The organism is Pseudonocardia sp. GCM10023141 (assembly GCF_042653605.1).
Genome location: NZ_JBHSIR010000069.1, coordinates 1 through 53,981, shown reverse-complemented (window position 1 = coordinate 53,981; position 53,981 = coordinate 1). Strand labels below are relative to the sequence as shown.

Sequence of the window (53,981 nt, the reverse complement as noted above, 5' to 3'; positions counted from 1 at the left end):
GATGCCGTGGGCGGTGGTGAGCAGGGTGAGCGCGGCCGTGACCTCGGCGGTCGAGATGCCGCGACGAGCGCCGATCCCCACCACCATTCCGCCCCTGTGCACGGGCGGGACGCTACGCCGGGTTGCAGGAAAGCCACTTTCCCGCAACGTCATGGCGGGAAAGTGGCTTTCCTGCCATCGCCGCGCGAGGGTGGCGGGCCAGCGGGGACCTCTCGGTGACCGCACCCATCGGCCCCGCGCCGGCCCCGGCGCAGGAAGGTGGCCTTGCCGCAAGAATCTTGCGGCAAGGTGGCCTTCCTGCAACCCGAGAGCGTGGCGCGCCGGGTGAGTGACCACCGCCCACAGGTTCCGGTTGGATCATGAGCCGATGAGCACTCGACCACCGGCGCTGTGATCCGCGCGAGCCGCACCACAGCGACGTCGCGAGGATCGGCACACTGGGTCATGTGCAGACCATCGGCCTCATCGGCGGCATGAGCTGGGAGTCCAGCGCCGAGTACTACCGGCTCGCCAACGAGGCGGTGGCGCGCGAGCTCGGCGGCCTGCACTCGGCGCGGCTGCTCATGACGTCGGTGGACTTCGCCGACATCGAGGAGCTGCAGCGCGACGGCGACTGGGACCGGACCGGCGTCCTGCTCGCCGCCGAGGCGCGCTCGCTGCAGGACGGCGGCGCCGACATGGTGTTGCTGTGCACCAACACCATGCACATCGTGGCGGACGCGGTCGCGGCCGCCGTCGACATCCCGCTGCTGCACATCATCGACGTCACCGCGGCCGCGGTGCTCGCCGCCGGTCACCGGCGCGTGGGGCTGCTGGCCACCGGTTTCACCATGGAGATGCCGTTCTACCGCGACCGGATGGCGGCGCACGGCATCGATGTCGTCGTGCCCGACACCGACGACCGGGCCCTCGTCCACCGCGTCATCTACGACGAGCTGTGCCGCGGCATCGTGCTGGACTCGTCGCGCGCCGCCTACCGCGACGTGATCGGCAGGTTGGTGGCGGCCGGGGTCGAGGGCGTGGTGCTGGGCTGCACCGAGATCGAGCTGCTGATCACGCAGGCCGACAGCGCCGTGCCGGTGTTCCCGACCACCCGGCTGCACGTCGAGGCCGCCGTGGCGCGGGCGCTCGGCTGACAGCGAGCGGGCCCACTCAGCCCACCAGCGCGGAGACCTCCGTGATCACCGACGACCACAGCTCACGGGGCAGGTGGTGGCCCATCCCGGAGTAGGTCCGCAGCCTGGCCCCGGGCACCGCAGCGGCGGTGGCCCGCCCGGCCGCCACCGGGATCAGCGGGTCGGCGGCGCCGTGCACCACCAGCGTCGGCGCCCGTACCCCGCCGAGCGCCGCCACCCGGCTCGGTGACGCACCGACCGCGGCCAGCTGGCGGCGGGTGCCGGTGGCGTCCTGGGCACGCGCGAACGCGCGCCGGGCGTAGGCGCGCAGCCAGTCGTCGTCCTGCGGGTAGCCCGGCGAGCCGATCACGTGCATGGTGCGGACGATCCGCTCGGCAGCCTCGTCGGCCGTGCGGGCCGGGCGGGCGGCCAGCGCGAGCGCCGCCCGGACCGTCGGGCGCCCGATCCGCGGCGACGGTGTGGACATCACCGACGTCAGCGACCGCACCCGACGCGGGTGCTCGATCGCGACCGCCTGCGCGATCATCCCGCCCAGCGACGCGCCGAACACGTGTGCCGACCCCCAGCCCAGCGCGTCCATCACGGCGACCGCATCGCCCGCCATGTCGGAGATCCGGTAGGACGCCACGAGCTGCGGCGCGGCGAGCAGGGCGGGCAGCGGCGGCGCACCGCGACGGGTCAGGTGCGTGGACGCGCCTGCGTCGCGATTGTCGAACCGGGCCGGGCTGAACCCGGCGCGCACGAACGCATCCAGGAACTCGTCGCGCCAGTAGTACATCTGCATGCCGAGGCCCATGATCATCAGCAGCGGCTCGCCGTCGGACGGGCCGTACCGTTCGTAGGCCAGCGTGATGTCGCCGTTGCGGGCCGTCGCGGTGGTGGGTTCGGTCATGCCGCGGCGCGTCCCTCGTCGACGGCCTCGTCCAGCGCATCGGTGGACGTGGCGAGCGCCGTCTCCAGCACCCGCGAGCGCCGGCGCGGGTTCATCAGGTTGCCGCCCATCGCGTAGAGGTCGGCCGGACCCGGCGTCAGCACCGTGACCTGCGTGCCCGTGGCCCGCACGGCCCTGACCTCGGCGTCGAGCCACCGGGTGAGCAGCAGCCGCACCCCGCGCTCGACGCCCGAGATCGGATCGCGCGGATGGTCGTAGGCGTGGCTGGCCAGCGGCGCGAGCACGTACACCTCGTCGAACTGCGGTGCGCCGGGCCGCGCCAGCAGCCCCAGCGACGTGCTGGACGCGATGCCGCCGTCGATGTAGCGCCGCCCGCCGATGACCTGCGGGGTGAACCAGCCCGGGATCGAGCAGGACGCGAGCACCGCCTCCCCCACCGAGGACGGCGGGCCACCCGTGCGGCCGAAGACCGTGCGCTTGCCGGAGTCGTAGTCGACGGCCACCACCCACAGCGGTGAGCCGGGCACCCAGCCGTCCGGGGTGACGCCCAACCGTTCCTGCAGGGCGGCGACCATGCGGATCAGGGAGCTCATCCGGCCGCGCCCGGCGGGCAGCAGCCCGGACGCCGCGACCATCGGGTTGATCGTGCCCGGGTGCACGACGGCGTTGGCCACCAGCCGCGGCGAGCCGATCCACGGCAGCGGGAGCGGCGGCAGGCCGTCGCCGGACTCGCGCTCGATCGTGCGCATGTCGGGCAGGTCCCTGCCGTCGAACTCCGGCGCGATCTCGGCCGGTGGCACGCCCCGCTGGTGGGCGAGCAGCTCGTCGACGGTCATGCCGCAGCGCAGCGCGGCGCCGAACACGCTGCCCGCACTGGTGCCGATCACGAGGTCTAGATCACCCAGCGGCCGCGCCAGCCGCGTCTCCAGTGCCGACAGCGCGCCTGCCATCCAGGCGCCGCCGAGGATGCCCCCGGCGCCGAGTACCAGCCCCACGCGCTTCATGTCGTCTCCCTCGACGTCGTCTGGACCAGCTCCGCGAGTGACTCCCCGATCGAGGCCGCGAGCAGGTCCACGTCATCCATCGCATCGCGGTCGGCGTTGAGCCCGTAGAAGACACCGCCGTTGTACGACGTGATCCCGATCGACACGGCCTGGCCCTTCGCGAGCGGCACCACCGGGAACATGTCGATCATCCGCGCACCCATCGCGAACAGCGGGAACTGCGGGCCCGGCACGTTGGTGACGATCACGTTGAACACGCGCGCCGACAGCGAGCTCGACAGCCGCGCGCCGAGGCTGTGCAGCGTCGGTGGGGTGAGGCCGACCAGGTCCATCAGTGCGCTCGCGCCGATCGCCTGGCCGCTCTGCTTGTGCACAGCCATCGCCGCGGTGATCGACTTCAGCCGTGTGACGGCGTCGGGCTCCCCCACCGGGAGGTCGACGAAGTAGGCCGATACCCGGTTGCCGAGCTCGCCGTCGCTGCCGGGCGCCCGGACGCTCACCGGCACCATCGCCCGCACGGTGCTCGCGGCGAGCACCGGCTCGCCCCGGTCCGACAGCCAGCGCCGCAGACCGCCCGCGACCACCGCGAGCACCACGTCGTTGACCGTGCCGCCGTGCTCCTTGCGGATGGTCTTGTAGTCGTCGAGGTCGCCCGCCGACGTGCCGAAGCGGCGGTGCTGCCCGATCGCGGCGTTGAGCGGGTGGACCGGGGCCGATCGGGACGCGACGCGGGCAGCCGACAGCATCGCGCCGCCGGTCTGCACCGCGGTGCGCAGGTCGGTGACGGTGGTGCGGACGGTGTCGAGCACCGATCGGGGGCGGCGCAGCTGTTCAGCGACGGCAGTGCCCAGCAGCTCCAGCGGCGACGGCTCGGGCGCCGGGGCCCAGGTGTCGGGCGGTGAGCTGCGCGGCTCCGGGGTGACGTCGAGCAGCACGGCGCCGATGTCGATCGAGCTCAGGCCGTCGACCATGGCATGGTGGGTCTTCGTGACGATCGCGACCCTGCCGTCGGCGAGGCCCTCCACCAGGTAGATCTCCCACAGCGGCCGGGAGCGGTCGAGCTGGCGGCTCTGCAGCCTGCCCACCAGCTCGCGCAGCTGCTCGGGGCCGCCCGGGGCGGGCAGCGCCGAGCGCCGCACGTGGTAGGCGAGGTCGAAGTCCGGGTCGTCGACCCAGACCGGCAGGCCCATGCGGGCCGGCACCTCGCGGACCTTCTGCCGGTAGCGGGGCACCGCGGCGAGCCGCTCCCCGATCAGCGTGACGAAGCCGTCGGCGTCGAAGCCCTGCTCGGGAGGGTCGAACGTCATGACGCCGCCCACGTGCATGGCCGTGGTCAGCTCCTCCATGAAGAGGAACGACGAGTCGAGCGGCGACAGCCGGTCAGGCATGGGCAACCTCCGCGTCGAGTAATACCTACTCGACGGTAGCTCAGCTCGGCGGCGCGTGGGGGGATCGGGCCACGAAACGGGCGATGGCCTGCGGATCCGCTGCCGGATGGGTGTGCAGGAACGACGCGTGGACTCCGCCCGCCACGAAACCCTCCGGTTCCCCACCCCGCCAGGCCCAGGCCGCTGAGCTGCCGGAACGCGGGGTGACGGCGCAGCGGTGGAACTCGTGGCCCGACACCCGGGAGCCCGCAGGGAACAGCGCTGAGTCCGTGAGCGCGACGGCGTCGCGGTAGCCGAGCGTGAGCCGCCCGGTCATGGCCGCGCTCGCGGGCAGCACCCCGCACATCGGCGCGCCGTCGAGCTGTTCGCACAGGTAGAGCAGGCCACCGCACTCGGCGTGCACCGGCGCCCCGGACGCCCCCAGCACGCGGACGGCCGCCCGCAGCGGCGCGTTGGCCCCGAGCGCGCCCACGTGTTCCTCGGGGAACCCGCCGGGCAGCACCAGCGCAGCCGTCCCTTCGGGGAGGCGCTCCTCGAGCAGCGGATCGACGGTGACCACCTCGGCACCGGCCGCGGCCAGCACCTCGGCGTGCTCGGCGTAGCCGAACGTGAACGCCGGCCCGCCGAACATCGCGACCACCGGCCGTCCGGGCACCGGCTCGACGTCCGGCGTCCAGGCCGGACCGGCCGGGAGCGGCTCGGCCAGCGCCACCACCGCGTCGAGGTCGACGTGGGCGGTGACGAGCTCGGCCATGGCGTCGACCGCGGCGACCGCCGCCGCCCCGTGCTCGGCGGCGGTGATGAGCCCGAGATGGCGCGACGGCACGGCCAGCGCGTCGCGGCGCGGGAGCGCGCCGAGCACGTCGAGCCCGACCTCGGCGGCGGCCGCACGCAGCACCGACTCGTGCCGCTCGCTGCCGACCTTGTTGAGCACGACGCCTGCGATGCGCACCGTCGGGTCGAACGAACGGAACCCGTGCAGCAGCGCGGCCAGGCTGCGCGACTGCCCGCGACAGTCCACCACCAGCACGACCGGTGCGCCCAGCAGCGTCGCGACCTGCGCGGTCGAGCCGTAGCCGTCGGCGACCCTGCCGTCGAACAGGCCCATGACGCCCTCGACGACGGCCACCTCGGCGCCGGCGGCGCCGTGGCGGGCCAGCGGCGCGATGCGGTCGGCGCCCACCATGACGGGGTCGAGGTTACGGCCGGGCCGACCGGCCGCGAGGGTGTGGTAGCCGGGGTCGACGTAGTCGGGGCCGACCTTGAACGGCGCCACCGCGGTGCCCCGGCGGCGCAGCGCGGCCATCAGGCCGGTGGCGACGGTGGTCTTGCCGCTGCCCGACGCCGGAGCGGCGACGACCAGCGCCCGGGCCGGCTTCAGTGGTCCGCCACGTTCAGTGGCCCAGCACCGGGTGCGGGACGTACGGCTTCTCCAGCGCGGCGATCTCGTCGTCGGTGAGCACGACGTCGACGGCGGCCACGGCGTCCTCGATGTGACCGGGCTTCGTGGCACCGACGACCGGGGCGGTGATCACGTCCTTGTCGAGCATCCACGCCAGCGCCACCTGTGCGGGCGGCAGGCCGCGGGACTCGGCCACGTCACGCACGGCGTCGACGACGGCGAAGTCGGCCGCCGCCGATTCGGGGGTGGCGTACATGCGGTCGGCGATGCCGTCGCTGTTGGCGCGCGTGGTGACCTTGGCGTCGCGGGTGCGGTTGCCGGCCAGCACGCCGCGCGCGAGCGGGCTGTAGGGGATGACGCCGATGCCCTGGTCGGCGCAGAGCGCGTGCATCTCGCGCTCCTCCTCGCGGTAGATCAGGTTGTAGTGGTCCTGCATCGCGACGAACCGCGTCCAGCCGCCCAGGTCGGCGCTGTGCTGGGCCTTCGCGAACTGCCATGCGTACATGCTCGACGCGCCGATGTAGCGGGCCTTGCCGGCGCGCACGACGTCGTGCAGCGCCTCCATCGTCTCCTCGATCGGCGTCTCGGGATCCCAGCGGTGGATCTGGTAGAGGTCCACGTGGTCGGTGCCCAGCCGCGCGAGCGACTTGTCGATGCTCGCCATGATGTGCTTGCGCGAGAGCCCGCGGTCGTTGGGCCCGTCGCCCATGGGCATGAAGACCTTGGTGGCCAGCACGTAGTCGTCGCGGTCGGTGAAGAGCTCGCGCAGCAGCGTGCCGGTGACCTCCTCGCTGGCGCCGAGTGAGTACATGTCGGCGGTGTCGAAGAAGGTGATGCCGGCGTCGACGGCGGCGCGCACCAGCGGCCGGGAGGCGTCGAGGTCGAGCACCCACTCCCGCCACAGCGGCGTGCCGTAGCTCATCATGCCCAGGCAGATCCGCGAGACCTGCAACCCGGTTGCACCCAGCCGCGTGTACTCCACGCCAGCGACCCTACTGACCCACCAGGCCCGCGACCACGCCCCTAACCCCGTCGAGAACGACGTTGCCATGATCGACAGGCCCTTTTGATCATGACAACGTCGTTCTCGACGGTTGCGGGAGGGCGGTGGCGGTGCCGGTTACCTGGATCTGGTCGGAGTCCGCCGTGATGTCGACGAGCAGGCGGCTGGGCCGGCCCATGTCGACACCCTGCAGGATCGTGACGGTCGCGGGCAGCTCCACCAGCCCCAGCGCCCGCAGGTAGCCGCCGAAGGCCGCCGCCGCCGCACCCGTCGCCGGGTCCTCCACCACGCCACCGGGCGGGAACGGGTCGCGGGCGTGGAACGTGGTGGAGCTCTCCGCCCAGACCAGGTGCACGGTGACCCAGTTCCGCTCGGCCATCAGCGCCGCGAGCGCCGGGTAGTCGTAGTCGAGCGCGGCCAGCAGCGCCCGCTCGCGCACGGCGAGCACGAGGTGGTCGTTGCCCGCGAACGCGACGTGGGCGGGGTAGCGCGGGTCGAGATCGGCCGCCTCCCAGCGCAGCGCGGCCAGTGCGGCGTCGAGCTCGGCCGGGTCCGCGGCACGGGTGCGGGTGGGCGGGCTGGTCAGCGTGGCCGTCACGCCGTCGGGTCCGGCGGCGGTCTCCACGACGACGGGGCCGGCGAGCGTGTCGAACCGGCGGCGGCCGGCCCCGTCACGCTCCGCGAGTGCCACGGCCGTCGCGATCGTGGCGTGCCCGCAGAACGCCACCTCGGCCTGCGGGCTGAAGTACCGCACGCGGTAGCCCTCACCCGTCACCTCGACGAAGGCGGTCTCGGAGTAGCCGATCTCGGCCGCGACGGCGAGCCGCTCCGCATCGTCGAGTCCGGCTGCGTCGAGGACGACACCGGCGGGGTTGCCGCCCGCACCCTTGTCGGTGAACGCTGCGTAGCGGAGCACGGACGTGGCGGTTTCGGTCATGAGCCCATGGTTGCGCCGCCACCCCATCATGTCCAACGATGGATCCCGATACCATCCATCGCAAATCGGAATGGGCCGCCATGGACTCCGAACTGCTCCGCACGTTCACCGCGGTCGTCGGCAGCCGCAGCTTCACCGCGGCCGCCCGCGAGCTGGGCTACGTCCAGTCGACGGTGACGGGCCACGTCCACACGCTCGAACGGCAGCTGGGCGCCCGGCTGCTCGACCGGCTGCCCGCGGGCGCCGTCCCCACCGAGGCCGGCCTGCGCCTGCTGCCCTACGCCGAGCAGCTGCTCGACCTGCAGGCGCGCATGCTCGCCGACGTCCCGGCCGGGCCCGGACCCGTCGCCGGACCGGTGCGCCTGCTGGCGCCGGAGTCGCTGTGCGCCTACCGCCTCGCCGCGTTCGTCGCGGGCCTGCGCGCCGAGCTGCCCGAGGTGCGGCTGTCGCTGGGGCCCGGCGGCACCGCCGCCGCGCTCGACGCCGTGCGGCGCGGCTCCGTCGACATCGCGCTCGTACTGGAGCCCGCGCTCACCGCCGCCGACGTGGTGCTCGAGCCGATCGGGGCCGAGGAGCTGCTCCTGCTCGCAGCGCCGACCCTGCTGCCCGCCCGGGAGCTCGCCTGGGCCGACCTGGCCGGGCACGACACGCTGCTGCTAGAGGACGGCTGCAGCTACAGCGACGACGTGGCCAGGCAGCTGCTGGCGGCGGGTCAGCCCGCGGCCCGCCGCACCCGGTTCGGCAGCATCGAGACCGTCAAGCACTGCGTGGCGGCCGGGCTGGGCTGGACGGTGCTACCCGCCGTCACCGTCGGGGCCGAGGTGCGGGCGGGCGCGCTGGAAGTGGTGCCCGGGCCGGCGCTGACCCCCTGCGGCGTCCTGCTCGCCACCCATCCCGGACGGTTGCGCGGTCCCGCGACGGAGCTCGTGCTGGACCGGCTGCACAACCTGTGGTGACGCCGTGGCTGCCGCAGATCACCACTCGATGCCGCGCTGACCCTTCTGCCCGGCGTCCATCGGGTGCTTGATCTTCGTCGTCTGCATCACGAGATCGGCGGCCTCGATCAGCTCCGGTGCGGCGTCGCGCCCGGTGATGATCACGTGCTGGCGCCCTTCGCGGGCCGCGAGCACCTCGACCACCTCGTGGACGTCCACCCAGCCCCACTTCATCGGGTAGGTGAACTCGTCGAGCACGTAGACGTCGTGGGTCTGCGCCTCGATCCGGCGGCGGATCTCCGCCCAGCCCTCGGCGGCGGCCGCGGCGTGGTCCTCGTCGGAACCGGCCTTGCGGCTCCAGGACCAGCCCTCCCCCATCTTGTGCCACTCGACGGGGCCGCCCTCACCGGTGTCGGCGTGCACCTGCCCGAGCGCGCGGAACGCCGTCTCCTCGCCGACCTTCCAGCGCGCCGACTTCACGAACTGGAACACCCCGATCGACCAGCCCTGGCTCCAGCCGCGCAGGGCGAGCCCGAACGCGGCCGTCGACTTGCCCTTCATCTCGCCGGTGTGCACGACGAGCAGCGGGCGGTTGCGGCGCTGGCGGGTGGTGAGCCCGTCGTCCGGAACGCTGGTGACCTGACCCTGCGGCATGGTTGTTCTCCTCGCCCCCGGTTGCAGGAAAGCCACTTTCCCGCAACGTCATGGCAGGAAAGTGGCTTTCCTGCAATCCCGAACTACGCCGCGCGCACCGCGTGCACCACCCCGGCGATGTGGTCGGCCGACAGCTCCCCGACCCCCACCAGCATCCCGCCCGCCGCGATAGCGACCTGCCCGGCCAGCCCCAGCCGCACCGGCCCGCGTTCGCAGTCGACCACCACCGTGGCCACCCCGTCGGCGGCCAGCAGCTCGGCCGCGCGGCATGCGTCGCGCACCGGGTCATTGCCCGGGCGCGCGGCCACCGTGGCCCGCCCGTCGGTGAGCAGCACCAGCAGCGCGCGCCGGCGCGGGTCGCGCAGCCGTTCGACGGCCAGCACCCTGCGCGCCCGCAGCAGCCCGTCGGCGAGCGGGGTGCGACCGCCGGTGCGCAGCCCGGTCAGCCGCGCCTGTGCCGCCGGCACGCTGGAGGTCGGCGGCAGCAGCAGCTCCGCCCCGGCCGCCCGGAACGAGACGAGCCCGACCTTGTCGCGCCGCTCGTAGGCGTCGCGCAGCAACGACAGCACCGCGCCGGTCACGGCCGCCATCCGCGACCGCGCCGCCATCGACCCCGACGCGTCGACGGCGAAGAGCACGAGGTTGCCCTCGCGGCCCTCGCGCACCGCGGCGCGCAGGTCGTCGTGGCGCAGCAGCAGGCGGCCGTCACGGCCCCGGGCGAGCTGGTGCGGGGCGGCCGCAACGATCGAGGCCGGCAGGTGCACGTCCGACGCGCGGCGGGGGGCGGCGTCCGACGCCCGCACCACCCGCCCGGTGTCGGTGCGCGCCCGCGACCGCTTGCCCGGCGCACCTTCGCCCAGCCCCGGTACCTGCAGCAGTCGAGCCTTGAACGGCGTACCGGGCGGCGGCGCGGTCTGCGACGGGCCGTCGCCGGACGGGCGGGGTCGACCCGCGCTGTCCTGGGGACCCGCATCGGGCGGCGGCGCCCCGCCGCCATCCCCGTCGCCCCCGCCATCGGGCGGCTCCGGCGGGTCCTCGGGGTCGGCTGCGTCGCGCAGCGCGTCATCGAGTGCCTGGTCGTCCACGCCCGGCTCGTCGAACGGGTCACGGCGACGGCGGTGCGGCAACGCGAGCCGCGCGGCCACCCGCACGTCCTCCTCGGCAACGGCGTCGGCGCCACGCCACGCGGCATGCGCGACGGCGGCACGCGCGATCACGAGGTCGGCGCGCATCCCGTCGACGTCGAACGCGGCGCACACCGAGGCGATCCGCCGCAGCTCGGCGTCGGGCAGCACCACCGCGGCGACACGCGCCTGGGCGGCGACGATCCGCTCGGCGGTGTCGGCGTCGGCGGCGTGCCACTTCGCCGCGAACCCGGCCGGGTCGGCCTCGAACGCCAGCCGGCGCCGCACCACCTCGACCCGGGTGTCGACGTCGCGCGCGGCCCGCACCTCGACGGCGAGCCCGAAGCGGTCGAGCAGCTGCGGGCGCAGCTCGCCCTCCTCCGGGTTCATCGTGCCGACCAGCAGGAACCGCGCGGCGTGCGAGACCGACACGCCGTCGCGCTCGACGTGGGCGCGGCCCATGGCGGCGGCGTCGAGCAGCAGGTCGACGAGGTGGTCGTGCAGCAGGTTGACCTCGTCGACGTAGAGCACGCCGCGGTGCGCGTCGGCGAGCAGCCCGGGCTGGTAGGCCCGCACGCCCTCGGACAGGGCACGCTCCAGGTCCAGCGAGCCGACGAGCCGGTCCTCGGTGGCACCGACGGGCAGCTCGACGAGCCGCGCCGGGCGGGTCTCGCGCGCCGCCCCGCCGTGCGGGCCGTCCGGGCAGTCGGGGTCGGGCTCGCCGGGATCGCAGCCGAAGCGACAGCCGGGCACCACCGCCAGCGCGGGCAGCAACGCTGCGAGCGCGCGCACGGCCGTCGACTTGGCGGTGCCCTTCTCCCCGCGCACCAGCACGCCGCCGACGCCCGGGTGCACGGCGTTGAGCAGCAGGGCGAGCCGCAGGTCGTCGTGGCCGACGACGGCGGAGAAGGGGAAACCGGGAGTGCTCATCGGGGCGAGCCTGCCAGACCGGAGGTCACGATCGGGAGATCCGCGGCCGCACCGTGATTGATGACATGTTCAAGTGAGGTGGTGTCGAGGTGCTGTTCGACGAGGTCACCGAGCAGGTCGAGCTGCGCGGTCCGTTCCGCGGCGAACGACGTGTCCGGTGCGGCGACGAAGCCCGTTCGCCCGGCCTGCTGCGCGACACGGGCCAGCAGCTCCCGGCGGAACGCGTCGTTCTCGAGCAGGCCGTGCCAGTGCGTCCCCACGACGGCCCCGGCGACGGAGCCCTCGGACCCGATCAGGCCGGGGTCGCCGCTGCGCGTGACGCGGCCGTGGTGGATCTCGTAGCCGCTCACGGCGTGGCCCCAGGCGACGCCGTTCGGGTTGCCGAGGTGCTTCTCGGCGTCGAACTCGACCTCGAGATCCAGCAGGCCCAGCCCGTCGGCGCTGCCGCCCTCCACACCGTGCGGGTCGGCGATCCGGCACCCCAGCATCTGGTAGCCGCCGCAGATGCCGAGCACGGGCCTGCCTGCCTTCGCGTGCTCGACGACTGCGGCCGCTAGCCCGGTGCGGCGCAGCCACGCCAGGTCGTCGACCGTCGACTTGGACCCCGGCAGCACCACCAGGTCCACGTCGTGCAGCCGCGACGGCTCGGTCGCGTAGCGGACGGCGACCCCGGGTTCGCAGGCCAGCGCCTCGGCGTCGGTGGCGTTGGAGATCCGCGGCAGCCGGATCACGGCCACGCGCAGCCACTGCGAGCCCTGCGGCGGGGCGGGGCGCCCGAGCACGCCGTCGGCGACGGCTCCGAGCGAGTCCTCGGCGTCGAGCCACAGCCCGTCGGCCCACGGCACGACCCCGAACGTCGGACGGCCGGTGAGGGCGCGGAGCTGGTCGAGCCCCGGCGCGAGCAGACCGGGATCGCCCCGGAACTTGTTGATCACGAATCCGGCGATGCGGGCCTGGTCGGCCGCGTCGAGCACCGCGACGGTGCCGAACAGGTGGGCCAGCACGCCACCCCGGTCGATGTCGCCGACCACGATCACCGGCAGGTCGGCGGCCTGCGCCAGCCCCATGTTCGCGATGTCGGAGCGGCGCAGGTTGATCTCCGCTGGCGAGCCGGCGCCCTCGCAGACCACGACGTCGTAGCGCTTGCGCAGGTCGGCGAGCGTGTCGCTGACGACGTCGAGCAGTGCGGACTTGCGCTCGTAGTAGGAGCGCGCGCTCACCGTGCCGTCGACGCGGCCGAGCACCACCACCTGCGAGCTGCGGTCGCTGCCCGGTTTGAGCAGCACCGGGTTGAACGCGACGCTGGGTGCGAGCCCGCACGCGTGCGCCTGCATCGCCTGCGCCCGCCCGATCTCGCCGCCGTCGGCCGTCACGACCGAGTTGTTGGACATGTTCTGCGCCTTGAACGGCGCCACCGACACCCCCCGGCGGGCGAGCCACCGGCAGAGCCCCGCCACCAGCGCGCTCTTCCCGGCGTCGGACGTCGTACCCGCCACCAGCAGCGCGCCCCGCAGCTCACCCACGCGCGCCACCGTACGTCGAGAACGACGTTGCCATGATCAGAAGGGCCTGTTGATCACGACAACGTCGTTCTCGACGGTCAGGCGGGGGCGCAGATGCCCGCCGGGGCACCGCCGGTCGCGATGTTGGCCGTCCAGGTGTTGGCCGTGCCTGCCGTCGCGGTGCCGGCACTGAGGTCCTTGCAGTCCAGCACCCCGCTGAGCCCGACGAGGCTGTGGCTGACCAGCACGCCGTTGTTGTCGGCGTCGAGCAGGATCCCGACCGCGGTGCTGGCGCTCACCGTGTTGTCGGTGACGGTGCCCGAGACCTGGCCGGTGAGCCGGATGCCGTTCTGCCGGGCGGTGACGGTGTTGCCGGAGACGACGAAACCGGTGTTGCCGGGGCCGAACTCGTTGCTGATGCGGATCCCGGCCGACGCGCCGCCCTCGATCGTGTTCATCGTGGCCTCGGCCCCGATCGTGTTCCCCGCGAGGAAGATCGCGTTGCCCACGACCGGAGGTGAAGCGCCGGGCGGGCCGCGCCGCACGGTGTTGCGGTTGATCGTCGGCGCGTCGGCGTTCATGACCACCGCGAACGTCGAGTCGTCGATGCTGGAGTTGAGGTCGATGCGCAGCTTCGACGAGGGTCGGGCGGGATCACCCGCCGTGTTCACCGCGGCCGAGGTGTGGCCGCGGAAACTGTTCTCGATGATCAGCAGGTCGTTGCCGGGGCCGCAGCACACGAGCACGCCGGCGCCCCCGGCACCGCCAGTGCGGTTGTTCGCGACGAACCGGTTGTGGCTGATGCGGCTCGGGACGGCGCCGTCGGAGCTCAGCGCCACCCCGTTGGAGGTGTCGGTGATGATGTTGTCGGCGATCGTGAAGCCACTTCCACCGCCGGAGGCGTCGACGCCGGCCGCGGCGACCGCGTCGGTGCCCGCATCCCGGATCGTGAAGCCGTCCACCGTGACACCCGAGACCCCAGCGGCGATCCGCACACCAGGCCCGCCACCAGCGTCGATGACGGATTCGGCGGCGGCGGCCGTGCGACCGGCACGCGCGTCGCGGCCCGCCATGGCCCCCCTCAGCGTGATCGGCCGCGTCACCTCGACGGTGCCGGGGTAGGTCCCGGCGCAGACGTTGATCGTCGCGCCCGACGGTGCGGCGGCGACGGCGGCGATCACCGTCGGGTAGGCGGGAGCCGGGCAGCCAGGGCCGGGCGCACCGGCGACGATGGGTGCGGGAGCGGCCGTCGCCGCGGCTGCCGGAAGTGCTCCGGCGGCGCCGAGTGCCAGTACCGCGCAGGTCACGAGCGCGCCGCGGCGCAGGAACGCCCGTCGCGATCCGGAGCCGGAGGCTCCCGACATCCCCTCACCTCCGGGATCCGCTGCACCCGCCCCGCGATCATGACGACTCACCGTCGCGCAGCAGCGACCCGCTGTGAGGGAATGCCACCGGGACGGGTGACACCCGGTTGCGGACGCCCACCTGCGCCGCTACTGGACGGATGCGCCTACCGTGGGTGCGTGCGGTTCCTGTTGCGCCCGGGCTGGCTGGTGTTCGTCGCCGTTGTCGTGGCGTTCGCGATCGCCTGCTACACGCTGCTCGCGCCGTGGCAGTTCGGCCGCGAGGCCGAGCGCGACGCCCAGCAGCACGCCATCGACGTCTCCTACGCCACAGCGCCGGTTCCGCTGGCCACCCTCTCCCCCGCCGGCAGCGGCGTGACGCCCGGGATCGAGTGGCGCCAGGTCACCGTCACGGGCACCTACCTCCCCGACGCCGAGGCGCTGGTGCGGCTGCGGGTGATCGACGGCAAGCCCGCGTTCGAGGCGCTCACGCCCTTCCGCACCGACGACGGGCGGCTGATCACCGTCGACCGCGGCTACGTCACCGCTCCCAGCGGCACCGTCATCCCGCCGTTCGCCGCCGCACCCACCGGGCCGGTCACGCTCACCGCGCGCCTGCGCGTCGACGAGCTCGACGCCGACAACCGTCCGGTGTTCACCGCCGACGGCCACCGGCAGCTCTACTCCGCCGACTCCCGCACGCTCGCCGCGTCCGCCCGGCTGGCGCTGGAGCCCGGTTACCTGCAGCTGGCGGCCGACCAGCCCGGCGTGCTCGGGCCGCTGGCCGTCACGCCCGCGACGGGGGCCGGTGCGGCGCCGTTCACCAACTTCTCCTACGCGCTGCAGTGGCTCACGTTCGGCGCCATCGCGCTGTTCGCCATGGCCTACTTCGTGCGGCTGGAGCTGCTGCAGCGCCGCGGCCGGGCCACCACCCGCTCCGACGTGCGCCGCGCGCTGGCAGGCGACGACGACGAGCCGGCGCCTGCACCCGGCCCCGCCACGCCCGCGGGCGAGACTCCCCTGTCGGACCGCTACGGCCGGTAGGCCGATGTCGGGTCGTTCTGGCTGACGGGCGAGCGCTCGGGGCGTTGTGGGTGTGGGCCGGGCGGTGGGATGGGCTGCCTCATGGAACCTTGTGGCTCGGCAGCCAGGCGGTCTACCGCCACAGGGAACCATGTGGCTACCCAGCCGGCTGCAAGGACAAGGACCAGCTGCAACCCGCCACAATCGCGAGGAACCGGCGGCTCTGCCGCACGGCACGCCACCCAGTACCCGGCGAGCGCCCGGTGAATACCCGCCGATTCAGTCGTCGTGCCACGTGGGCAAGACCAGCGTGGTGTTCATGCGGCGCAGCTCGTCGCGATGCAGTGCGCTGAGCGTGCCGAGTATCCGGTTGCCCTCCCCGGTGAGCACGACCCGCACCACCCGGGCGTCCTCGGCGTGCGCGGCGCGCTCCACCAGTCCCTGGCGCTGCGCGCGGGTGACGAGCTCGACCACGCTGTGGTGGCGCAGCTGCAGCCGCTCGGCCAGCTCGCCGACCGTGGCCCACTCGCGCTCGGGGAAGCCCTTGAGTGCCAGCAGCAGCTGGTAGTGCTGCGGGGTGAGGCCGTGCTCGCGGACGGTCTCCTCGCTGAAGCGCAGGTAGCGCCGGATCCCGAACCGGAACCGGGCGAGCGCCTCGAAATCCTGCTTGGTGAGCGGCTCCGGCCCCGCGTCACCCTGGTGTACCGCCACCCGTCCATGACACCACGGCTGCGACGGCCGCGGGGCCTGGCACTCCATTAATATCGTGTTACGATACAAATATGCTGAACGACGACGAGCGAGAGGCACTGCGCCGTGTCGAACACGACGTGATCGCCGACGACCCCGCATTCGCCCGTTCCTTCGAGGCTCGCCTCGCCCGGCTGGCCCGGGTACATCGCCGACGAGGGCTCAGCGTCGCGATCGCGGTCTCGGTGGCATTCGTACTCGGCACGCTGGCGCTGGTCTCCGGATCGGCGACGGGCGCGCTCGCCATCATGGTCATCACCGCGTTGATCTGGTTCGCCTGGCACCACACCGGTGCCGGGACGTCCTGAGCGGCCACCGTGCCGCCGCCCGATCCGCGGGCCGTCGTCGTCGGCGTCGACGGGTCCGGCTCCGCTGACGACGCTGTCTGCTGGGCCGCCGCCGAGGCCGCTGCCCGTCGGTGCCCGCTGCACCTCGTGCACGCGCAGCGACCGCCGCTGCTCATCGATCCCTACGGTGTCGCCCTGCCGGTCGACGGCGTGCTGGGACACCGGACGGCGGCCGCGGCCGCGCTGCGAGACGCCCGGTCGCTGGCGCGTGACGTCGCGTCGGAGATCACGGTGTCGACCCGGCTGAGCTCGGGACCGCCCACCCGTGCACTGCTGCAGGCCACGCAGCACGCCCAACTTCTCGTGATCGGCGGCTTCGCCCGGTCGAGCCTGTACGACCGACTGGCGAGGTCGGTGTCGAGCCGCACGGTCACGCAGGCCCGGTGCCCGGTCGCGGTCATTCGTCGAGACACCCGGCGGCCCGGACGCGGCGGGGGCCCGCGGGTGGTCGTCGGCGTCGGCCGTGGCGCGTCCGGAGCGCGGACGATCGAGTTCGCGTTCCGCGCGGCCCGCCAGCGCGGGGTGCCGCTCGTGGCCGTCCACGCGTGGACCCCCGATCTCCCGGCGGATCTCGAGGCCGTGTCCGGATCCGCGGCCGCCGCGGCCGACGAGGGGCGGGCCGCCCTCGAGCAGGCGCTCGCGAGCTGGCAGGCCCGGTTCGGCGACGTCGCCGTCAGCCTCGCGCTCCGGCACGCCGATCCGGCACACGCGGTGATCGGGGAGTCGGCCGGCGCCGCACTGCTCGTCGTCGGAGCCCGCGAACGGCGGGGCCTGCGCCGGACGCTGCTCGGGTCCGTCAGCCGCACGGTCCTGCAGCAGGCCGGTTGCCCGGTGGTGATCGTGCAGAACGGCCACGGGACGGCGCCGGGCCCCACCCCGGCCGCGCGGCACGGCGCCGGGCCGTGATGGGCTTCTGACGTGCACACCGACCCCGCGTGGATCGTTCAGGCCGCCGCCCCGTTCGTGTGGTGGGGCGCGGTGCTCGCGATCTCCTTCCTCGAGGCCCCGCTGAAGTTCCGGGCGCCCGGCATCACCCGCGAGCTGGGTCTGGGCATCGGCAGGCTCGTGTTCCGCGCCCTCAACATCGCCGAGGTCGTGCTCGCCGCGGCGCTCACCGTCGCCGTGCTCGCCGGCCCCCCGGGCACCCCGACGCTCGCCACCACCACGCTGCTCGCGCTCTGGGTGCTGCTGGTCGTCCAGCTGGCCATCCTCCGCCCGCGGCTCACGCGGCGCACGCGGGCCCTGCTGGCGGGCGCGGTATCGCCACCGTCTCGACTGCACCTGGCCTACATCGCGCTGGAGGGCGTCAAGGCCGTGCTGCTGCCCGTGCTCGGGATCGCGCTGCTGGCTCGCGGGTGATCAGGTGCGGCGCACCCGGTCCAGCGCGCGCTCTGCCTCGGCGACGAGCACGCCCACCAGCTCCGCCGCCGGTTCCGTGCCGGTGATCAGGTCGATGGCCTCGCTCGCCCACACCGGCAGCACGTCGAGGTCCCCGCGCGCGACGCCGTCCCGGAACGCCCGCCGCGCGTCGGCGTCGCGCTCGAGCTCGTCCTCCCGCCCGTCCCAGCGCTCCCAGAACGCGTTGCGCAACGTCCGCGCCGGGTAGCGCGCCGGCCAGCCGGCGTCGGCGGCCACGTCCAGGACACGGCTGCGCCCGGTGTCGCCGCCGCGGCCGTCGATGATCGCCTTGAGCGCCTCGGGCGGGGAGAGTGCCTCGGGCGTCACCTGGAACCGCGTGCCGACCAGCGCCCCCGCGGCACCCAGCGCGAGCGCGGCGGCCAGGCCCCGGCCGTCGGCGATGCCGCCGGCCGCGAGCACGGGCGTCGCACCGGCGATGTCGACGACGGCGGGGACGAACGGCAGCGTGGCCCGTGCGCTCCCCGGCCCACCCGTGTGACCGCCGGCCTCGCTCCCCTGCGCGATCACGACGTCGGCTCCGGCATCGAGTGCCTGCTTGGCCCCGTCGAGGTCGGCGACCTGCACGATCAGCGTGACGTCCGCGGCCCGGACCCGCGAGGCGAACGGCGTCGGGTCACCGAAGGACAGCACCAGCGCGGCCGGGCGCCGCTCCAGCACCCACGCGACCGTCGCCTCGTCGACGGCCCAGGTGAGCAGCCCGACGCCCCACGGCAGCGCCGTGCGCTCGGTGACCAGCGCGCACTCGCGCTCCAGCACCTCGCGCCGGCCGCGACCGCCGCCGATCAGGCCCAGCCCGCCACCGTTGGAGACCGCGGCCGTCAGCGCCCCGCCTGCGCAGTCGCCCATGGGCGCCAGCGCAACCGGGTGCCGGACCGCCATCAGCTCGGTGAAGCTCGTCGTCAGTGCCATGGCGCCATCCTCGCCGTCGGGCCGGGTCACCGGAATAGGCCCTCGAGCGATTTAGTTGAATGCTCAGCAAGTTGGGCCGTACCGGAGGAGATGCAACGCCATGCAGTTCGGGATCTTCACCGTCGGGGACGTCGCCACCGACCCGACCACCGGCCGCACGCCGTCCGAGCACGAGCGGATCGCGGCCATGGTGACGCTCGCAACCCGCGCGGAGGAGGTGGGCCTGGACGTCTTCGCGATGGGAGAGCACCACAACCCGCCGTTCATCCCGTCCTCGCCGACGACGATCCTCGGCTACATCGCGGCACGCACCACGAAGCTGCTCCTGTCGACCTCCACCACGTTGATCACCACCAACGACCCCGTCAAGATCGCCGAGGACTACGCGACCCTGCAGCACCTCTCCGACGGCCGCGTGGACCTGATGATGGGCCGCGGCAACACCGGCCCCGTCTACCCGTGGTTCGGCAAGGACATCCGCGACGGCATCGAGCTCGCTGTCGAGAACTACGCGCTGCTGCACCGGCTCTGGCGCGAGGACGTGGTCGACTGGCAGGGCGAGCACCGCACGCCGCTGCAGGGCTTCACCGCGACGCCGCGCCCGCTCGACGGCGTGCCGCCGTTCGTCTGGCACGGCTCGATCCGCAGCCCCGAGATCGCCGAGCAGGCGGCGTACTACGGCGACGGCTTCTTCGCCAACAACATCTTCTGGCCCGCGTCGCACACGGCGAAGCTGATCGGGCTCTACCGCAGGCGGTTCGAGCACTACGGGCACGGCAGTGCCGATCAGGCGATCGTCGGGCTCGGCGGCCAGGTGTTCATGCGCCGCAACTCCCAGGACGCGATCCGGGAGTTCCGGCCGCACTTCGCGGCGTCGCCGATCTACGGCGGCGGCCCGTCGCTGGAGGAGACGATGCGCGAGACCCCGCTCGTGGTCGGCAGCCCGCAGCAGGTGATCGACCGGACGCTGCAGTTCCGCGAGGACTTCGGCGACTACCAGCGCCAGCTGATCAACGTCGACGGCCTCGGCCTGCCACTGGACGTCGCGCTCGAGCAGCTCGACATGCTCGGCTCCGAGGTGATCCCGGTGCTGCGCAAGGAGTTCGACGCGCTGCGTCCCGCGCACGTCCCCGAGGCACCGACGCACGCGTCGCTGGTGGCGGCGGCCACCGTGGGGGCGGGGCGATGACCACGCGGCACCTCGTGGTCATCTCGGCGGGCCTGCGGCAGCCGTCGTCCACGAGGCTGCTCGCCGACCGGCTCGCGGCGGCGACGCAGGACTCGCTGCCCGGGCTCGACGTCCGGCACGTGGAGCTGCGCGAGATCGGCCACGACCTGGTCAACGCGATGGTCACCGGCTTCCCTGCGGCGGGGCTGCGCGAGGTGACCGACGCCGTGGCGGCAGCCGATGGCCTCGTCGCCGTGACGCCGACGCTCAACGGCTCCTACAGCGGGCTGTTCAAGTCGTTCTTCGACGTGCTCGACGAGGGCACGCTGGCCGGCGTCCCGGTGCTCATCGGGGCGACCGGCGGAACGGCCCGGCATTCGCTCGTCCTGGAGCACGCGCTGCGCCCGCTGTTCACCTACCTGCGCGGGGTCGTCGTCTCGACCTCGGTGTACGCCGCCACCGAGGACTGGGGCACCGAGAGTGGGCTGCCCGCCCGGATCGAGCGTGCCGCCGGAGAGCTCGCGGCGCAGCTGCGGCTGCGCGAACCCCGGGTCGTCGTGGACGCGCTCGACGACGTCACACCGTTCGCGCAGCTGCTCGCCCCCTGACCCGACCGCCTCACGCCCGCTCCACATGTTCGCTTATGCTCCGTTTACTTAGGTAAGCCTACAAAAGGAGCGGGCATGGCGCGATCGGCGATCAGGGCACTGGCGGTGGGCGCAGCCCTGCTGGGACTCGCGGCGTGCGGGACGCCGGCGAACACCCCGGCCCCGGCGGCGGCCGGGGCGTTCCCGATCATGTTGGCCGATGCCATGGGCCAGGTGACCATCCCGAAGCCGCCGGTGCGGATCGCCGCGCTCGACGCCAGCTACGTCGACGCCGCGATCGCGCTCGAGGCGCAGGTCGTGGCCTACACCGACTACCGCGGCATCACCGGCAAGCTGCCGAGCTACCTGGGAGCCGACGCCGAGACCTACGGCCGGGACGCGCAGTCCGTCGGCGACATCACCAGTCCCAGCCTGGAGAAGATCGCGGCGCTGCACCCGGATCTGATCGTCTCGGCGAAGGTGCGCCACGAGCAGGCGTACCCGCAGCTCAAGGGCATCGCGCCCACGGTGTTCAGCGCCACCACCGGGCCCACGTGGAAGGACAACATCCGGCTCCTCGGCACGGCACTGGGCCGCCCCGCGCTCGCCGATCAGAAGATCAGGGCCTACGAGGAGCGCGCCCGGCGCGTCGGTGACGCCGTGCGCGCCAAGCTGGGCCACAACCCGGTCATCTCGGTCGTCCGGTTCACCGACGAGGCCACCGTGCGGCTCTACTCGGCCACGTCGTTCTCCGGCAGCGTGATCAGCGACGCCGGTTTCGCGATCAACCCCACCGCCCGTGCCGTGGAGCCCGGCAAGATCAGCGCCAACCTCAGCCCGGAGCGGATCACCGATCTCGACGCCGAGTACCTCTTCGTCGCCACCTGGGGCGACGAGAAGGGCGCCTCAAAGGCTCAGCAGTCCACGTTCGAGACCAACCCGCTGTGGAGCAGGCTCACCGGGAAGATCCAGAACGTGGACGACCTCACCTGGATGACCGCGGTCGGGCTGCAGGGCGCGGGCGTGATCCTCGACGACATCGCGACGACGTTCGGCGTGGCCGCCACCTGAACCCCGCCACCTGAACCCCGTCACCCGGAGCCGACGGGCCGCCCCATCCGCTCGTCCCAGTCGGCACGCTCGCTCTCCGCCATCGCGTAGCCGCGGAACAGCGCGCGCATGGCGTCCGCCAGCGCCGCACGGTCGGACGGGCCGCGCTGCCACGCCAGCCGGTTGAGCGCGAACCCGTCGGCGAGCGCCACGAACGCCCGCGCACCCTCGTCGGCGCGCGGCGACCCGGCCGCCAGCAGCGCCGCGCGGGCGACCTCCTCGAACGCGGTGACCGCACCGCGCACTGCCGCGTGCAGGTCCGGCCGCCGGGACGCGTCGAGGTAGGCCTCGAACTGCGCCGCGTTCTCGACGTCGGACAGCGCGAGCAGGACGTCGACGAGCCGTTCGAGCGCGTCGGCGCGGCTGGGCTGCTCGTCCGCGATCTCGGCCACGACCTCGCCGAGCCGCTCCACGGAGCGCGCGACGACGCCGCTCAGCGCCTCGGTGACCATTTCGTCGAGCGAGGCGAAGAAGTAGCTCGTGGTGGACAGGGGCACGCCGGCGCGCTGCGCGATCGCGCGGTGCGTGGCGCCGCCGACGCCGTTCTCGGCAACGATCTCGACGGTGGCACGCAGCAGCGCCTCGCGCCGGGCGAGCCCGCTGGCGCGATGCGTGGCTGGTCGGATGGCCATGGCGGCAGCGTACCCGCAACTCTGGACATATGTCCGAACTTCTGCTTGAGTCTGGACGGATGTCCGATGTCGGACCAGTCGAAGGTCGAGATGCCGATGAGCCCCCGCACGGCCGCCCTGCTGCAACGCGCCGCCACCGCCGTGTTCCGGCTCGCCGGAGCCCTGCCCGAGTCGGTGCCGCTGCTGCGGTCGCGCGCACAGGTCGATCTCGAGTCGCAGGTCTTCGGCGGAGCCCCGATCCCGATGGGGTCGGTCGAGGACATCACCGTCGCGGGCACGATCCCGGCCCGGCGCTACCGCCCGCGGGGCGTCGCCCGGCCGTCGGCGCTGCTCGTCTACTTCCACGGCGGCGGGTTCGTGGTCGGCAGCCCGGACAGCTGCGACAGCGTGTTCCGGTTCCTCGCCGAGCACGCCGAGGTCGCCGTGCTGTCGGTCGACTACCGGCTCGCCCCCGAGCACCCGTTCCCGGCGGCCGTGGACGACGCCGTCGCCGCCTTCCGGTGGGCCGTCGCGAACGCCACGGCACTCGGCGTCGACCCGTACCGGATCGCGGTCTCCGGTGACAGCGCGGGCGGCAACCTCGCGGCCGTGGTCGCCCAGGTCACCGCTGCGGGACCCGCGCCCGCCTTCCAGCTGCTGTTCTTCCCCTGCACCGACATGGCGACGAAGAGCCGCTCGTTCGCGCTGTTCCCCGAGGGCTTCTTCCGCACCGAGGCCCAGATCGACTGGTACTACGGCCACTACCTGCCCGACGCCGCCACCGCGAAGGACCCGCGGGCCTCCCCGCTGCTGGCCGAGCACGTCGGCGGGCTGGCACTCTCGTTCGCGGGTGCGCCCCGATGACCGCCCGCCACGACGTGGTCGCGGCCTGCCACCGGCTGGCGGCCGCGGGCCTGCTGATCGGCACCGCCGGCAACGTCAGCGTGCGCACGGGCGACGAGGTCGCGATCACCGCGACGGGGGTCGTGCTCGGCGCGGCCACCCCCGCCGACGTCACGATCGTCGCTCTCGACGGCACCATCGTCGACGGCACGCTGGCACCGACCTCCGAGCTGGAGCTGCACCTGGGCGTCTACCGCGAGCTGGGCGCCGGTGCGGTCGTACACACCCACGCGCCGGTGTCCACGGCGATGTCCTGCGTGCTCGACGAGCTGCCGGTGATCCACTACCAGATGCTGCTGCTCGGCGGCGCCGTTCGCGTCGCCCCGTTCCACGCCTTCGGCACCCCCGAGCTCGCCGCCGCGGTGCTCGATGCACTGGACGGCAAGCTCGCCGCACTGATGGCCAACCACGGTTCCGTCACCCACGCCGCGACGCTCGACGGTGCCGTCGAGAACGCGCTGCTGCTCGAGTGGGCCTGCGCCGTCTACCGCGACGCGGCCGTGGTGGGCACCCCGCGCACGCTCGACGAGAGCCAGCAGCTCGCCGTCGTCGAGGCCGCACTCTCCCGCGGTTACGGCCGCACCCACACCCTCGACGAGGAGAAGAAGCCATGAACATCATCGCGCTGGGCGCCCACATGGTCGACGTGCTCGTGCGTCCCGTCGACGCCATCCCCGAGGGCCAGAACACGGCGCTGGTCGAGGACATCCGGATGACGGCGGCCGGCACCGCGGCAGGCACCGCGCTCACGCTGGCCAAGCTGGGCGCCACCGTCCGCACCACCGGCGCGATCGGTGACGACCCGACCGGCGACCTGCTGTTGTCACTGCTGCAGCGCGCCGGTGTCGGCACCGAGCTGATCGTGCGCAAGGCGGGCGTCGCGACGTCGGCCACGGTGCTGCCGATCCGGCCCAACGGCGAGCGTCCGACCCTGCACCTGCTCGGCGCGAACCTCGCCTACGAGCTCGCCGACGTGCCGTGGGACGCGCTCGCCGGGGCCGACCACGTGCACGTCGGCGGGCCGGAGCTGCTCGGCCCCGACAAGGCCGCCGCGATACTGAAGCACGCGAAGGAGCACGGCGCCACCACGTCGGTCGACCTGATCGCGCCCGGATCCATGGGCCACATCGACGCCATCCGCGCGACGCTGCCGTTCATCGACTACCTGCTGCCCAACGACGACCAGGTGCTCGGCTTCACCGCCACCCAGGACCTCGAGGCGGGTGCCAAGGTCCTGCTCGAGGCAGGCGTCGGCATGGTCGCTGCCACCTGCGGCGCCGACGGAGCCGTGCTGATCGGCGCGGACGCGACGCTGCGGGTGCCGGCCTTCGCGATCGACGTCGTCGACACCACCGGTTGCGGCGACGCGTTCTCCGCCGGTTTCGTCGTGGGCATCGCGCTGGGCCGCAGCGCGCGCGACGCTGCCGTGCTCGGTTCCGCCGCTGCCGCGCTGGTGGCGCAGGGCCTCGGCAGCGACGCGGGCGACTTCGACCTCGCTGCCGCCGACGCGTTCGCCGCGGCCACGCCGACCCGATGACCGCACGCACGGACGTGGTCGTCGTCGGTGCCGGTCTGGCCGGGCTGACGGCGGCGCGGGCGCTCGTCGCGGCCGGGCGCAGCGTCGCGGTGCTGGAGGCCCGCGAGCGGGTCGGCGGTCGTACGCTCAACCACGACCTCGGTGACGGTCAGGTGGTGGAGGCGGGCGGGCAGTTCGCCGGGCCGACGCAGAACCACATCCTCGGGCTGGCCGAGCAGCTCGGCGTCAAGACCTACCCCGCCTACGCCGACGGTGACACCGGCTACGTCCACAAGGGGCGCACCAAGCGGTTCCGCGGCGACATCCCGCCCGACCCGCTGGCCCTGCCCGACATGGCGCTGGCGATGCTGCGGATCAACCAGCTCGCGCGCAGGGTCCCGGTCGACGCGCCCTGGACGGCGCCACGCGCCCGCGAGTGGGACAGCGTCACGTTCGAGTCCTGGCTGCGCGGGATCACCGTCGGCACCGGCGCGCTCGACCTCGTCAACACGTTCCTCGGGTCCGCGTTCGGCGGCACCGCGGCCGAGGCGTCGCTGCTGTTCGCGCTCGGCTACATCGCCGGGTTCGGCGACGAGGACCACCCGGGCACGATCGAGCGCGGCATCGCGGGCGCGGGCGGCGCGCAGGAGCTGCGGTTCGACGGCGGCTCGCAGCTGATCTCCACCCGCATGGCCGACGAGCTCGACGGGCGCGTGGTCCTCGGGGCACCGGTCCGGTCGATCACGCAGGAGGGCGACGCCGTCGACGTCGTCTCCGACGCCGGCACGTGGTCCGCGCGGCGGGTGATCGTCGCGATCCCGCCGCCGCTCGCGGCGCGGATCAGCTGGCGCCCGCTGCTGCCCGCCCAGCAGGACGCGCTGTTCCAGAGGCTGCCGTTCGGCGGGCTGATGAAGTGCGAAGCGATCTACGACGAGCCGTTCTGGCGGGCCGGTGGCCTGTCGGGCCAGGGCGTGTTCCGCGACGGGGCCGTGCTCTCGTCGATGTTCGACAACACGCCGCCCGGCGGGCGTCCGGGGGTGCTGATGGGCTTCCTCGGTGGGCGGCAGTGGCGGGCCTGGGCCGCGCGGCCCGCGCACGAGCGGCGGGGTGCGGTGCTGCGCGAGTTCGCGAAGGTCGTCGGGCGCGACGCCCTGCGTCCCGTGACGTACTTCGAGCAGGACTGGACCGCGGAGGAGTGGACGCGCGGCGGGCCGACGTCCGTCGCGGCGCCGGGCGTGCTCAGCGAGCTCGGCCCGTGGCGCGACCGGCCCTTCGGCCGGGTGCACTGGGCGGGCGCCGAGCACGCGCCGTACTGGAACGGGTACATGGACGGGGCCGTGCGCTCCGGGACGCAGGCGACGCGCGCCGTGCTGGAGGACAGCTGATGGCAGGCGTGACCGAGGTCAGCGAGACCGCGGTGCTGGCGGTGCCCGTCGAGCGGGTGTGGGAGGTCATCTCGGCCACCCACCGCTACGGCGAATGGGTGGTGGGCGTGCTCGAGGTGACCGACCACCACGAGACGGCGCAGATCGGCCGGACCTATGCCGAGCGCAACGTCACGGTCGGGCCGCTGCGCACCCGCTCGGTGTGGACGGTGGCGGAGATCGAGCCGATGCGCCGCCGCGTCGACACCGGCACGGGTTTCGACCCGATGCACGACATGACCAACACCTTCACGTTCCTCGAGTGCACCCTCGCCGACGGCAGCAGGGGCACGGTGATGACGTACGCCGTGCGCTACCGGCCCGGACTGGGGCCGGTTGGTGGGTTGATCGACCGGCTGCAGCGGGGCGGGCTGCGGCGCAACTTCCAGGCCTCCATGCGGCGGCTGGAGGACCTGATCGTGTCGGAGGGGTAGGCGTCTGCTGCGGCTGCGGCTGCGGCTGCGGCAGCGGCAGCGGCTGCGGCTGCGGCAGCGGCTGCGGCTGCGGCAGCGGCTGCGGCTGCGGCTGCGGCTGCGGCAGGCCCTCGCATTGCAGGAAAGCCACTTTCCTGCAACGAGGTTGCGGGAAAGTGGCTTTCCTGCAAGGACTGGTCCGGTGCGCACGCCCGATGTCGCCGGCAGCGCAACGATCGCATCGACTGCGACCTGGCCAACGAGCACATGCCTGCGGGCGAGGCCAACATCTCCTACGCCGCGCACCCGCCGCACCGCGGGAACGGCTACGTCACCCGGGCCGCACGGTTGGACCTGGAGTTCCTGCGCGACCACACCGGCGCCCGCCATGCCCACCTCATCGTGGACGAGCAGAACGTGGCGTCACGGCAGGTCGTGGCGGCACTCGGCGCGGTGCCGGCGCTGCGGTGGCACGCTCCCGGCGGCGCCACGATGATCCGGCACGTGTTGGCGGTGTGAGCGCAGACCTCTCCACCCGCCCGTGGCCGAGCGCGCACTGGCTCATGATCCAACCGGAACCCGTGCGCGTTGATGACCCAACCGGCACGCCAGGCCCTCGCATTGCGGGAAGGCCACCTGCCTGCAACGGGGACAGCGCCGGAACGTCGGGTGCGCTTCCCGGTAGCTCCGGTGGCGGGCCGCCTTCGGATGGCCATTCTCCGGACAGTCCGTGATTGCCTGCGGCAGTCATGAAAGTTGCGAATCGGCGCTGTCAGGTGCGGCTGGGAGCGTGCCCCGACTTCAGAGCGCCCTCGCCGGGCAGGCAGATCAACAGGAGGGTTGTGGTGCGGCTCGCGCGGATCATGCTCGCCGAGCCGCACCGCAGGGCCCGGCGCGGGGCCGCGGGGTGCGGTTCGGTGATCAACGCCCACTGGTTCGGTGTTGACCATGAGCCAGTGGGTGTTGATCACCCACCCGGCACGGCCGGCCCCTGCAGCGGGGCAACCCCTACCCCGCCCACCGCCCCAGCACCACCGCCACCCCCGCCGCCAGCACCGCAGCCGCCCCACCCACCAGCCGCGACAGCCGGGCCGCCCGGGCCAGGTCCGCAGGCGTCGGCGGCGGGCCGGCACCCAGCCGCGGCCGCTCCTCCACCCCGTGCGGGTACACGGTGCGCCCACCCAGCCCGACGCCGAGCGCCCCGGCCGCGGCCGCCTCGACGGGTCCGGCGTTGGGGCTCGGGTGCGCGGCCGCGTCCCGCTTCCACGCCTGCAGCGCGGTGGCGGGCGAGCCCCCGACGGCCGGCGCCAGGCCCGTGAACAGCAGTGCGGCCACCCGCGCCGGCACCAGGTTGGCCCCGTCGTCGAGCCGTGCGGACGCCCAGCCGAACCGCAGGTGCCGCGGCGAGCGGTAGCCCACCATCGCGTCGAGCGTGTTCACCGCGCGGTAGCCGAGCAGCCCGGGGACGCCCGCGACCGCTCCCCACAGCAGCGGCGCGACCACCGCGTCGGACGTGTTCTCCGCCATCGACTCCGTGCCGGCCCGCGCCATGCCGGCCACGTCGAGCGACGCCGGGTCGCGCCCGGCCAGCGACGGCATCCGCGCCCGTCCCGCAGCGACGTCGCCCGCCGTGAGCTCTGCGGCGAGCGCCCGCCCGTGCCCGGCCAGCGACGAGCCACCCAGCACCGCCCACGTCGCGGCCGCCGTCAACACGACGCCGAGCAGCGGTCGCCGCCTGCCCACCGCCTCGGCGCCCACGCCGAGCGCGACCGCGCCCCCGACCAGCACCGCCGTGTAGGCGACCCCCGCCGGCCGCCGGTCGGCGTAGCAGCGCCGTTCCAGCGCGGCAGCGCACCGGCCGAAGCCCGCCACCGGGTGGAAGCGGCGCGGGTCACCGAACGCCGCGTCGGCGGCGGCACCCAGCAACAAGCCGGCCGCCCGAACCCCTCCGTGCGATCTCACACCCGGACCGTACGGCGCGACCGGCCGCCACGATGGATGATCGTTGCATGCGCACCGACCTCGACCCCGCCGAACTGGGTCCCGGACCGTTCTACCGCCTGCTCACGGCGTCGATCGTGCCGCGCCCCATCGCCTGGGTCAGCACCCGCTCGGCCGCGGGCGTGGACAACCTCGCGCCCCACTCGTTCTTCACGGTGGCGTGCGTCGACCCGCCGATGATCCAGTTCACGAGCGTCGGCAAGAAGGACTCGCTGCGCAACGTCCGCGAGACGGGCGAGTTCGTGGTCTCCATCGCCACCGAGCCACTGTTCGAGCAGATCAACGCGACCGGCACCGACTTCCCCGCCGACGTCGACGAGTTCGCCCAGGTCGGCCTGACGCCCGAGCCCAGCAGCCGGGTGGCCCCGCCGCGGGTCGCCGAGTCGCCGATCGCGTTCGAGTGCACCCTGCACACCGCGCTCGAGCTGGGCGACTCGACGGTGGTGATCGGCCGGGTGGTGCACGCCGTGGCCACTCCCGACGTGCTCGACGGCGACCCCCACGACGGCGGCCTGCCCGCCATCGGCAAGCTGCGCCCGCTGGCCAGGCTCGGTCGTGACGAGTGGTCGACGATCGGCGAGGTCCGCGAGATCACGCGCATCCCCTGGCGGGAGTGGCCCGGCCACTACCCGGCTCCCCCGATCGGCTGATCCGGGGCCGCAGCTCGTATCAGAGCGCACCGGCCGTGACTCCCCCACGTTGATGCGCCGCACCAGCGCCGGCGCCGAGATGGGGGAACGTCATGTCGGCATTGCTCTTCGGACTCGCCACCGCCGCGGTCGGGCTCGCCGCCGTCGCGATCGGCAGGCTCTTCGGTCGCAGGCTGTGGCGGCGTCAGCGCGTCGAGTCCGGCTGGGAGGACTGGCGACGCTCGGCCGCAGCGCTGCCGCTGCGCGACCGGATCGCACTGTACTGGGCCAACAGCACCGGTCGCGCGCTCACCGATCCCCGGCTCGCCGCACTCGCGGTGCAGCGTGGCGAGTCCGGCCGGGCCATCATGGACGCGTCCCGGCGACGCATGGTGTGGACCTTCGCGGCGCTGGCCGTGTTCTGGGCGGCGTTCGCGGTGGTCGGGGCCTTCGAGCTCAACATCCTGCAGACCGCCACCTACGCCGTGCTCGCCGTCGCGAGCGCCGCGACGCCCGTGCTCCTGAAGGTGGACCGCCGCTGGCTGCAGCGCAGCATCGACGCCAACCGTGACCGCGCCACGGGTGCCTGAACCCCCGTGCGCCGGCCGTCCGAATGCGACATCCGGTCGCTTCCCGGCACGCGATCGCCTTCGCGGCCGAGCTCGCCCCCGGGATCGACAGCCTGATGCAGCAGCTGCAGGGGCCGGGAGCGATCGTCTACGTCGACGTCCCCGGTCAGGGCACGTGGCTCACGGCACGGGGCTCGGCCACGATCGACGGCGCTCCGCCCATGAGCACCGACGACCACATGCGGATCGGCAGCGTCACCAATAGCTTCACCGCCGAGGTGGTGCTGCAGCTCGTCGACCAGGGTGCGATCGGCCTCGACGACCCCGTGACGAAGTACCTTCCCGGCGTGCCGAACGGTGACGCCATCACCATCCGCCAGCTGCTCGGCATGACCGCGACGAACCTGCCGGTCTACGACGACGTCGCGATGCCGGACCCGCACCCGCAGGGCTACATGTACGGCACCAACGTGCAGGGCAACGCCGCCTACGGCGCCGCCGTCGCGGGCGACCGGGCCGCCGCGCAGATCACGATCGCGCCCGGTACCCGACCGACCGACGTCACCGACCTGCCGACCAACGGCGTGGCCAGCGGCGGGATGATCTCCACCGTCGGCGACCTGGCGATCTGGGCCAAGGCGCTGGGCACCGGTGCGCTGCTGACGCCCGCGACCCAGGCGGCCCGCACGACCTTCGATCCCCGCGGCAACTACGGACTCGGGTTGGAGAAGGCCCTCGGCGGCTCATCGGGCACAACGGCGCTGTGCCGGGCTTCCAGAGCTTCGTCGGGTACCAGCCCGAGAAGGGTGCGACGATCATCGTGCTGACGAACCTGCTGGCCGCGCCGAACACCTACCTCGGCGACGCGCTGCCGGCCGACGGCATCGCGAAGCTCATCCAGCAGACGCTGCTCCCGGCATGAGGCGCCTCGCAGCAGCACTCGCCATGGCCCTGATCGCCCTGTCCGGGTGCGCCATCCTCGACTCCGGCTACCACGACTCGTCGGACCTGTGGAACCTCACCGACGCGACCGCGCCGTCCGCCGGGCCCGCCGTGCTCCCCGCGCTGGCCGCAGGCCACCGCGTGTGCTCCTACGACCGGCCCGGCACGCTCCGCTACGGCGACACGTCCTCGATCACCGACCGCAGCTCACCGGTGCCGATGCCGCGCACCGCCGGGGACGTCGTCGACGACCTCCACGCGCTGCTCGCCGCGTCCGGGGAGCCGGGCCCGTACGTGCTCGTGGCGCACTCGATGGGCGGGCTGTTCGCCCGCCTGTACGCCCAGCGGCATCCCGACCAGGTACGGGCACTGCTGTTCGTCGACGCGTTCCCCGGCGAGCTCCCGGCGATGATGGGTGCCCTGTGGCCCGCGTACCGCACTGTGCTCTCCTCGCCCGTTCCGCAGTTCGCGGGCAACCCGAACTTCGAGGAGATCGACGTCGACGCCAGTGTCGCCCAGATCGCCGCCGCACCACCGTTCCCGGCCATCCCGATCGCCGTGCCGACCAAGACCGAACGCTTCCCGCTGCCGCCCGACGGCCCGGACGGCATCAGCTCCACCCTGGAGCGCGCCTGGCCCCAGTCCGCGCTCAAGCTGGTCGCGCTGCGACCCCAGACGCCGCAGACGATCGCGAACGGCAGCGACCACTACATCCAGGTGCACCAGCCCGACCTGGTCGTCGCCACGACCGAGCTCCTGCTCCATCGGACACCGGGGGGATGAGCGCGCCCTGGGCTACTGCAGCGTGAACTCGCCCTCCGGAGCCGCGGCCGGATCGGCGTGCAGCTCGCCCTCGCGCCCCCGCAGCTCGACGCGGCGGATCTTGCCGGAGATCGTCTTGGGCAGCGCGGCGAACTCCAGGCGGCGGATCCGCTTGTACGGGGCGAGGTTGTCGCGGGCGAACGCGAGGATCGACTGCGCCGTCTCCGCCGTCGGCTCGAAACCGGCCGCCAGCACGACGTAGGCCTTCGGCACGGCGAGGCGCACCGGGTCGGGTGAGGGCACGATCGCCGCCTCGGCCACCGCCGGGTGCTCGATGAGCACGCTCTCGAGCTCGAACGGGCTGATCCGGTAGTCGCTGGCCTTGAACACGTCGTCGGAGCGCCCGACGTAGGTGATGTAGCCGTCCTCGTCGCGGGATCCGACGTCGCCGGTGTGGTAGACGCCGCCGTCGAAGGCCTCGGCGTTGCGCTCGTCGTCGCCGTAGTAGCCGACCATCAGACCCAGGGGACGACCGAGCTCGGCGGAGCCGAGGTCGACGCAGATCTCGCCCTCGGTGACGCCCTTCTCGCCCGTCGCCGGGTCCACGAGCACGATCGGGTAGCCCGGGATCGGGCGGCCCATCGAGCCCGGCTTGACCGTCTGGCCGGGCGGGTTGCCGATCTGCACCGTCGACTCCGTCTGGCCGAAGCCGTCGCGGATCCGCACGCCCCAGGCCTTCTCGACCTGCTCGATCACCTCGGGGTTGAGCGGTTCCCCGGCGCCGACGACCTTGGCCGGGGGCGTCTTGAGGACCGAGAGGTCGGCCTGGATCAGCATCCGCCAGACCGTGGGCGGCGCGCAGAAGCTCGTGACGCCGCAGCGGTCCAGGACAGCGAGCAGCGACTCGGCGTCGAACCGTGCGTAGTTCATGACGAGGACGCAGGACTCGGCGATCAGCGGCGCGAAGACGTTGCTCCACGCGTGCTTGGCCCAGCCGGGCGAGGAGATGTTGAGGTGGACGTCGCCGGGCTCGAGCCCGATCCAGTACATCGTGGACAGGTGGCCCACCGGGTAGGACGCGTGGGTGTGCTCCACCAGCTTGGGCTTCGCCGTGGTGCCGGAGGTGAAGTAGAGCAGCAGCGTGTCGGTGCCCAGGGTGGCACCGTCGGGGGTGAACTCGGCCGGTTCGGCGTCGGCGGCGGCGTAGTCGAGCCAGCCCGCCGGGGCGTCCCGCACGGCGATCTTGGTGTAGTCACCCTCGACGCCGTCGAACTTCCCGGCGTCGGCGCCGCCCACCACGACGTGCTTGGCCGCGCCGCGGTCCAGCCGGTCGCGCAGGTCGGCGGCGGTGAGCAGCGTGGTGGCCGGGATGACGACGGCGCCGAGCTTCATCGCCGCGAGCAGCGTCTCCCACAGCTCCACCTGGTTGCCCAGCATGAGGATGATCCGGTCGCCGCGGCCGATCCCGTTGGCGCGCAGCCAGTTGGCCACCTTGTTCGACCGTGCCGAGAGCTCGGCGAAGGTCCAGTACGCCTCGCTGCCGTCACCCTCGACGATCCACAGCGCCCGCTGCGCGCCGCGCTGCGGATCGGCGCCGACCGCGTCGAAGTGGTCGAGCGCCCAGTTGAACTCGCCGATCTCCGGCCAGCGGAAGTCGCGGTACGCGGTGGTGTAGTCCTCCCGATGGGTCACGAGGAACTCCCGCGCCGCGTAGAAGGCTGCTGCCGACCGGTTCATGCGTCACCTCGTGAAGTAGCTGCTCTGCCCTCCCGCACCCTAAGTGACTCGCGCCGAGGTGGCGCACCTCCGTTCGGAGAGTCCCCGGACGTTCGCAGGGGATCGATGCCACCCGGACGCGCCGCGCCGCGCCGCCGCACGTCAGGGCCGGTCTGCCTACCGTTGCACCGTGACCGTTTCGTACCATCGCGCCGCCCTGATCGCCGCCGCGACCGCCGCTGCCGCGGTGGTGCTCGCAGGCTGCGGGTCGAGCGCGGAGCCGAACCCGGCGACGCTGCCGCTCCCGGCCACGATCTCCGGCACGCCCACCCCGGCGCCCGGCACACCGTCGGCGCCGCCGACCGTGGCGGCGCCGGTACCGCAGGCCCAGCAGGCCGGACCGGTGGCCCCCGCGCCGCCCTCCCCCGTTCCCGCCCCCGCCGTGGCACTGCCGTGGCCCGTCAGCGGGTCGGCGCGGGTCGGGCAGCTGCAGAGCGAGGTGGACGGTGGTGCGCAGCCATGGCTGCTCGACCCCACGGAGGTCGGTTCCTCCTACGCGGCCGCGGCGCACGGCTGGAACGACACGCGCGTGACGCGCGACGGCATCGCCACGGTGACCGTGCAGGCCCCTGACGGCAAGCGCCTCGTGCTCAAGGTCGTGCAGCCCGGCCGCACCGGTCCGGGCGGGATCTGGACCGTCACCGCCGAGACCACCGCGTAGCGGGGCCCCGTCGACGTGCTCTAACGGTCCAGTAGTGTGACCGAGCGTCACAATGACTGGCCGAAGGTTGCAACGCTCACTGATTTGGGTGAACCGCGAAACAAAGTGCAGCATTCGGAGCAGTCGCGGCGATCTAGCCCATGACACCGACGCAACAGCGCCGGACCCGGATCGCCAGGGGGCGACGAGCATGAGCATCGACTCGGTTCAGCAGGACATGTTCACCGTGCTGCACGGGCAGCCCGCACCGGTCGTCACGCGCTGGACCTACAGCGCCGCCGACCCGTTCGCGGTCACGCTCGCCGTCCGGACCAGGCACGACCGCTGGGTCGAGTGGCTGGTGGCCCGCGACCTGGTGATCGAGTCGCTGACCGCGGCCGCCGGGATCGGCGACATCCGGATGAGCCCGCAGGAAGTCCAGGGCTACGACATCGTCGAGATCGAGATCCGCTCCGGCGACGGTCGCGCGGTGCTCGAGGTCGACCGGGACCTGCTGCGGCACTTCGTCGACTCGAGCCTCGAACTGATCGCGCAGGGTGACGAAGCGGACCAGATGGACCTCGACGGGGAAATCGCCAAGATCACGACCCTGGCGGAGTAGCAGGCGGCCCGCCGCGGTACCGCTGCGCGTAGCGGGCGTCGGCGGCCTCGCGCTTCACCGCGTTGGCCTGGTCGCGCACCGCCTGTGCAGCACCCCTCGGATAGCCGGCCTTCAGTGCCCGGTGCTCCGAGACCTCGTCGAGGTAGGCGAGGGCGTAGACCATCCCCACCCAGATCCCGCCCGCCACCGCCAGCAGCCGCACCCACGGCTCGGTGGGCAGGAACAGGTAGATCAGCACTCCCACCGGCAGGATCTGCACCAGCGAGCGCAACAGTGAGCGCCACCGCCACCACCGCGTCGTGATGTCGTGCAGGACCCATTCCCGGTAGCGCACCGGCAGCCCTCCGCCCATGGCGTACCACCACCAGCGCAGCGGACCCGGACCCTTCACCCCTCGACAGTAGGCGCCGTGCACCTCCCGTGTGCCCGTGGCGTGGTCTGATACCACGCGTGAGCACGCCCACGTCCGCCGATGTCGCGGCCAGCCTGCAGGCCTTCGCCCGCGCGGAGATCGACAGCAGTGCCACCGTCACGACGGCGTGGCCCATGCCCGGCAACGCCGGTCTCAGCTTCGGCGCCGACGTCATCACCCCGGCGTCGACGGTGCCGCTCGTGATCCGCCTCGCCCCGCCCGGCGTGCGCCGCAGCGGCAACACCGACGTGCTGCGCGTCGTCCCGCTGCTGCAGGCACTCGCCGCAGCGGGCGTGCCGGTTGCCGCCGTGCGGTGGGCCGTCGACGATGCGCAGTGGTTCGGCACCGACGCCGTGCTCCAGGACCGCCTCGACGCGCTCCCCCTGCACATGTCCCACGCCGAGGGGAGCGCGACCCTCGGCGTCACCGAGGCGTTGACGCAGGCCGTCGACGCGCTCGCGCGGATGCACGCCGTCCCGGCCCCGGAGGGCTGGGAGTTGCCACGGACGCTGCCGGCCGAGATCGGGTTCTGGACCCCGTTGCTCGGCAAGGCCAGCGATCCGGAGTGGGCGAGCACCGGCACCGCGCTGCATGACGCGTTGCTCGCCGGGCTGCCTGCCGACCCGGACACGGGGATCCTGCACGGCGACTTCCACACCAACAACGTCCTGTTCGACGCGGTCGGTCGGCTCGTCGCGATCGTCGACTGGGAGATCTCCGGCGTCGGCGCGCACCTGCTCGACCTGGCGTGGCTGGCGATCTTCACCGATCCGGGTTGCTGGGCTCAGCCCCACGGAGCCGGGATGCGGGTCACCGCCGACGCCGGTTGGCTGCGCGAGCGCTACGAGCAGGCGTCCGGACGTCCGACGGATCGGTTCGACTGGTTCCGCGCGCTCGCCTGCTTCCGGTTCGGGGTGATCTCCGTGTTCAACGTGCGGCTGCACCGCACCGGGCGCCGGGTCGACGCCACGTGGGAGGAGCGGGCCGAGTCGATCCTCCCGCTGTTCCGCCGGGGCCTGCGGTTCCTCGAGGAGGAGAAGTGACCCGGGGCCAGGGAGTTCCGCGGGTGCGTGACTCGGCGGCCACCCGCCGCGCGCTGCTCGACGCGGCGCGCGAGCTGTTCGCGAGCGACGGGTACGACGCCACCACGGTGCGTGCCGTCGCCGATCGGGCCGGGGTCAACCAGGCACTGCTGTTCCGCTACTTCGGCAACAAGGAGGGCCTCTTCGCCGAGGCGATCCGGGGCCGGGCCCTGGGCCTGCTCGACGGCACGCAGCACGACCTGCTGGAGCGCACGATCGACGCCGTCCTCGATCCGGACAACACCACCGAGCCGTTCATGGCGGTGCTGCGCGTGGCCAGCAGCCTGCAGGTCGGCGCCGACCTGCGGGCCGAGCTGGGTGCCGCGTACACGTCGGCGTTCGCCGCGCTCGCCGACACCGACGACCCCGCCGATGCCGTCTCCCGCGCCGAGCTGCTGCTCGCCTGGCTGCTGGGCATCACCGTGATGCGGTCGATCCCGGGCTCGCCCGCGCCGGGCCCGAAGGACCGCGAACACGTGCTCCGCGCGGCCAGGGCGCTGCTCGGCGCGGCGGCGGCGACCACGCACTGAGCGCGAACCGGACCTTCCACCGATAGCGCACTCTCACCTTGACAGCCCCGGAGGATCTTCCTAGCCTCGATTGTAAGCAATCGCTTACACGTTCGGGGGAACGCCACCATGACCTGTCCCGTCGCCCGCAACTACCCCTTCGCCGAACCCGAGGCGCTCGAGTTCGACCCGCTCTACACCGAGCTCCTGCGCGAGGAGCCCGTGTCGCGGGTGCGGCTGCCCTACGGCGGGGAGGCCTGGCTCGCCACCCGCTTCGAGGACGTGCGCACCGTGCTGGCCGACCCGCGGTTCAGCCGCGCGGCCACCGTGGGGGCCGACGTGCCGCGCGTGCGTCCCGAGATCGACCACATGGAGTCGTCGATCCTGAACATGGACCCGCCCCACCACACCCGCCTGCGCAAGCTCGTGGCCAAGGCGTTCACGGCACGGCGGATCGAGGAGTTGCGCCCCCGCGCCGCGGAGCTCACCAAGGAGATGCTGGCGGGGATGCGCGCCGAGGGACCCGGCGCCGACCTCGTGGCACACCTGTCGATGCCGCTGCCCGTCACGATCATCTGCGAGCTGCTCGGCGTGCCCGTCGCCGATCGCGAGATCTTCCGGGCCGGCGCGGACGCCGCGCTCTCGGCCACGTCGATGACGGCACAGGACCGCGAGCGCGCCCGCGGCGAGATGATCGCCTACATGGCACGCCTCGTGGCGCAGCGCCGGGCCGAGCCCACCGACGACCTGCTCGGCGCGATGGTGGCCGCGCGCGACGAGGGCGACCGGCTCACGGAGGCCGAGCTGATCAGCCTCGCGATCGGCATCCTCATCGCCGGGCACGAGACCACGATGAACCAGATCAGCAACATGACCTACACGCTGCTCAACCGGCCCGACCGCGGCGCGGCGCTGCGCGGGGATCCCGAGGCGGTGGCCAGGGCCGTCGAGGAGCTGCTGCGGTTCACCCCGCTCGGCGCGTCGGCCGGGTTCCCGCGCATCGCGATGGAGGACATCGAGCTCTCCGGCGTGACGGTGCAGGCAGGCGAGTCGGTGATCGTGTCGGTGCACGCCGCCAACCGCGACCCCGGCGTCTTCGCCGACGCCGACACGCTCGTGCTCGACCGCCCGGCCGGCCACCACGTCGCGTTCGGGCACGGCGCCCACCACTGCCTCGGCGCGCAGCTCGCGCGGATGGAGCTGCAGGAGGCGCTCAGCGCGCTGCTGCGCGAGTTCCCCGACCTGCGGCTCGCCGTGCCTGCGCAGGACGTGCCGTGGCGCACCGGGGCGCTCGTCCGCGGGCCGCGCGAGCTGCCCCTGACCTGGGGTGACGCCGATGCCTGACCGCTGGGGCGTCGAGGTCGACGCCCCGAGCTGCCTGGGCTCGGGCATCTGCACGTCGATGGCGGCGGGCCGGTTCGCGCTCGACGACAAGGGCCGCTCGCACCCTGTCGACGGTCAGATCGACGCGGACCCAGCGGTGATCGACGCGGCGGAATCCTGCCCAGCCGAGGCGATCATCGTCACGGACCTGGCGACCGGCACGGTACTGGCCGGCCCCGAGTGACCGTCGAGAACGACGTTGCCATGATCAACAGGGCCATTCGATCATGACAACGTCGTTCTCGACGGGTCCTCAGCGCTGGATGTGGGCCTGGACGCTGTGGCCGTCGGGCGAGAGCCAGCCCTTGCGCTGGGCGTAGCCGATCATGGCCTCCCAGCGCTGTGGCCAGTCCGGCGCATCGACGAGGAGCTGGGCGCGGGAGCGCAGCACCCCGACGTCGAGCCACACGGACTCGGCATCGGCGGGCGTCCCCGATCCCGTCTCCGCGAGCGCCTTGGCCAGTGCCTCGACATCGAGATCGGTCTCCACATGCAGGCGGGTGCAGTCGTCAGCGTCCAGGACGACGGCGCCTGCGGCCGCGATTCGCACGATCATCTCCCGATATTAGGGTCGCCGGGTGCGGGTCATCGGGTTGATGTCGGGAACGTCCTACGACGCCGTCGACGCGGCGGCCGCCGACCTGCACCTCGACGGCACCACGCTCGTGCTGCGCCCGCTCGGCGCGATCGGCGTGCCGCACCCCGCCGACCTGCGCGATCGCATCGCCGCGGTGCTGCCACCGGCGGCCGTCACCGCAGCGGCACTGTGCCGCCTCGACACCGAGATCGGGCAGGTCTTCGCCGAGGTCGCCGCCCGCGCCGTCGGCGAGCTGTGCGGCGGCCGGGCAGACCTCGTCGTCTCGCACGGCCAGACGATCTTCCACTGGGTGGATGCGGGGCAGGTGCGCGGCACCCTGCAGATCGGCCAGCCCGCCTGGATCGCCGAGCGCACCGGGCTGCCGGTGGTGGCCGACCTGCGCGCCCGCGACGTCGCGGCGAGCGGCCAGGGCGCGCCACTGGTCAGCGCCGTCGACGCACTGCTGCTCGCCGGCCGTCCCGGCACCCCGGCCGCGCTGAACCTGGGCGGCATCGCCAACATCACCGTGGTGCCGGCAGCCGGTCCACCGCTGGCCTTCGACACCGGACCCGCCAACGCGCTGATCGACGCCGTGGTGACCGACCGCACCGGCGCCGCCTTCGACGCGGGCGGGACGCTGGCAGCGCGGGGCCGGGTGCTGCCCGACCTGCTGGAGCGGCTGCTCGCCGACCCCTACTACGCGGCGGCCCCGCCGAAGACCACCGGCAAGGAGCACTTCCACCTGCCCTACCTGCACGCGGTGCTGGACGGCACCGAGCCGCGCACCGACGACCTCCTCGCCACCCTCACCGCGCTGACGGCACGCACGGTCGCGGACGCGATCGCACCCCATGGCGTGACGGAGCTGATCGCGGCGGGCGGCGGCACCCGCAACCCCACGCTCATGGCCGCCCTCGACGCCGCCATCGGCCCCGCGACGCTGCGCATCTCCGACGAGCTGGGCCTGCCGGCCGCCGCCAAGGAGGCCTACGCCTTCGCGCTGCTGGGCTTCCTCACCGCGCACGGGCTGCCCGCGACGCTGCCGTCGTGCACGGGAGCGCGGGGTCCTCGGGTGCTGGGTGCGGTGGTGCCCGGCCGCACCGGTTTCCCGCGCACCGCGGACGTGACGCAACCGCCGCAGACCTTGCGCATCGAGGTGGTCGACGGGCCAGGATGACGGCATGGCCGACACCTCCTCGCCCACCCCGCCACCGCTGCCGAAGGCGACGGACCTGACCGTCGAGCAGAAGGCAGCCCTCTCCATCGGGGCCGGCACCTGGACCACCACGGCGATCCCCGAGCACGGCGTCGAGTCGATCACCGTGGCCGACGGGCCGCACGGCCTGCGTGTCCCGCTGCCGGGCGACCTGCTCGAGATGACGGGCGCGGAGCCTGCCACCTGCTTCCCGACGGCGTCGGCGCTCGGGTCGTCCTGGGATCCGGAGCTGGCGCACGAGGTGGCCGTGGCCATCGCCGACGAGGCGCGCGCTCTCGACGTCGCGGTGGTGCTGGGGCCGGGCGTCAACATCAAGCGCTCCCCGCTGTGCGGGCGCAACTTCGAGTACCTCTCGGAGGATCCCCACCACGCCGGGCGGATGGCCGCGCCGATGGTCGCCGGCCTGCAGTCACGCGACGTCGGTGCGTCGCTCAAGCACTTCGCGGCCAACAACCAGGAGTCCGACCGGATGCGCGTGAGCGCCGACGTCGACGCGCGCACGCTGCGGGAGATCTACCTGCCCGCGTTCGAGCACGTCGTCACCACCCAGCAGCCGTGGACGGTGATGTGTTCCTACAACAAGGTCAACGGCACCTACGCGTCAGAGCACCACTGGCTGCTCACCGACGTGCTGCGCGGCGAGTGGGGCTTCGACGGCCTCGTCGTGTCCGACTGGGGTGCCGTGCACGACCGCGCCGCGGCGCTGGCCGCCGGGCTGGACCTGGAGATGCCGCCGGACCTCGGGGTGAGCGACCGCCGCGTCGTCGAGGGCGTGCGCGACGGCAGCGTCGAGGAGTCGGTGCTCGACGCCACGGCCGCCCGCGTGCTGGACCTGGTCGGCCGGGCCCGTCACCGCGCCCCGGCCGAGCAGAGCATCGCCGAGCTCACCGACGCCCACCACGCGCTCGCCCGCCGCGCCGCCGCCGAGAGCGCGGTACTGCTGGTGAACAACGGCGACCTGCTGCCGCTGGCCGACCGGCCGGGCAGGCGCGTCGCGGTGATCGGCGAGTTCGCCCGCACCCCCCGGTACCAGGGCGCGGGCAGCTCCCGCGTCTCCCCCACCCGTCTCGACTCACCGCTCGACGAGCTGGACGCGGCGCTGCCGGCATCGACGGTGCGCTTCGCGCCGGGCTTCGCGATCGACGCAGCCGGCTCCGAGGCCGACCCCGCCGACCTGGTCGCCGACGCGCTGAACGCCGCGGAGAACGCCGACGTCGTCGTCGCGTTCCTGGGGCTGCCCGGCTCGGCCGAGTCCGAGGGCTACGACCGGGACCACATCGACCTGCCCGCCGACCAGACCGACCTGCTCGCCCTGCTGGCGGGCACCGGCGTGCCGATCGTGGTGGTGCTGGCCAACGGGTCGGCCGTGCGCATCGCCCCCTGGCAGCACCACGCCACGGCGATCCTGGAGTGCTGGCTGTCCGGGCAGGCAGCGGGTGGGGCGATCGCCGACGTGCTCACGGGCGCCGTCGCCCCGACGGGACGGCTGGCCGAGACGATCCCGCTGCGGCTGGAGGACAACCCGTCGTACCTGAACTTCCCCGGCGAGGACGGCCACGTCCGCTACGGCGAGGGCGTGTTCGTCGGCTACCGCGGCTACGACGCCCTCGACCGCGAGGTGTCGTTCCCGTTCGGGCACGGGCTCACCTACACGTCGTTCGCGTACTCGGGGCTCGCGGTGCACACCGCGGGCTCGCACGACAGCGGCGATCTCGCGATCACCGTCAGCTGCAGGATCACCAACACCGGTGCCCGCGACGGCCGCGAGGTGGTGCAGCTCTACGTCGGCGACCCGGAGTCGTCGGTGGCACGGCCGCCGCGCGAGCTCAAGGGGTTCGCCAAGCCGTCGCTGCGGGCCGGTGAGTCGCAGGAGATCACGTTCACGCTCACCGCGCGCGACCTGTCCTACTGGTCCGAGCGCGACGGGGGCTGGCGGCTCGAGGGCGGCGAGTTCGAGATCGCGGTGGGGGCGTCGTCGCGGGACCTGCGGCAGCGGCGCCTGATCACGGTGGCCGCGACACCGCCGATGCGGCCGCTGGACCGGATGTCGACGGTGCAGGAGTGCTTCGCGCAGCCCCGGGCCGCGGCGCAGCTGCTCGCGGTGGCGGCCGCGGCCTACGGGGTCGAGCCGGGCACGCTCGCGGCGAACCCCGGGCTGCTGCGCGAGGTGGCGGACATGCCGATCTCGGTGCTCGCCCTGTTCGCCGGGGGCGGCATCACCCACGAGATGGTGGAGCAGATCACGGGCGGCTGACGACCGCGCGGGCCACCGCGAGCAGGTCCGGCACCCCCGGGTGGGTCGGCGGATCGGTCCAGGCGAGCTGCACCGGGATCCCTGCGACGCCCACCAGCGGCACGTAGGCGACACCGGGGAACGGGTGCAGCTCGGGCGTCGCCGCCGCGGTGACGCCCACGCCGCGCCCGTCGGCGATGGTGATCAGCCACTCGTCGAGCGAGGTGACGACGACGGTGTCCGGTCGCTGCCGGGGCGGCCACAGCGCCGCGGTGGTGGTGCCGGTGGCGCGGTCGACCACCACCGGGTGGTCGGCGAGGTCGGCGAGCGTGACGTCGCGGCGGCGCGCGAGCGGGTCGCCCGCCGGCACAGCGGCCAGCCGCGGCTCCACGTGCAGCAGCGCGCTCTGCAGCCCGGGTGGCACCGCGCCGCGCAGCAGCACGGCGTCGACGCGGCCCTCCTCGAGGCCCGCCGTGCGGTCGGTGCCGCGCACCAGCTCCAGCCCGACGTCCGGGTGCGCCTCGCGCCAGCGTTGCAGCAGCGCGGCCGTGCGATCACCGAGCGCCGACCACACCCAGCCCAGGCGCAGCGGCCAGACACCCAGCCGGGACGGGTCCAGCGCGTCGTCCACCGCGGCGAGCGCCGTGCGGGCCCGCGCCCGGAACGCCAGCCCGGCCGCGGTCAGCTCGAGGTGGTGGGTGGAGCGATCGATCAGGCGCAGGCCCAGGTGCTGCTCGAGCTGGCGCAGCGTGCGGGAGAGCGCGGGCTGCCCGAGGTGCAGGCGCGCGGCGGCGCGGGTGATGCTGCCGTCCTCGGCGATGGCGAGGAAGCAGCGCAGGTGACGCAGCTCGATGGTCATGTCCGGCAAGCATAACCGCCGCTGGATAGGCATTTCCGATGCCGATCGACCGCTCGTAGCGTCGCTCCCGTGACCGACGTGCTGCCCGTTCCCGACACCGCTGCCGGCACCCGCCAGGCAGGTGCCGTGACGATGGCGCTGAGCGGCCAGCTGTGCCTGCACGCCGGCGCCGCCCTCGCGACCGTGCTGATCCCGATGATCGGCGGGCCCGCCACCGTCGGGCTGCGGCTGGGCCTCTCGGCAGTGGTGCTGCTGGCGGTGTGCCGCCCGGCGCTGCGCGGCCGCACCCGTGCCGACTGGGCAGTGGTCATCGCGTTCGGCGCGACGCTCGCGGCCATGAACATGCTGTTCTACGAGGCGATCTCCCGGGTGCCGCTGGGTGCCGCCGTCACGATCGAGTTCCTCGGCCCGCTGGTGCTGTCGGTGGTGGCGGCCCGCGGCGCGGCGCGCTGGCTGTGGGCGGCGCTCGCGCTGGGCGGCGTCGCGCTGCTGGGGCGCGACGGCATCGGCGGGATCAACCTCGTCGGTGGTGCGTTCGCGCTCGCGGCCGGGGCGCTGTGGGCGGCCTACATCGTGCTGTCGCAGCGCACGGGCGGCCGCTTCGCGAGGCTCGACGGGCTGGCGCTCGCGATGGTGGTGGCCACGGCGATCAGCGTGCCGATCGGGCTCGTCACGGCCGGTCCCGGGGTGTTCTCCCCCGCCGTGCTCGGGATGGGAGCGGCCGTCGCGCTGCTGTCGTCGTTGATCCCGTACGTCTTCGAGCTGACGGCACTGCGACGGCTGCGCGCGGCGAGCTTCGCGATCCTGATGAGCCTGGCGCCCGCACTCGCCGCCGTCGCCGGGTTCGTCCTGTTGGGACAGCGGCTCGACCCGCTCGAAGGGGTGGCGATCGCGCTGGTCGTCGCCGCCAGCGTGGGGGCCGTCCGCGCACGCGCGTAGCGTCCGCGAGGTGGTCGACACAGCGACGGTCGGACCCCGCCAGCGGGGTGTCACGGTGGTGCGGGTGCTCATCCTGATCACCGGTTTCACCAGTGTGGTCAACGGGTTGCTCGAGCAGAACCCCGAGTCCGAGACCTCGACACGGGTGTTCGGCTGGTTCCTCGTCGTGCTCGGGCTGGTGTGCTGGTGGCTGGTGTGGCGGCTGCGCCGTCCCGGCGGCCGGGTGCTGCTGCTGGTGCTGCTCGGCGTGCTCGTCGCCGTGCGGATCTACCAGATGATCCGCTTCGCCACGTTCCTGCCGGCCACCGGGCTGATCCTGCCGGTGCTGGTGTTCCTGCGGATGCGCAGCGGCCCGGTGCGGGCCTGGCTCGACCCGCTGACCGTGCGCGGCACCGCGATGCGGATCCCGGCCCCGCCGCGCACGGGTCTCGCCCGGCTCGGCGCCGTCGGGATCACCGCCGTGCTGCTGTTCGTGATCAGCGCGGCGGCCACGGCCGTCGCGCTGTGGCCCTAGGAGCGCATGCGATCGGGCCGTGGATCACGCGGCGCTGAGAACCACCGGCTCCGCCGCGCCCAACCATCAAGGTGGTGGAGTGGCGGGGCGTGGGGCGGGCGCATGATCGGGCTGCGCCAGGTCGGCGGGAGGGCGCACAACACCCACCCGGCGCGCGAGCCGCACACCACGGCCCTGGCGAGGGCGATGTGGTGCGGTTGGGTGCGGCAGGCTCTCGCGTTGCAGGAAGGCCACCGTCGCGTGGGGCTTGCAGGAAAGCCACTTTCCCGCAACGTCGCTGCGGCAGAGTGGCTGTCCGGAGAATCCCCATCCGAACGCGGCCTACCAGCGGGACCTACCGGGAAACGCACCCGACACCCCCGCGCCGGCCCCGTTGCGAGAGCCCGCCGCGCCGGGCGAGTGATCAACGCCCACCGGTTCCGGTTGGATCATGAGCCAGTGCGCGCTCGACCACCGGCACGAAGATCAACGCCCACTGGGTCATGGTCAACACCGAACCAGTGGGCGTTGATCACCCCAGCCGCACCGCAGCGCCGTCCCGAGGACCGCGGGGTGCGGCTCGTCCGCGCCGGGTGACTGTTGTGCCCTCCTGTTGATCTGCCCGCCCGGCGCGGGCGCCCTGAAGCCGGGGCACGCCCCCCATCCGCAACCGACGTCCCGGTTCTCATCCTTCATGGCGGCCGAGGGCCATGACGGACTTTCCTGCAATGCGTACCCCGCGGGGCCGCCCCCGCCGCCCCTCAGCCCCGCCGATCCGCCTGCTTGCGCAGCTCCGCCCGGGCCAGCGCGTTCTTGTGCACCTCGTCGGGCCCGTCGGCGAAGCGGAGCGTCCGGATCCCGGCGAACCAGTTGGCCAGCGGGAAGTCCTGGCTCAGCCCGCCGGCGCCGTGGGTCTGGATGGCCTTGTCGAGGATCCACTCCACCGCGGCCGGGGTGGCGATCTTGATCGCCTGGATCTCGGTGTGAGCGCCCTTGTTGCCGACGGTGTCCATCAGCCATGCCGTCTTGAGCACCAGCAGCCGCAGCTGCTCCACCTTCACCCGGGACTCGGCGATCCACTCCCGGATCACGCCCTGCTCGGCGAGCGGCTTGCCGAACGCCACCCGGTCCGACGCCCGCGCGCACATGTACTCGATCGCCCGCTCGGCCACGCCGATCGCCCGCATGCAGTGGTGGATGCGGCCGGGACCCAGCCGCGCCTGCGCGATCGCGAACCCGTCGCCCTCGCCGCCGATCAGGTTCTCCACCGGCACGCGGACGTCGGTGAACTCGATCTCAGCGTGCCCGCCGTGGCTGTGGTCGTCGTAGCCGAGGACGCGCATGCCGCGCTTGATGTTCACCCCCGGCGCGTCCCGCGGCACGAGGATCATGCTCTGCTGCTGGTGGCGGGCCGCCTCGGGATCGGTCTTGCCCATGACGATGAAGATCGCGGCTTCCGGGTTCATCGCGCCGGTGATCCACCACTTGCGGCCGTTGATCACGTAGTCGCTGCCGTCGCGCACGATCCGCGTGCCGATGTTCGTGGCGTCCGAGGAGGCGACGTCGGGCTCGGTCATCGCGAACGACGACCGGATCTCACCGGCCAGCAGCGGGTCCAGCCACTCCTTGCGCTGCGCGTCGGTGCCGAACTGCGCCAGCACCTCCATGTTGCCGGTGTCGGGCGCGGCGCAGTTCATCGCTACCGGGGCGAGCTCGATGCTGCGCCCGCTGATCTCCGAGAGCGTCGCGTACTGCAGGTTCGTCAGCCCGGCCCCGTGCTCGCCCGGCAGGAACAGGTTCCACAGCCCGCGGCTGCGCGCCTCCGCACGCAGCTCACCGATCACCGGCGCCGTGGAGAACGCCCACGGGTTGGGCAGCGCGGCGAGCTGCTCCTCGTAGACCGACTCGGCCGGGTAGACGAACTCGTCCATGAAGCCGAGGAGCTTCTCGCGGTACGCCTCGGCCGTGCTGTCGATCGCGAAGTCCATGGCTCTCCCTCGGTATCAGCATCAGATGTTCGCTCCACAAGCTCCGCTCAGCCCCGCGCCGCGTCGACACGGCGCTTGAGCTTGCGCATGCCGCCGAGCCACCGGTCGGTGCTCGCGGCCTTGAACGAGTAGTAGTCCCGCACCTTCTCGTGCGGCAGGATCAGAAAACGATCATCGTGCAGCGCGTCCCAGACCACCTCGGCGACCTGCTCGGGTTCGAGCTCGCCGTCGTGGCTGATCATGTCGCGCATGACGCCGGTGGAGTCCAGCATCTGCGTGCGCACCCCCTGCGGGCACAGGCACTGCGCCACCACCCCGTCGTCGCCGTAGGTCACCGCCAGCCATTCGGCGAACGCGACCGCGGCGTGCTTCGTGACCGAGTACGGCGCGGAGCCGATCTGCGTGAGCAGGCCCGCCGCCGACGCCGTGACGACGAACCGGCCGCCACCGCGCTCCACCCAGCCCGGCACGAGCAGCCGCGCCGCACGCACGTGGGCCAGCACGTTCACCTCGAGCGCGCGGGCCCACTGCGCCTCGGTGGTCTCCAGCAGCCCGCCGCCCCCGCCGATCCCGGCATTGGCGAAGAAGATGTCGATCGTGCCCAGCTCCGCGGTGGCCGCCTCGACCAGCGCGGCGACGCCGGCCTCGGTCGCCGCATCACCCGGCACCGCGACCCCGCCGATGACCGCGGCGACCTCCGCGGCCGCGCCCGCGTCGAGGTCGTTGACGACGACACGGGCACCACCGGCGGCCATCCGCGTGGCGATCGCCCGGCCGATGCCGTTGCCACCGCCCGTGACGACCACGCCCCGGCCGTCCACACCGGCACCGTCCATCACACGCCCCCGGTGAGCAGCGCGCCGCCGTCGATGGTGAGGACCTGCCCGGTGATCCAGCTCGATTCGGCCGACAGCAGGAACGCCACCGCCCCTGCGACGTCGTCGGGCACGCCGAGCCTGCCCATCGGGTAGCCCTTCGCGACCTCGTCCTCCTTGCCCTCGTACAGGGCGGTCGCGAACTTCGTCTTGACGACCGCGGGGGCCACCGCGTTCACGCGGACCGCAGGGGCGAGCTCGACGGCCAGCTCCGTGGTCAGGTAGGACAGCAGTGCCTTGCTGGCGCCGTACATCCCGATCCCCGGGGCGGGGCGCAGCGCGGCGACGGACGAGATGTTCACGACGCTGCCGCCGTGCTCCCCCATCCAGGCCCGGTGCGCCTGCTGCACCCAGGACAGCGCCGACAGGCTGTTCACCTCGATGATCTTGCGGGCCGCCGCCATGTCGAGGTCGATGATCGGTCCGTACACCGGGTTGATGCCGGTGTTGTTCACCAGCATGTCGACGCTGCCGAACGCGGCGATCGCCTGCTTGACCGCATCGGCCTGGTGCTCGACGTCGTCGCCCTTGCCCGGCACCCCGATCGCGTGCTCCGGCCCGCCCAGCGCCGCAACGGCCTCGGCGAGCGCGTCCGGCTTGCGGGCCGTGATGCAGACCTTGGCGCCCTCGGCGACCAGCCGCTCGGCGATGCTCAGCCCGATCCCGCGGCTGGCTCCGGTCACGATCGCGACGCGGTCCTCGAACCTCGAACCCACAAGTCCTCCTCGGCGGCATCCCGGGCGGTCGACATGCCGCACCGTCGACATTGACTAAGCGCTCGCTTAGAGTTGTCCGGACAGCCCTGCACCGTCAATACCGTCCCGCCATCGTGAGGCCTCTTGTGACACAGAGCACGGCAGCGAGCTCGTCTGTCCGCGGCGCCCGATCCGACGACGCTCGGCGCAGGTTGATCGACGCCGCGATCGATGCCTTCGCCACGAAGGGGTTCCACGGTACGACCACGCGCGACATCGCGTCGGCCGCCGGGATGAGTCCCGCCGCGCTCTACGTGCACTACCGGTCCAAGGAGGAACTGCTGCACCGGATCTCGAAGACCGGCCACGAGGCCACGCTGCAGCTGGTGCGAGACAGCGTGGCCACCTCCACCGACCCGGTCGAACAGCTGACGGAGCTCGTGCGGCAGTTCACGATGTCGCACGCGCGCGGCAGCACCAGCGCCCGCATCGTCAACTACGAGATGGCGGCGCTGAACCCCGAGCACCGGGCCGAGATCCGCGCGATCCGGCGCTCCATCGACGCGGCGTTGCGCAGCGTGCTCGACGCCGGACTGGCGAGCGGGGCGTTCCACACCCCCGACACCCACCTGACGGCCGCCGCGCTGCTGTCGCTGGGCATCGACATCGCCCGCTGGTACCGCGCCGACGGCGACTGGACGCCGGAGCAGATCGCCGAGCACTACTGCATGATGGCGCTGCGCATCGTCGGCGCCGCCTGAATATCGAGAAAAGCTGCCTCAAAGCCCAGCAGCAAATATTCGACAAATGCACATCGAATCAATTTGCTGATTGCCGGAGCGCTCTCTGCATTGCAGCCGCCGAGGGAGTACGGATCGCCGATCCCCAGCGGCGAACACCGTCTTTCCGGGCACCGTTCGGCCGCCCGCAGCACATTCGGTCCGAGAGTCAGGCACACCCGGCTCGCCGCATCGCTGCGCCAGGAGGGCAAGACAGACGTCGCCGTGGTGCCGGCCGGCGCGCAGGCCACCGGGGCCGGTGACGGCGCCCACGGCCAGGCCCGGTCGGTCACCTGCCCGGTCTCGTACTGGGCCAACGCGTTCTCGGGAAATACGGCCAGACAACTGCAACGGCCTTACCTCGAGGTGGCACTACGGGCTGCTGGCGAACGGATCCCTGTACGACGCCGCCGTCCAGCTCAACGATTTCTACAACCCGCAGGGGTGGACCCGCAACCACGTCGTCACCAACGAACTCGGCCACGCACTCGGGCTGGGTCACAACATGTGGAGCGGCGATCTGAGGTATCCCTACTCCCACATGAGAGAGGAGATCGGCGGCGAGAACGCGAGCCTGCTGGCGGCCATCCACTCCGTCGATCGCTGACGGTCGATCGCTGACGGTCGATCGCTGACGGTCGCAACGCGCGCGGGACACCCCGGCGGCCCAACCGCCGTGACGCACAGCCACGGCGCGGCGGCGTCGGTTGCTCAATCGGTTGTGCTGCACCTCCCCGCCTGCTCAGGGACCGGCAGGTGCGCTATACCAGTCACCTTCGCTTTACGTGCCTGGCGACGAGGAGACGAGCATGGGTCCGGTTGGCATGACCGTCCTCGCGGTCGACGACGAGGAGCATGCGCTCGCCGAGCTCGCCTACCTGCTGGGTGAGGACGAGGGCGTCGAGACGGTGCTCACGGCGTCCGACGCCACCGAGACGCTGCGGATCCTCAACGACCGCCAGGGCCACGCTCCCGGCGTCGACGCCGTGTTCCTCGACATCCGCATGCCGGGGCTGGACGGCCTGGAGCTCGCCAAGGTGTTCTCCAACATGGCCGAGCCGCCCCCGGTCGTGTTCGTGACCGCGCACGAGGACCGTGCCGTCGACGCCTACGAGGTGGGTGCGGTCGACTACCTGCTCAAACCGCTGCGCTGGGAGCGGCTCGTCGCCGCGTTGAACCGGATCCGCGCCACGAAGGCGCTCAACGAGGAGCAGGCCGCCGCAGACCCCACCGCCACCGAGGAGATCATCCCGATCGAGCTGGCGGGCATCACGAAGCTCGTGCCCCGGTCGGACGTGCGGTTCGTGGAGGCGCAGGGCGACTACGCCCGGCTGCACACCCGGGAGGGCAGCCACCTGGTGCGCATCCCGCTCGCCGTGCTCGAGGAGCGCTGGCAGGACGCCGGTTTCGTGCGCATCCACCGCTCGTACGTCGTCGCGTTGCCACTGGTCACGGCCATGCGGCAGGGCGGATCGGGCCACACCGTCACCGTCGGGCGCGGCGGCGAGGCCGTGGACCTGCCGGTCAGCCGCCGCCATGTCCGGGAGGTGCGCCAGCGGCTGCGCGGCACCTGGCGCGACGAGGGCTGAGCGGAAGGCGCTCACCTGCCCGCGGTCACCGCCGCCCCCACGCCGAGATCATGGGAGAGGTGGCGAGATCGGGCACTCGCCCGGCCCGCAGGTTGGCACGGTGCAGGTCGAGCTCGGCGGTGGTGGCGATGCCGGCGGCGACCAGTCGGTCGGCGACCTGGTCGACGGTAGCCAGCTCCAGCACCGTTGCCGCCGGTGCGGTGATCGGGAAGTACGCGTCGGCACCGACATCGACCAGGCCCGCCGCCCGCAGCAGGCGGGGCAGCGTCCGACCGAAGGCCAGGTCGGCGTCGCGGGCGGCGAGCAGCTCGCGGAAACCACGCCGGAGCCGGTTCGCGAGCTCCTGCTCCGGCCCGAACTCGTCGGGGCACAGCAGCGGCTGCAGCACCGGGTCGGCGTCCTCGACGAGCAGCACGCCGCCCGGGCGCAGCGCCGTCACCATCGACGCGAGCGCCTGCTCCCGCCGCGGCAGGTGCACGAGCACCAGCCGGGCGTGGACCAGGTCGAACCCGCCGGCCGGGGGAGGATCGGCCGCGACGTCGTGGCGCAGGACCTCGAAGCCCTTCCCCTCCGGGAGCCAGGAGACGTCGATGTCGCTGGCGACGACCCGGCCCGTCGGCCCGACCCGGTCGGCGAGGCGGCGGCTGACGTCGGGTCCGCCCGCGCCGACCTCCCACACCCGCCATCCCGCGGTCAGCCCGACCGCGTCGAAATGGCGGAAGGTGGAGGCGTCGAACAGCTCCGACAACGCCTGCAAGCGCGTTCCCGCGGCAGCCTGCGCGTTGTCGAGGAGGTAGCCGTCCCCGGTCACGGGCCGGTGACCTCGCGCAGTTGCTCCGCGATGACCGCCCGGTCCTCGGGATCCGCGATCGCCGCGAGCGCGTCGGTGCAGCGGGCGACCCAGCGGTCCCGTTCGACGGCATCGCCTGCGGCGGCGTGGGCCCTGGCCATACCCTCGTAGCCGGCGGCGAGCTGCCAGTCGCCGAAGGCGCCACGCTCGATCGCCTCCAGCGCCCGGCGTGCGTACCGCAACGCGACGTCGGGCAGCCCGACCGCGCTCGCCGCCTTCGCGATCTGGTGATCGCCGAGCGCTCGGTTCTCGTCGGTGCCGACCTGGTCCCAGTGCCACGCCGACCCGAACACCGCGGCCATCAGCGCCGCGTCGCCGTCCGGCCCGCGATCGGGGCGTCCCAGCAGTTCCCAGCTCGCGGTGAAGAGCTCCACGGCGAACCGCCGATGCCACGACTCGACGTCGCCCACGTCAGCCGCTCAGCACCGAACCGTAGAGCTGCTCGAGAGCCTTCCAGTGCCGCTCCTCGGCCGTGGCGTCATACGTGGGGTTGTCGGGCACCGCGAAACCGTGTCCCGCCGGGTAGGTCTCGATGGTGTGCGCCACACCGGCCGCCGTCAGCGCCTCGTCGAGCCGCTCGAACTGCTCGGCGGGGAACGACCCGTCGTCGGTGGCACCCGCGACGTAGACGGTGGCACCGATGTGGTCGGCGCGCAGGTGCGGGCTGTCGGGGTTGTCGGTGGCGGCGAGGTTGCCACCGTGGAAGGACGCGGCCGCGGCGATCCGGTCACCGTGGTGACCGGCAGCGATCAGCGACGCCCGGCCGCCCATGCAGTAGCCGGTGGTGCCGACCTTCGTGCCGGCCACCTCCGGCCGGGACGCGAGGAAGTCCAGGAAGGCGCCGGTGTCGCTGCCGATCCGCTCTCCGGTGAGCTGCCCCATCAGCGAGAACATCCGGGTGCGCTGCTCCGGGTCGGAGAACACCGTCGCGAGGTCGAACGGCGCCCAGTCGCCCGCCCGGTAGTAGACGTCGGGCACCAGCGCGACGTAGCCCATCTCGGCGATCCGGTCGCCCATCACGCGCATCGTCTCGCGGAAGCCGCCCGCGTCGACGTAGAGGATCACCGCGGGGGCCGGGGAGCCCCCGTCCGGGACGTGCAGGGTGGCCGGACATTCGCCATCGGGGGTGGGGACGGTGACGTCGATACGTGTCATGCGGGCGAACCTACTCGCGGGGGGGCGACGGCGCGGTGAACTGTTCGCTCTGTGCTCCCGCTACGGTCGGCCGGTGTTGCTCTGGATCAACGGACCGTTCGGCGGCGGCAAGACCCAGACGTCCTTCGAGCTGCAGAGACGGGTGCCCGGCAGCGTCGTGTGCGACCCGGAGCACGTCGGGTTCGGGTTGCATCGCATGACCCCGGCCGGGCTGCGCGGCGACTTCCAGGACCTCGCGGCGTGGCGCGCCGGCGTCCACGAGGTGCTCGACATGGTGCTGCGCAAGCACGACGGACCGGTGATCGCGCCGATGACCGTCGTCCGGCTCGACTACTTCGCGCAGATCATCGGCCGGCTGCGCGCCGACGGTCACGACGTCCACCACTTCACGCTCCTCGCGCAACGGGCCACCGTGCTGCGCAGGCTGCGGGAACGGGGGCTGGGCCGCGGGATCAGATGGGAGAGCTCGGCGGTCCGGCGACTCGACGACTGCCTGGAACGCCTGCAGGCGCCGGAGTTCGCCGAGCACATCCACACCGACCACGTGCCCGTCGCGGCCGTGGCGGAGCGGATCGCGAGCACGACCGGTCTGGACATCGCACCGAACAACGACAGCAGGCTGCGGGGACGGCTGCGCCGGGCCGCCGTCGGGGTGCGCCACATCCGCTTCGACTGACGTCCAGATCCGAGGGGCAGGGACGGGCGGCCGGGGCCGGTGCCCGGCGCCGCGAGGTCACCCGGTGACAATGCCGAGATCGGCGCGGACGAGCGGTAGGGGGACTTCGTGGTGCGAGGGTTGACGGCGGCGCGGTTCGTGGGGGTCGCGCTGGTCGCGTGCGCCGTCGTCACCGGGTGCAGCGTCGCCCCGCCCGCGGTGCCCGTCCCGACGGTCAGGTCGCCCCCGGCCGCGGCCGCACCCACCACCACGGCGGGCCCCGTCGCAGTCGGGCCGTCGAAGTGCTCGACCACCGCAGCGGCCAGGTACGGCTGGGGCACGGCGACCCGCGAGTCCGACTTCCAGAACGGCCTGCCGGCAGACTGGCACCCCTACGGCCCCGAGCCCGGACACGAACGTCGCGGTCTGCGCACGCCGGCCGCGATCACCGTCGCCGACGGCATCGCCACCATCACCGGCACCAAGGACGGCACCACCGGCGCCATGAGCTGGCACCCGGGTCAGAAGTACGGGCGGTGGGAGGCGTGCGTGAAGTCCGACGCCGGCCGCGGCGGCCTCAACGCGGTGATCCTGCTGTGGCCGGTGGCCGAGGACTGGCCGGTGGGCGGGGAGATCGACTGGATGGAGATCATGGAGCCCTCCCGCCAGGAGACCGGCTTCCACCTGCACTTCGGCGCCAACAACGACCAGGACGCAGGCTCCGTGACGCACGACGCCACCCAGTGGACGGCCTGGGCGCTGGAGTGGACGCCGCAGAAGATCACCGGCTACATCGACGGCAAGCAGTGGTACTCCTCCACCGACCCGCGGACCTTCCCACCGCGCCCGATGGTCATGACCATGCAACTGGACTACTTCGGCGACGCCCCGGCCGGCACGGCGATGCACATGGACTGGGCGCGCCAGTGGGCGCTACCCGAGAGCCAACCCGCGACCCTGTCGCTCGCGCCCGGTGACCCGGCCACCGGCCAGCCACAGCTCTTCCCCAACCACGTGCCGCGAAAGCTGGGCTGACAGTTCCGGTTCGACGTTCCGGTTCGGCGCGCGTCGAAACCCGGAGGGGTCACGGGCATTCACCTTCCTCGTCGTTCCCCGACGAGCGTTCATGAAGAGGGGACTGGGCGCGCCGGCTTCACCCGGCGCGACGAATCCGCTGTACGGCTACGTCCACTGCCAGTTCCGCATCACAAACCTCCCTTCCGTATCCGAAGCCGCCACCGCCATCTGTCAGGTCCACTGCCAGTTCCGCATCACAAACCCCCTTCCGCATCCGAAGCCGCCACCGCCATCCGTCACGTCC

The 53,981-nt window shown here is 73.1% G+C and carries 60 protein-coding genes (1 of these 60 running past the window's edge); 34 read left to right on the top strand and 26 right to left on the bottom strand.

Annotation, left to right across the window (positions count from 1 at the left end):
* Positions 1–102 carry the start of a cobalamin biosynthesis protein gene (locus ACFPFQ_RS41150; RefSeq protein ID WP_379628694.1) on the bottom strand. It extends 288 nt beyond the left edge of the window, so the window shows 102 of its 390 coding nt (coding positions 1–102); the start codon lies at positions 100–102; its stop codon lies off the left edge, out of view.
* A gap of 344 nt (positions 103–446) precedes the next feature.
* Here ACFPFQ_RS41150 and ACFPFQ_RS41145 point away from each other — a divergent pair, with 344 nt between their 5' ends.
* On the top strand, positions 447–1,136 hold the full coding sequence (locus tag ACFPFQ_RS41145; RefSeq protein ID WP_379628693.1) for an aspartate/glutamate racemase family protein: 690 nt from the start codon (positions 447–449) through the stop codon (positions 1,134–1,136).
* Positions 1,137–1,152: 16 nt separating this feature from the next.
* On the opposite strand, the gene ACFPFQ_RS41140 is transcribed toward ACFPFQ_RS41145, so the two are convergent.
* From ACFPFQ_RS41140 to ACFPFQ_RS41115, 6 genes are all read right to left on the bottom strand, one after another.
* Entirely contained in the window at positions 1,153–2,028 is an 876-nt protein-coding gene (locus ACFPFQ_RS41140; RefSeq protein WP_379628692.1) for an alpha/beta fold hydrolase, read from the bottom strand.
* Positions 2,025–3,032, bottom strand: a complete 1,008-nt coding sequence (locus tag ACFPFQ_RS41135; protein WP_379628691.1) for a patatin-like phospholipase family protein — start codon at positions 3,030–3,032, stop codon at positions 2,025–2,027. The genes ACFPFQ_RS41140 and ACFPFQ_RS41135 overlap by 4 nt, the downstream gene beginning before the upstream one ends.
* Positions 3,029–4,420: a WS/DGAT/MGAT family O-acyltransferase gene (locus tag ACFPFQ_RS41130; protein ID WP_379628690.1), complete on the bottom strand. Its 1,392-nt coding sequence runs from the start codon at positions 4,418–4,420 to the stop codon at positions 3,029–3,031. The genes ACFPFQ_RS41135 and ACFPFQ_RS41130 overlap by 4 nt, the downstream gene beginning before the upstream one ends.
* Before the next feature lie 40 nt (positions 4,421–4,460).
* Positions 4,461–5,783, bottom strand: a complete 1,323-nt coding sequence (locus ACFPFQ_RS41125) for a cobyrinate a,c-diamide synthase (protein ID WP_379628702.1) — start codon at positions 5,781–5,783, stop codon at positions 4,461–4,463.
* Positions 5,784–5,814: 31 nt separating this feature from the next.
* Positions 5,815–6,804, bottom strand: coding sequence for an aldo/keto reductase (locus ACFPFQ_RS41120; RefSeq protein WP_379628689.1), 990 nt, complete (start codon positions 6,802–6,804; stop codon positions 5,815–5,817).
* An 88-nt stretch (positions 6,805–6,892) separates the two neighbouring features.
* Positions 6,893–7,762 carry a PhzF family phenazine biosynthesis protein gene (locus ACFPFQ_RS41115; RefSeq protein ID WP_379628688.1) on the bottom strand — a complete coding sequence of 290 codons (870 nt, stop codon included), beginning with the start codon at positions 7,760–7,762 and terminating at the stop codon, positions 6,893–6,895.
* Between the two features lie 38 nt (positions 7,763–7,800).
* On the opposite strand from ACFPFQ_RS41115, the gene ACFPFQ_RS41110 reads away from it, so the two are divergent.
* Positions 7,801–8,718: a LysR family transcriptional regulator gene (locus ACFPFQ_RS41110; protein WP_379628687.1), complete on the top strand. Its 918-nt coding sequence runs from the start codon at positions 7,801–7,803 to the stop codon at positions 8,716–8,718.
* 18 nt (positions 8,719–8,736) lie between these two features.
* Here ACFPFQ_RS41110 and cobO read toward each other — a convergent pair whose 3' ends face one another.
* The 4 genes from cobO to ACFPFQ_RS41090 form a co-directional block, all read right to left on the bottom strand.
* The gene (gene cobO / locus ACFPFQ_RS41105) at positions 8,737–9,351 is read right to left on the bottom strand and encodes a cob(I)yrinic acid a,c-diamide adenosyltransferase (protein ID WP_379628686.1); all 615 of its coding nucleotides are present in this window, start codon (positions 9,349–9,351) and stop codon (positions 8,737–8,739) included.
* Positions 9,352–9,434: 83 nt separating this feature from the next.
* Entirely contained in the window at positions 9,435–11,405 is a 1,971-nt protein-coding gene (locus ACFPFQ_RS41100; protein ID WP_379628685.1) for a putative cobaltochelatase, read from the bottom strand.
* Positions 11,402–12,919, bottom strand: a complete 1,518-nt coding sequence (locus ACFPFQ_RS41095) for a cobyric acid synthase (protein ID WP_379628701.1) — start codon at positions 12,917–12,919, stop codon at positions 11,402–11,404. The genes ACFPFQ_RS41100 and ACFPFQ_RS41095 overlap by 4 nt, the downstream gene beginning before the upstream one ends.
* Before the next feature lie 86 nt (positions 12,920–13,005).
* Positions 13,006–14,271: a right-handed parallel beta-helix repeat-containing protein gene (locus tag ACFPFQ_RS41090; RefSeq protein ID WP_379628684.1), complete on the bottom strand. Its 1,266-nt coding sequence runs from the start codon at positions 14,269–14,271 to the stop codon at positions 13,006–13,008.
* Between the two features lie 159 nt (positions 14,272–14,430).
* Here ACFPFQ_RS41090 and ACFPFQ_RS41085 point away from each other — a divergent pair, with 159 nt between their 5' ends.
* Complete coding sequence (locus tag ACFPFQ_RS41085; RefSeq protein ID WP_379628683.1) at positions 14,431–15,294, top strand: SURF1 family protein; 864 nt, start codon at positions 14,431–14,433, stop codon at positions 15,292–15,294.
* A gap of 258 nt (positions 15,295–15,552) precedes the next feature.
* Here ACFPFQ_RS41085 and ACFPFQ_RS41080 read toward each other — a convergent pair whose 3' ends face one another.
* Entirely contained in the window at positions 15,553–15,984 is a 432-nt protein-coding gene (locus ACFPFQ_RS41080) for a MarR family winged helix-turn-helix transcriptional regulator (protein WP_379628682.1), read from the bottom strand.
* 71 nt (positions 15,985–16,055) lie between these two features.
* On the opposite strand from ACFPFQ_RS41080, the gene ACFPFQ_RS41075 reads away from it, so the two are divergent.
* From ACFPFQ_RS41075 to ACFPFQ_RS41065, 3 genes are read left to right on the top strand one after another with little or no spacing between them, the layout of a single operon-like run.
* Complete coding sequence (locus tag ACFPFQ_RS41075; RefSeq protein ID WP_379628681.1) at positions 16,056–16,331, top strand: DUF3040 domain-containing protein; 276 nt, start codon at positions 16,056–16,058, stop codon at positions 16,329–16,331.
* 9 nt (positions 16,332–16,340) lie between these two features.
* Positions 16,341–17,276: a universal stress protein gene (locus tag ACFPFQ_RS41070; RefSeq protein ID WP_379628680.1), complete on the top strand. Its 936-nt coding sequence runs from the start codon at positions 16,341–16,343 to the stop codon at positions 17,274–17,276.
* 12 nt (positions 17,277–17,288) lie between these two features.
* The gene (locus tag ACFPFQ_RS41065; RefSeq protein WP_379628679.1) at positions 17,289–17,729 is read left to right on the top strand and encodes a hypothetical protein; all 441 of its coding nucleotides are present in this window, start codon (positions 17,289–17,291) and stop codon (positions 17,727–17,729) included.
* Here ACFPFQ_RS41065 and ACFPFQ_RS41060 read toward each other — a convergent pair whose 3' ends face one another.
* Positions 17,730–18,698, bottom strand: coding sequence for an NAD(P)H-dependent flavin oxidoreductase (locus ACFPFQ_RS41060; RefSeq protein WP_379628678.1), 969 nt, complete (start codon positions 18,696–18,698; stop codon positions 17,730–17,732).
* A 100-nt stretch (positions 18,699–18,798) separates the two neighbouring features.
* On the opposite strand from ACFPFQ_RS41060, the gene ACFPFQ_RS41055 reads away from it, so the two are divergent.
* The 3 genes from ACFPFQ_RS41055 to ACFPFQ_RS41045 all read left to right on the top strand — a co-directional run bounded on the left by ACFPFQ_RS41055 (position 18,799) and on the right by ACFPFQ_RS41045 (position 21,524).
* Positions 18,799–19,887: an LLM class flavin-dependent oxidoreductase gene (locus ACFPFQ_RS41055; protein ID WP_379628677.1), complete on the top strand. Its 1,089-nt coding sequence runs from the start codon at positions 18,799–18,801 to the stop codon at positions 19,885–19,887.
* Complete coding sequence (locus ACFPFQ_RS41050) at positions 19,884–20,474, top strand: FMN reductase (protein ID WP_379628676.1); 591 nt, start codon at positions 19,884–19,886, stop codon at positions 20,472–20,474. The genes ACFPFQ_RS41055 and ACFPFQ_RS41050 overlap by 4 nt, the downstream gene beginning before the upstream one ends.
* A gap of 75 nt (positions 20,475–20,549) precedes the next feature.
* On the top strand, positions 20,550–21,524 hold the full coding sequence (locus ACFPFQ_RS41045; RefSeq protein ID WP_379628675.1) for an ABC transporter substrate-binding protein: 975 nt from the start codon (positions 20,550–20,552) through the stop codon (positions 21,522–21,524).
* Between the two features lie 20 nt (positions 21,525–21,544).
* On the opposite strand, the gene ACFPFQ_RS41040 is transcribed toward ACFPFQ_RS41045, so the two are convergent.
* Complete coding sequence (locus ACFPFQ_RS41040) at positions 21,545–22,195, bottom strand: TetR/AcrR family transcriptional regulator (RefSeq protein WP_379628674.1); 651 nt, start codon at positions 22,193–22,195, stop codon at positions 21,545–21,547.
* A 66-nt stretch (positions 22,196–22,261) separates the two neighbouring features.
* Between ACFPFQ_RS41040 and ACFPFQ_RS41035 the strand changes: the two genes are divergently transcribed.
* The 6 genes from ACFPFQ_RS41035 (at position 22,262) to ACFPFQ_RS41010 (ending at position 26,949) form a co-directional block, all read left to right on the top strand.
* Positions 22,262–23,038, top strand: a complete 777-nt coding sequence (locus tag ACFPFQ_RS41035; RefSeq protein ID WP_379628673.1) for an alpha/beta hydrolase — start codon at positions 22,262–22,264, stop codon at positions 23,036–23,038.
* Positions 23,035–23,691 (top strand): class II aldolase/adducin family protein, encoded by a 657-nt coding sequence (locus ACFPFQ_RS41030; protein ID WP_379628672.1) that lies wholly within the window; start codon positions 23,035–23,037, stop codon positions 23,689–23,691. Before ACFPFQ_RS41035 ends, ACFPFQ_RS41030 begins: the two co-directional genes overlap by 4 nt.
* Positions 23,688–24,614 (top strand): carbohydrate kinase family protein, encoded by a 927-nt coding sequence (locus ACFPFQ_RS41025; protein WP_379628671.1) that lies wholly within the window; start codon positions 23,688–23,690, stop codon positions 24,612–24,614. The genes ACFPFQ_RS41030 and ACFPFQ_RS41025 overlap by 4 nt, the downstream gene beginning before the upstream one ends.
* Positions 24,611–25,978 (top strand): flavin monoamine oxidase family protein, encoded by a 1,368-nt coding sequence (locus ACFPFQ_RS41020; protein WP_379628670.1) that lies wholly within the window; start codon positions 24,611–24,613, stop codon positions 25,976–25,978. The genes ACFPFQ_RS41025 and ACFPFQ_RS41020 overlap by 4 nt, the downstream gene beginning before the upstream one ends.
* The gene (locus ACFPFQ_RS41015; RefSeq protein WP_379628669.1) at positions 25,978–26,451 is read left to right on the top strand and encodes an SRPBCC family protein; all 474 of its coding nucleotides are present in this window, start codon (positions 25,978–25,980) and stop codon (positions 26,449–26,451) included. Before ACFPFQ_RS41020 ends, ACFPFQ_RS41015 begins: the two co-directional genes overlap by 1 nt.
* A gap of 246 nt (positions 26,452–26,697) precedes the next feature.
* Positions 26,698–26,949 carry a GNAT family N-acetyltransferase gene (locus tag ACFPFQ_RS41010; protein WP_379628668.1) on the top strand — a complete coding sequence of 84 codons (252 nt, stop codon included), beginning with the start codon at positions 26,698–26,700 and terminating at the stop codon, positions 26,947–26,949.
* A gap of 489 nt (positions 26,950–27,438) precedes the next feature.
* Here ACFPFQ_RS41010 and ACFPFQ_RS41005 read toward each other — a convergent pair whose 3' ends face one another.
* The gene (locus ACFPFQ_RS41005) at positions 27,439–28,392 is read right to left on the bottom strand and encodes a cobalamin biosynthesis protein (protein ID WP_379628667.1); all 954 of its coding nucleotides are present in this window, start codon (positions 28,390–28,392) and stop codon (positions 27,439–27,441) included.
* A 47-nt stretch (positions 28,393–28,439) separates the two neighbouring features.
* Here ACFPFQ_RS41005 and ACFPFQ_RS41000 point away from each other — a divergent pair, with 47 nt between their 5' ends.
* From ACFPFQ_RS41000 to ACFPFQ_RS40985, 4 genes are all read left to right on the top strand, one after another.
* On the top strand, positions 28,440–29,081 hold the full coding sequence (locus ACFPFQ_RS41000; RefSeq protein WP_379628666.1) for a flavin reductase family protein: 642 nt from the start codon (positions 28,440–28,442) through the stop codon (positions 29,079–29,081).
* A 92-nt stretch (positions 29,082–29,173) separates the two neighbouring features.
* Complete coding sequence (locus tag ACFPFQ_RS40995) at positions 29,174–29,650, top strand: hypothetical protein (protein ID WP_379628665.1); 477 nt, start codon at positions 29,174–29,176, stop codon at positions 29,648–29,650.
* A gap of 23 nt (positions 29,651–29,673) precedes the next feature.
* A complete protein-coding gene (locus ACFPFQ_RS40990; protein ID WP_379628664.1) occupies positions 29,674–30,456 on the top strand; it encodes a serine hydrolase domain-containing protein in 783 nt (260 codons plus the stop codon).
* Positions 30,457–30,547: 91 nt separating this feature from the next.
* Positions 30,548–31,354 carry an alpha/beta fold hydrolase gene (locus ACFPFQ_RS40985; protein WP_379628663.1) on the top strand — a complete coding sequence of 269 codons (807 nt, stop codon included), beginning with the start codon at positions 30,548–30,550 and terminating at the stop codon, positions 31,352–31,354.
* Between the two features lie 12 nt (positions 31,355–31,366).
* Here the strand turns inward: ACFPFQ_RS40985 and ACFPFQ_RS40980 are convergent, their stop codons facing one another.
* Positions 31,367–33,070 (bottom strand): AMP-binding protein, encoded by a 1,704-nt coding sequence (locus ACFPFQ_RS40980; RefSeq protein ID WP_379628662.1) that lies wholly within the window; start codon positions 33,068–33,070, stop codon positions 31,367–31,369.
* A gap of 169 nt (positions 33,071–33,239) precedes the next feature.
* Here ACFPFQ_RS40980 and ACFPFQ_RS40975 point away from each other — a divergent pair, with 169 nt between their 5' ends.
* Positions 33,240–33,770: a hypothetical protein gene (locus ACFPFQ_RS40975; RefSeq protein WP_379628661.1), complete on the top strand. Its 531-nt coding sequence runs from the start codon at positions 33,240–33,242 to the stop codon at positions 33,768–33,770.
* A gap of 190 nt (positions 33,771–33,960) precedes the next feature.
* Positions 33,961–34,371: an SsgA family sporulation/cell division regulator gene (locus ACFPFQ_RS40970; protein WP_379628660.1), complete on the top strand. Its 411-nt coding sequence runs from the start codon at positions 33,961–33,963 to the stop codon at positions 34,369–34,371.
* Here ACFPFQ_RS40970 and ACFPFQ_RS40965 read toward each other — a convergent pair.
* A complete protein-coding gene (locus ACFPFQ_RS40965; protein WP_379628659.1) occupies positions 34,352–34,762 on the bottom strand; it encodes a DUF5313 family protein in 411 nt (136 codons plus the stop codon). The two genes, ACFPFQ_RS40970 and ACFPFQ_RS40965, sit on opposite strands and share 20 nt — an antisense overlap.
* A gap of 59 nt (positions 34,763–34,821) precedes the next feature.
* Here ACFPFQ_RS40965 and ACFPFQ_RS40960 point away from each other — a divergent pair, with 59 nt between their 5' ends.
* The 4 genes from ACFPFQ_RS40960 to ACFPFQ_RS40945 all read left to right on the top strand — a co-directional run bounded on the left by ACFPFQ_RS40960 (position 34,822) and on the right by ACFPFQ_RS40945 (position 37,941).
* Positions 34,822–35,826, top strand: a complete 1,005-nt coding sequence (locus tag ACFPFQ_RS40960; protein WP_379628658.1) for a phosphotransferase — start codon at positions 34,822–34,824, stop codon at positions 35,824–35,826.
* Positions 35,827–35,849: 23 nt separating this feature from the next.
* The gene (locus tag ACFPFQ_RS40955) at positions 35,850–36,395 is read left to right on the top strand and encodes a TetR/AcrR family transcriptional regulator (RefSeq protein WP_379628657.1); all 546 of its coding nucleotides are present in this window, start codon (positions 35,850–35,852) and stop codon (positions 36,393–36,395) included.
* Positions 36,396–36,503: 108 nt separating this feature from the next.
* Positions 36,504–37,718 (top strand): cytochrome P450, encoded by a 1,215-nt coding sequence (locus ACFPFQ_RS40950; protein ID WP_379628656.1) that lies wholly within the window; start codon positions 36,504–36,506, stop codon positions 37,716–37,718.
* On the top strand, positions 37,711–37,941 hold the full coding sequence (locus ACFPFQ_RS40945) for a ferredoxin (RefSeq protein WP_379628655.1): 231 nt from the start codon (positions 37,711–37,713) through the stop codon (positions 37,939–37,941). The genes ACFPFQ_RS40950 and ACFPFQ_RS40945 overlap by 8 nt, the downstream gene beginning before the upstream one ends.
* A 69-nt stretch (positions 37,942–38,010) precedes the next feature.
* Here the strand turns inward: ACFPFQ_RS40945 and ACFPFQ_RS40940 are convergent, their stop codons facing one another.
* On the bottom strand, positions 38,011–38,313 hold the full coding sequence (locus ACFPFQ_RS40940; RefSeq protein WP_379628654.1) for a hypothetical protein: 303 nt from the start codon (positions 38,311–38,313) through the stop codon (positions 38,011–38,013).
* Between the two features lie 22 nt (positions 38,314–38,335).
* Here ACFPFQ_RS40940 and ACFPFQ_RS40935 point away from each other — a divergent pair, with 22 nt between their 5' ends.
* Complete coding sequence (locus tag ACFPFQ_RS40935) at positions 38,336–39,511, top strand: anhydro-N-acetylmuramic acid kinase (RefSeq protein WP_379628653.1); 1,176 nt, start codon at positions 38,336–38,338, stop codon at positions 39,509–39,511.
* A 4-nt stretch (positions 39,512–39,515) separates the two neighbouring features.
* Positions 39,516–41,804: a glycoside hydrolase family 3 C-terminal domain-containing protein gene (locus ACFPFQ_RS40930; RefSeq protein WP_379628652.1), complete on the top strand. Its 2,289-nt coding sequence runs from the start codon at positions 39,516–39,518 to the stop codon at positions 41,802–41,804.
* Here ACFPFQ_RS40930 and ACFPFQ_RS40925 read toward each other — a convergent pair.
* A complete protein-coding gene (locus ACFPFQ_RS40925) occupies positions 41,791–42,642 on the bottom strand; it encodes a LysR family transcriptional regulator (protein WP_379628651.1) in 852 nt (283 codons plus the stop codon). The two genes, ACFPFQ_RS40930 and ACFPFQ_RS40925, sit on opposite strands and share 14 nt — an antisense overlap.
* Positions 42,643–42,711: 69 nt before the next feature.
* Here ACFPFQ_RS40925 and ACFPFQ_RS40920 point away from each other — a divergent pair, with 69 nt between their 5' ends.
* The gene (locus tag ACFPFQ_RS40920; RefSeq protein WP_379628650.1) at positions 42,712–43,581 is read left to right on the top strand and encodes an EamA family transporter; all 870 of its coding nucleotides are present in this window, start codon (positions 42,712–42,714) and stop codon (positions 43,579–43,581) included.
* Between the two features lie 10 nt (positions 43,582–43,591).
* On the top strand, positions 43,592–44,095 hold the full coding sequence (locus ACFPFQ_RS40915; RefSeq protein ID WP_379628649.1) for a hypothetical protein: 504 nt from the start codon (positions 43,592–43,594) through the stop codon (positions 44,093–44,095).
* A gap of 740 nt (positions 44,096–44,835) precedes the next feature.
* Here ACFPFQ_RS40915 and ACFPFQ_RS40910 read toward each other — a convergent pair.
* Genes ACFPFQ_RS40910 through ACFPFQ_RS40900 form a run of 3 tightly spaced genes read right to left on the bottom strand, consistent with a single transcriptional unit; the run spans position 44,836 to position 47,653 of the window.
* On the bottom strand, positions 44,836–46,062 hold the full coding sequence (locus tag ACFPFQ_RS40910) for an acyl-CoA dehydrogenase family protein (protein WP_379628648.1): 1,227 nt from the start codon (positions 46,060–46,062) through the stop codon (positions 44,836–44,838).
* A gap of 47 nt (positions 46,063–46,109) precedes the next feature.
* Complete coding sequence (locus ACFPFQ_RS40905; protein ID WP_379628647.1) at positions 46,110–46,898, bottom strand: SDR family oxidoreductase; 789 nt, start codon at positions 46,896–46,898, stop codon at positions 46,110–46,112.
* Positions 46,898–47,653 (bottom strand): SDR family oxidoreductase, encoded by a 756-nt coding sequence (locus ACFPFQ_RS40900; protein WP_379628646.1) that lies wholly within the window; start codon positions 47,651–47,653, stop codon positions 46,898–46,900. Before ACFPFQ_RS40900 ends, ACFPFQ_RS40905 begins: the two co-directional genes overlap by 1 nt.
* 191 nt (positions 47,654–47,844) lie before the next feature.
* On the opposite strand from ACFPFQ_RS40900, the gene ACFPFQ_RS40895 reads away from it, so the two are divergent.
* Positions 47,845–48,393 carry a TetR/AcrR family transcriptional regulator gene (locus tag ACFPFQ_RS40895; RefSeq protein WP_379628645.1) on the top strand — a complete coding sequence of 183 codons (549 nt, stop codon included), beginning with the start codon at positions 47,845–47,847 and terminating at the stop codon, positions 48,391–48,393.
* Here ACFPFQ_RS40895 and ACFPFQ_RS40890 read toward each other — a convergent pair.
* On the bottom strand, positions 48,354–48,728 hold the full coding sequence (locus ACFPFQ_RS40890; protein WP_379628644.1) for a hypothetical protein: 375 nt from the start codon (positions 48,726–48,728) through the stop codon (positions 48,354–48,356). The genes ACFPFQ_RS40895 and ACFPFQ_RS40890 overlap by 40 nt on opposite strands.
* A 492-nt stretch (positions 48,729–49,220) precedes the next feature.
* On the opposite strand from ACFPFQ_RS40890, the gene ACFPFQ_RS40885 reads away from it, so the two are divergent.
* Positions 49,221–50,000 (top strand): LytR/AlgR family response regulator transcription factor, encoded by a 780-nt coding sequence (locus tag ACFPFQ_RS40885; protein ID WP_379628643.1) that lies wholly within the window; start codon positions 49,221–49,223, stop codon positions 49,998–50,000.
* A 25-nt stretch (positions 50,001–50,025) separates the two neighbouring features.
* Here ACFPFQ_RS40885 and ACFPFQ_RS40880 read toward each other — a convergent pair whose 3' ends face one another.
* The 3 genes from ACFPFQ_RS40880 to ACFPFQ_RS40870 are packed head-to-tail and all read right to left on the bottom strand — an operon-like array spanning position 50,026 to position 52,005.
* A complete protein-coding gene (locus tag ACFPFQ_RS40880) occupies positions 50,026–50,811 on the bottom strand; it encodes a methyltransferase domain-containing protein (RefSeq protein WP_379628642.1) in 786 nt (261 codons plus the stop codon).
* Positions 50,808–51,260, bottom strand: a complete 453-nt coding sequence (locus tag ACFPFQ_RS40875; RefSeq protein WP_379628641.1) for a hypothetical protein — start codon at positions 51,258–51,260, stop codon at positions 50,808–50,810. Before ACFPFQ_RS40875 ends, ACFPFQ_RS40880 begins: the two co-directional genes overlap by 4 nt.
* A 1-nt stretch (position 51,261) precedes the next feature.
* Positions 51,262–52,005 carry a dienelactone hydrolase family protein gene (locus ACFPFQ_RS40870; protein WP_379628640.1) on the bottom strand — a complete coding sequence of 248 codons (744 nt, stop codon included), beginning with the start codon at positions 52,003–52,005 and terminating at the stop codon, positions 51,262–51,264.
* 73 nt (positions 52,006–52,078) lie between these two features.
* Here ACFPFQ_RS40870 and ACFPFQ_RS40865 point away from each other — a divergent pair, with 73 nt between their 5' ends.
* From ACFPFQ_RS40865 to ACFPFQ_RS40855, 3 genes are all read left to right on the top strand, one after another.
* Complete coding sequence (locus ACFPFQ_RS40865; protein ID WP_379628639.1) at positions 52,079–52,681, top strand: AAA family ATPase; 603 nt, start codon at positions 52,079–52,081, stop codon at positions 52,679–52,681.
* 108 nt (positions 52,682–52,789) lie between these two features.
* Positions 52,790–53,695: a glycoside hydrolase family 16 protein gene (locus ACFPFQ_RS40860; protein WP_379628638.1), complete on the top strand. Its 906-nt coding sequence runs from the start codon at positions 52,790–52,792 to the stop codon at positions 53,693–53,695.
* Positions 53,696–53,786: 91 nt separating this feature from the next.
* Positions 53,787–53,981: hypothetical protein (locus ACFPFQ_RS40855; RefSeq protein ID WP_379628637.1), on the top strand; the 195-nt coding region annotated here is incomplete at its 3' end.

What these genes read in the sequence shown, in the direction of transcription:
- ACFPFQ_RS41140 (WP_379628692.1), bottom strand. Translation starts at nt 2,028, where the DNA reads ATGACCGAACCCACCACCGCGACGGCCCGCAACGGCGACATCACGCTG.
- ACFPFQ_RS41135 (WP_379628691.1), bottom strand. Translation starts at nt 3,032, where the DNA reads ATGAAGCGCGTGGGGCTGGTACTCGGCGCCGGGGGCATCCTCGGCGGC.
- ACFPFQ_RS41130 (WP_379628690.1), bottom strand. Translation starts at nt 4,420, where the DNA reads ATGCCTGACCGGCTGTCGCCGCTCGACTCGTCGTTCCTCTTCATGGAG.
- ACFPFQ_RS41115 (WP_379628688.1), bottom strand. Translation starts at nt 7,762, where the DNA reads ATGACCGAAACCGCCACGTCCGTGCTCCGCTACGCAGCGTTCACCGAC.
- ACFPFQ_RS41110 (WP_379628687.1), top strand. Translation starts at nt 7,801, where the DNA reads ATGGATCCCGATACCATCCATCGCAAATCGGAATGGGCCGCCATGGAC.
- cobO (WP_379628686.1), bottom strand. Translation starts at nt 9,351, where the DNA reads ATGCCGCAGGGTCAGGTCACCAGCGTTCCGGACGACGGGCTCACCACC.
- ACFPFQ_RS41100 (WP_379628685.1), bottom strand. Translation starts at nt 11,405, where the DNA reads ATGAGCACTCCCGGTTTCCCCTTCTCCGCCGTCGTCGGCCACGACGAC.
- ACFPFQ_RS41090 (WP_379628684.1), bottom strand. Translation starts at nt 14,271, where the DNA reads ATGTCGGGAGCCTCCGGCTCCGGATCGCGACGGGCGTTCCTGCGCCGC.
- ACFPFQ_RS41075 (WP_379628681.1), top strand. Translation starts at nt 16,056, where the DNA reads ATGCTGAACGACGACGAGCGAGAGGCACTGCGCCGTGTCGAACACGAC.
- ACFPFQ_RS41060 (WP_379628678.1), bottom strand. Translation starts at nt 18,698, where the DNA reads ATGGCACTGACGACGAGCTTCACCGAGCTGATGGCGGTCCGGCACCCG.
- ACFPFQ_RS41055 (WP_379628677.1), top strand. Translation starts at nt 18,799, where the DNA reads ATGCAGTTCGGGATCTTCACCGTCGGGGACGTCGCCACCGACCCGACC.
- ACFPFQ_RS41050 (WP_379628676.1), top strand. Translation starts at nt 19,884, where the DNA reads ATGACCACGCGGCACCTCGTGGTCATCTCGGCGGGCCTGCGGCAGCCG.
- ACFPFQ_RS41045 (WP_379628675.1), top strand. Translation starts at nt 20,550, where the DNA reads ATGGCGCGATCGGCGATCAGGGCACTGGCGGTGGGCGCAGCCCTGCTG.
- ACFPFQ_RS41040 (WP_379628674.1), bottom strand. Translation starts at nt 22,195, where the DNA reads ATGGCCATCCGACCAGCCACGCATCGCGCCAGCGGGCTCGCCCGGCGC.
- ACFPFQ_RS41035 (WP_379628673.1), top strand. Translation starts at nt 22,262, where the DNA reads ATGTCGGACCAGTCGAAGGTCGAGATGCCGATGAGCCCCCGCACGGCC.
- ACFPFQ_RS41030 (WP_379628672.1), top strand. Translation starts at nt 23,035, where the DNA reads ATGACCGCCCGCCACGACGTGGTCGCGGCCTGCCACCGGCTGGCGGCC.
- ACFPFQ_RS41025 (WP_379628671.1), top strand. Translation starts at nt 23,688, where the DNA reads ATGAACATCATCGCGCTGGGCGCCCACATGGTCGACGTGCTCGTGCGT.
- ACFPFQ_RS41020 (WP_379628670.1), top strand. Translation starts at nt 24,611, where the DNA reads ATGACCGCACGCACGGACGTGGTCGTCGTCGGTGCCGGTCTGGCCGGG.
- ACFPFQ_RS41015 (WP_379628669.1), top strand. Translation starts at nt 25,978, where the DNA reads ATGGCAGGCGTGACCGAGGTCAGCGAGACCGCGGTGCTGGCGGTGCCC.
- ACFPFQ_RS41010 (WP_379628668.1), top strand. Translation starts at nt 26,698, where the DNA reads ATGCCTGCGGGCGAGGCCAACATCTCCTACGCCGCGCACCCGCCGCAC.
- ACFPFQ_RS41000 (WP_379628666.1), top strand. Translation starts at nt 28,440, where the DNA reads ATGCGCACCGACCTCGACCCCGCCGAACTGGGTCCCGGACCGTTCTAC.
- ACFPFQ_RS40995 (WP_379628665.1), top strand. Translation starts at nt 29,174, where the DNA reads ATGTCGGCATTGCTCTTCGGACTCGCCACCGCCGCGGTCGGGCTCGCC.
- ACFPFQ_RS40990 (WP_379628664.1), top strand. Translation starts at nt 29,674, where the DNA reads ATGCGACATCCGGTCGCTTCCCGGCACGCGATCGCCTTCGCGGCCGAG.
- ACFPFQ_RS40985 (WP_379628663.1), top strand. Translation starts at nt 30,548, where the DNA reads ATGAGGCGCCTCGCAGCAGCACTCGCCATGGCCCTGATCGCCCTGTCC.
- ACFPFQ_RS40980 (WP_379628662.1), bottom strand. Translation starts at nt 33,070, where the DNA reads ATGAACCGGTCGGCAGCAGCCTTCTACGCGGCGCGGGAGTTCCTCGTG.
- ACFPFQ_RS40970 (WP_379628660.1), top strand. Translation starts at nt 33,961, where the DNA reads ATGAGCATCGACTCGGTTCAGCAGGACATGTTCACCGTGCTGCACGGG.
- ACFPFQ_RS40950 (WP_379628656.1), top strand. Translation starts at nt 36,504, where the DNA reads ATGACCTGTCCCGTCGCCCGCAACTACCCCTTCGCCGAACCCGAGGCG.
- ACFPFQ_RS40945 (WP_379628655.1), top strand. Translation starts at nt 37,711, where the DNA reads ATGCCTGACCGCTGGGGCGTCGAGGTCGACGCCCCGAGCTGCCTGGGC.
- ACFPFQ_RS40940 (WP_379628654.1), bottom strand. Translation starts at nt 38,313, where the DNA reads ATGATCGTGCGAATCGCGGCCGCAGGCGCCGTCGTCCTGGACGCTGAC.
- ACFPFQ_RS40930 (WP_379628652.1), top strand. Translation starts at nt 39,516, where the DNA reads ATGGCCGACACCTCCTCGCCCACCCCGCCACCGCTGCCGAAGGCGACG.
- ACFPFQ_RS40925 (WP_379628651.1), bottom strand. Translation starts at nt 42,642, where the DNA reads ATGACCATCGAGCTGCGTCACCTGCGCTGCTTCCTCGCCATCGCCGAG.
- ACFPFQ_RS40910 (WP_379628648.1), bottom strand. Translation starts at nt 46,062, where the DNA reads ATGGACTTCGCGATCGACAGCACGGCCGAGGCGTACCGCGAGAAGCTC.
- ACFPFQ_RS40905 (WP_379628647.1), bottom strand. Translation starts at nt 46,898, where the DNA reads ATGGACGGTGCCGGTGTGGACGGCCGGGGCGTGGTCGTCACGGGCGGT.
- ACFPFQ_RS40885 (WP_379628643.1), top strand. Translation starts at nt 49,221, where the DNA reads ATGGGTCCGGTTGGCATGACCGTCCTCGCGGTCGACGACGAGGAGCAT.
- ACFPFQ_RS40870 (WP_379628640.1), bottom strand. Translation starts at nt 52,005, where the DNA reads ATGACACGTATCGACGTCACCGTCCCCACCCCCGATGGCGAATGTCCG.